50 protein-coding genes, 4 tRNA genes and 2 pseudogenes (2 of these 56 running past the window's edge) are annotated in these 57,671 nt (G+C 69.3%); 40 read left to right on the plus strand and 16 right to left on the minus strand.

The window, feature by feature from the left end; all coding sequences use genetic code 11:
* The 12 genes from ACH4RG_RS05255 to ACH4RG_RS05310 all read left to right on the plus strand — a co-directional run.
* A protein-coding gene (locus ACH4RG_RS05255) for an NADH-quinone oxidoreductase subunit C (RefSeq protein ID WP_398539145.1) crosses the window boundary here: on the plus strand, positions 1–261 show its end. 1,065 nt of this gene lie to the left of the window's left edge; only the last 261 of its 1,326 coding nucleotides appear in the window; its start codon lies off the left edge, out of view; it ends in the stop codon at positions 259–261.
* Positions 258–1,226, plus strand: a complete 969-nt coding sequence (locus ACH4RG_RS05260) for an NADH-quinone oxidoreductase subunit H (RefSeq protein ID WP_397919823.1) — start codon at positions 258–260, stop codon at positions 1,224–1,226. Before ACH4RG_RS05255 ends, ACH4RG_RS05260 begins: the two co-directional genes overlap by 4 nt.
* Positions 1,226–1,825 (plus strand): NuoI/complex I 23 kDa subunit family protein, encoded by a 600-nt coding sequence (locus ACH4RG_RS05265; RefSeq protein WP_397919825.1) that lies wholly within the window; start codon positions 1,226–1,228, stop codon positions 1,823–1,825. The genes ACH4RG_RS05260 and ACH4RG_RS05265 overlap by 1 nt, the downstream gene beginning before the upstream one ends.
* A 5-nt stretch (positions 1,826–1,830) precedes the next feature.
* Positions 1,831–2,559 (plus strand): NADH-quinone oxidoreductase subunit J, encoded by a 729-nt coding sequence (locus tag ACH4RG_RS05270; RefSeq protein WP_397927846.1) that lies wholly within the window; start codon positions 1,831–1,833, stop codon positions 2,557–2,559.
* Positions 2,559–3,029: an NADH-quinone oxidoreductase subunit NuoK gene (gene nuoK / locus ACH4RG_RS05275; RefSeq protein ID WP_397919827.1), complete on the plus strand. Its 471-nt coding sequence runs from the start codon at positions 2,559–2,561 to the stop codon at positions 3,027–3,029. Before ACH4RG_RS05270 ends, nuoK begins: the two co-directional genes overlap by 1 nt.
* Positions 3,026–5,026 (plus strand): NADH-quinone oxidoreductase subunit L, encoded by a 2,001-nt coding sequence (locus tag ACH4RG_RS05280; protein WP_397919829.1) that lies wholly within the window; start codon positions 3,026–3,028, stop codon positions 5,024–5,026. The genes nuoK and ACH4RG_RS05280 overlap by 4 nt, the downstream gene beginning before the upstream one ends.
* A 26-nt stretch (positions 5,027–5,052) precedes the next feature.
* Positions 5,053–6,744 (plus strand): NADH-quinone oxidoreductase subunit M, encoded by a 1,692-nt coding sequence (locus tag ACH4RG_RS05285; RefSeq protein ID WP_398539392.1) that lies wholly within the window; start codon positions 5,053–5,055, stop codon positions 6,742–6,744.
* Positions 6,741–8,345, plus strand: coding sequence for an NADH-quinone oxidoreductase subunit N (locus ACH4RG_RS05290; protein WP_397919831.1), 1,605 nt, complete (start codon positions 6,741–6,743; stop codon positions 8,343–8,345). The genes ACH4RG_RS05285 and ACH4RG_RS05290 overlap by 4 nt, the downstream gene beginning before the upstream one ends.
* Positions 8,346–8,462: 117 nt before the next feature.
* Positions 8,463–8,930 (plus strand): large conductance mechanosensitive channel protein MscL, encoded by a 468-nt coding sequence (gene mscL, locus ACH4RG_RS05295; protein ID WP_397919833.1) that lies wholly within the window; start codon positions 8,463–8,465, stop codon positions 8,928–8,930.
* A 323-nt stretch (positions 8,931–9,253) separates the two neighbouring features.
* Positions 9,254–10,117 (plus strand): zinc metalloprotease HtpX, encoded by an 864-nt coding sequence (htpX, locus tag ACH4RG_RS05300; protein ID WP_397919835.1) that lies wholly within the window; start codon positions 9,254–9,256, stop codon positions 10,115–10,117.
* Positions 10,114–10,506, plus strand: coding sequence for a YccF domain-containing protein (locus ACH4RG_RS05305; protein WP_397927752.1), 393 nt, complete (start codon positions 10,114–10,116; stop codon positions 10,504–10,506). The genes htpX and ACH4RG_RS05305 overlap by 4 nt, the downstream gene beginning before the upstream one ends.
* A gap of 102 nt (positions 10,507–10,608) precedes the next feature.
* Positions 10,609–10,881, plus strand: coding sequence for a GlsB/YeaQ/YmgE family stress response membrane protein (locus ACH4RG_RS05310; protein WP_018960164.1), 273 nt, complete (start codon positions 10,609–10,611; stop codon positions 10,879–10,881).
* A 45-nt stretch (positions 10,882–10,926) separates the two neighbouring features.
* On the opposite strand, the gene ACH4RG_RS05315 is transcribed toward ACH4RG_RS05310, so the two are convergent.
* The 3 genes from ACH4RG_RS05315 to ACH4RG_RS05325 form a co-directional block, all read right to left on the minus strand.
* Positions 10,927–11,568, minus strand: a complete 642-nt coding sequence (locus ACH4RG_RS05315) for an alpha-ketoglutarate-dependent dioxygenase AlkB family protein (RefSeq protein WP_397919839.1) — start codon at positions 11,566–11,568, stop codon at positions 10,927–10,929.
* A gap of 57 nt (positions 11,569–11,625) precedes the next feature.
* Positions 11,626–12,159, minus strand: coding sequence for a methylated-DNA--[protein]-cysteine S-methyltransferase (locus ACH4RG_RS05320; RefSeq protein ID WP_397919841.1), 534 nt, complete (start codon positions 12,157–12,159; stop codon positions 11,626–11,628).
* A 213-nt stretch (positions 12,160–12,372) separates the two neighbouring features.
* Positions 12,373–12,861: a YajQ family cyclic di-GMP-binding protein gene (locus tag ACH4RG_RS05325; RefSeq protein ID WP_006126857.1), complete on the minus strand. Its 489-nt coding sequence runs from the start codon at positions 12,859–12,861 to the stop codon at positions 12,373–12,375.
* A 162-nt stretch (positions 12,862–13,023) separates the two neighbouring features.
* Between ACH4RG_RS05325 and ACH4RG_RS05330 the strand changes: the two genes are divergently transcribed.
* Positions 13,024–13,105, plus strand: a tRNA-Tyr gene (locus tag ACH4RG_RS05330).
* Positions 13,106–13,192: 87 nt separating this feature from the next.
* On the opposite strand, the gene ACH4RG_RS05335 is transcribed toward ACH4RG_RS05330, so the two are convergent.
* On the minus strand, positions 13,193–13,849 hold the full coding sequence (locus ACH4RG_RS05335; RefSeq protein ID WP_018960168.1) for an SDR family oxidoreductase: 657 nt from the start codon (positions 13,847–13,849) through the stop codon (positions 13,193–13,195).
* A gap of 34 nt (positions 13,850–13,883) precedes the next feature.
* Positions 13,884–15,179: an amidohydrolase family protein gene (locus ACH4RG_RS05340; RefSeq protein WP_397919843.1), complete on the minus strand. Its 1,296-nt coding sequence runs from the start codon at positions 15,177–15,179 to the stop codon at positions 13,884–13,886.
* A gap of 255 nt (positions 15,180–15,434) precedes the next feature.
* Between ACH4RG_RS05340 and ACH4RG_RS05345 the strand changes: the two genes are divergently transcribed.
* The 8 genes from ACH4RG_RS05345 (at position 15,435) to ACH4RG_RS05380 (ending at position 20,258) form a co-directional block, all read left to right on the plus strand.
* Positions 15,435–15,507 (plus strand) — tRNA-Thr (locus ACH4RG_RS05345).
* A gap of 45 nt (positions 15,508–15,552) precedes the next feature.
* A tRNA-Met gene (locus ACH4RG_RS05350) sits at positions 15,553–15,625 on the plus strand.
* 88 nt (positions 15,626–15,713) lie between these two features.
* Positions 15,714–15,878 (plus strand): 50S ribosomal protein L33, encoded by a 165-nt coding sequence (gene rpmG / locus ACH4RG_RS05355; RefSeq protein WP_003956487.1) that lies wholly within the window; start codon positions 15,714–15,716, stop codon positions 15,876–15,878.
* Between the two features lie 123 nt (positions 15,879–16,001).
* Positions 16,002–16,454, plus strand: a complete 453-nt coding sequence (locus ACH4RG_RS05360) for a MaoC family dehydratase N-terminal domain-containing protein (protein ID WP_397919845.1) — start codon at positions 16,002–16,004, stop codon at positions 16,452–16,454.
* Positions 16,454–16,882, plus strand: a complete 429-nt coding sequence (locus ACH4RG_RS05365; RefSeq protein WP_397919847.1) for a MaoC family dehydratase — start codon at positions 16,454–16,456, stop codon at positions 16,880–16,882. The genes ACH4RG_RS05360 and ACH4RG_RS05365 overlap by 1 nt, the downstream gene beginning before the upstream one ends.
* 127 nt (positions 16,883–17,009) lie before the next feature.
* The gene (locus tag ACH4RG_RS05370; protein WP_397920554.1) at positions 17,010–17,558 is read left to right on the plus strand and encodes a TetR/AcrR family transcriptional regulator; all 549 of its coding nucleotides are present in this window, start codon (positions 17,010–17,012) and stop codon (positions 17,556–17,558) included.
* A gap of 76 nt (positions 17,559–17,634) precedes the next feature.
* Positions 17,635–19,089 (plus strand): MFS transporter, encoded by a 1,455-nt coding sequence (locus tag ACH4RG_RS05375; protein WP_397919849.1) that lies wholly within the window; start codon positions 17,635–17,637, stop codon positions 19,087–19,089.
* Positions 19,090–19,202: 113 nt separating this feature from the next.
* The gene (locus ACH4RG_RS05380) at positions 19,203–20,258 is read left to right on the plus strand and encodes a UDP-N-acetylmuramate dehydrogenase (RefSeq protein WP_397919851.1); all 1,056 of its coding nucleotides are present in this window, start codon (positions 19,203–19,205) and stop codon (positions 20,256–20,258) included.
* A 13-nt stretch (positions 20,259–20,271) separates the two neighbouring features.
* Here the strand turns inward: ACH4RG_RS05380 and ACH4RG_RS05385 are convergent, their stop codons facing one another.
* The gene (locus ACH4RG_RS05385) at positions 20,272–20,907 is read right to left on the minus strand and encodes an NAD(P)-dependent oxidoreductase (protein WP_397919853.1); all 636 of its coding nucleotides are present in this window, start codon (positions 20,905–20,907) and stop codon (positions 20,272–20,274) included.
* 95 nt (positions 20,908–21,002) lie between these two features.
* On the opposite strand from ACH4RG_RS05385, the gene ACH4RG_RS05390 reads away from it, so the two are divergent.
* Positions 21,003–21,614, plus strand: coding sequence for a TetR/AcrR family transcriptional regulator (locus ACH4RG_RS05390; protein WP_397919854.1), 612 nt, complete (start codon positions 21,003–21,005; stop codon positions 21,612–21,614).
* Here the strand turns inward: ACH4RG_RS05390 and ACH4RG_RS05395 are convergent.
* Together ACH4RG_RS05395 and ACH4RG_RS05400 are read right to left on the minus strand one after the other, a co-directional pair.
* Complete coding sequence (locus ACH4RG_RS05395; protein WP_397919856.1) at positions 21,607–22,620, minus strand: adenosine deaminase; 1,014 nt, start codon at positions 22,618–22,620, stop codon at positions 21,607–21,609. The two genes, ACH4RG_RS05390 and ACH4RG_RS05395, sit on opposite strands and share 8 nt — an antisense overlap.
* Before the next feature lie 141 nt (positions 22,621–22,761).
* Complete coding sequence (locus ACH4RG_RS05400) at positions 22,762–23,988, minus strand: pyridoxal phosphate-dependent aminotransferase (RefSeq protein ID WP_397919858.1); 1,227 nt, start codon at positions 23,986–23,988, stop codon at positions 22,762–22,764.
* A 212-nt stretch (positions 23,989–24,200) separates the two neighbouring features.
* Between ACH4RG_RS05400 and ACH4RG_RS05405 the strand changes: the two genes are divergently transcribed.
* The 14 genes from ACH4RG_RS05405 to tuf all read left to right on the plus strand — a co-directional run bounded on the left by ACH4RG_RS05405 (position 24,201) and on the right by tuf (position 42,393).
* Positions 24,201–24,273 (plus strand) — tRNA-Trp (locus ACH4RG_RS05405).
* Between the two features lie 106 nt (positions 24,274–24,379).
* Entirely contained in the window at positions 24,380–24,667 is a 288-nt protein-coding gene (secE, locus tag ACH4RG_RS05410) for a preprotein translocase subunit SecE (protein WP_018960177.1), read from the plus strand.
* Positions 24,668–24,740: 73 nt separating this feature from the next.
* Positions 24,741–25,652, plus strand: coding sequence for a transcription termination/antitermination protein NusG (gene nusG, locus ACH4RG_RS05415; RefSeq protein ID WP_397919860.1), 912 nt, complete (start codon positions 24,741–24,743; stop codon positions 25,650–25,652).
* A 176-nt stretch (positions 25,653–25,828) separates the two neighbouring features.
* Entirely contained in the window at positions 25,829–26,263 is a 435-nt protein-coding gene (gene rplK / locus ACH4RG_RS05420) for a 50S ribosomal protein L11 (RefSeq protein ID WP_010058817.1), read from the plus strand.
* Between the two features lie 80 nt (positions 26,264–26,343).
* The gene (gene rplA / locus ACH4RG_RS05425; RefSeq protein WP_398539146.1) at positions 26,344–27,066 is read left to right on the plus strand and encodes a 50S ribosomal protein L1; all 723 of its coding nucleotides are present in this window, start codon (positions 26,344–26,346) and stop codon (positions 27,064–27,066) included.
* 170 nt (positions 27,067–27,236) lie between these two features.
* Positions 27,237–28,154 (plus strand): hypothetical protein, encoded by a 918-nt coding sequence (locus ACH4RG_RS05430; RefSeq protein WP_397919862.1) that lies wholly within the window; start codon positions 27,237–27,239, stop codon positions 28,152–28,154.
* A 273-nt stretch (positions 28,155–28,427) separates the two neighbouring features.
* Complete coding sequence (rplJ, locus tag ACH4RG_RS05435; RefSeq protein ID WP_103534810.1) at positions 28,428–28,985, plus strand: 50S ribosomal protein L10; 558 nt, start codon at positions 28,428–28,430, stop codon at positions 28,983–28,985.
* 84 nt (positions 28,986–29,069) lie between these two features.
* Positions 29,070–29,453 (plus strand): 50S ribosomal protein L7/L12, encoded by a 384-nt coding sequence (gene rplL, locus ACH4RG_RS05440; RefSeq protein WP_010058811.1) that lies wholly within the window; start codon positions 29,070–29,072, stop codon positions 29,451–29,453.
* 623 nt (positions 29,454–30,076) lie between these two features.
* Positions 30,077–33,562 (plus strand): DNA-directed RNA polymerase subunit beta, encoded by a 3,486-nt coding sequence (gene rpoB, locus ACH4RG_RS05445; protein WP_397919864.1) that lies wholly within the window; start codon positions 30,077–30,079, stop codon positions 33,560–33,562.
* A 98-nt stretch (positions 33,563–33,660) separates the two neighbouring features.
* Positions 33,661–37,560: a DNA-directed RNA polymerase subunit beta' gene (locus tag ACH4RG_RS05450; protein ID WP_371625334.1), complete on the plus strand. Its 3,900-nt coding sequence runs from the start codon at positions 33,661–33,663 to the stop codon at positions 37,558–37,560.
* A 469-nt stretch (positions 37,561–38,029) separates the two neighbouring features.
* Positions 38,030–38,401, plus strand: coding sequence for a 30S ribosomal protein S12 (rpsL, locus tag ACH4RG_RS05455; RefSeq protein WP_003948652.1), 372 nt, complete (start codon positions 38,030–38,032; stop codon positions 38,399–38,401).
* Positions 38,402–38,403: 2 nt separating this feature from the next.
* Complete coding sequence (gene rpsG / locus ACH4RG_RS05460) at positions 38,404–38,874, plus strand: 30S ribosomal protein S7 (protein ID WP_003966970.1); 471 nt, start codon at positions 38,404–38,406, stop codon at positions 38,872–38,874.
* A 38-nt stretch (positions 38,875–38,912) separates the two neighbouring features.
* Positions 38,913–41,042 carry an elongation factor G gene (fusA, locus tag ACH4RG_RS05465; RefSeq protein ID WP_397919866.1) on the plus strand — a complete coding sequence of 710 codons (2,130 nt, stop codon included), beginning with the start codon at positions 38,913–38,915 and terminating at the stop codon, positions 41,040–41,042.
* Between the two features lie 157 nt (positions 41,043–41,199).
* Positions 41,200–42,393, plus strand: a complete 1,194-nt coding sequence (tuf, locus tag ACH4RG_RS05470) for an elongation factor Tu (RefSeq protein WP_018960199.1) — start codon at positions 41,200–41,202, stop codon at positions 42,391–42,393.
* Between the two features lie 112 nt (positions 42,394–42,505).
* Here the strand turns inward: tuf and ACH4RG_RS05475 are convergent, their stop codons facing one another.
* The gene (locus tag ACH4RG_RS05475; RefSeq protein WP_398161746.1) at positions 42,506–43,102 is read right to left on the minus strand and encodes a sensor histidine kinase; all 597 of its coding nucleotides are present in this window, start codon (positions 43,100–43,102) and stop codon (positions 42,506–42,508) included.
* On the opposite strand from ACH4RG_RS05475, the pseudogene ACH4RG_RS05480 reads away from it, so the two are divergent.
* A pseudogene (locus tag ACH4RG_RS05480) lies at positions 43,068–43,401 on the plus strand (RHS repeat-associated core domain-containing protein); the annotation flags it as partial. The gene ACH4RG_RS05475 and the pseudogene ACH4RG_RS05480 sit on opposite strands and share 35 nt — an antisense overlap.
* A gap of 386 nt (positions 43,402–43,787) precedes the next feature.
* A complete protein-coding gene (locus tag ACH4RG_RS05485; RefSeq protein WP_397919868.1) occupies positions 43,788–44,684 on the plus strand; it encodes a polysaccharide deacetylase family protein in 897 nt (298 codons plus the stop codon).
* Positions 44,685–44,741: 57 nt separating this feature from the next.
* On the opposite strand, the gene istB is transcribed toward ACH4RG_RS05485, so the two are convergent.
* Both istB and istA read right to left on the minus strand, forming a co-directional pair.
* Positions 44,742–45,599, minus strand: a complete 858-nt coding sequence (gene istB, locus ACH4RG_RS05490) for an IS21-like element helper ATPase IstB (RefSeq protein WP_398539147.1) — start codon at positions 45,597–45,599, stop codon at positions 44,742–44,744.
* Positions 45,572–47,245 (minus strand): annotated as a pseudogene (gene istA, locus ACH4RG_RS05495) (IS21 family transposase). The gene istB and the pseudogene istA overlap by 28 nt, the downstream one beginning before the upstream one ends.
* A gap of 291 nt (positions 47,246–47,536) precedes the next feature.
* Here istA and ACH4RG_RS05500 point away from each other — a divergent pair.
* Together ACH4RG_RS05500 and ACH4RG_RS05505 are read left to right on the plus strand one after the other, a co-directional pair.
* Positions 47,537–48,040 carry a hypothetical protein gene (locus tag ACH4RG_RS05500; protein ID WP_397927762.1) on the plus strand — a complete coding sequence of 168 codons (504 nt, stop codon included), beginning with the start codon at positions 47,537–47,539 and terminating at the stop codon, positions 48,038–48,040.
* 112 nt (positions 48,041–48,152) lie between these two features.
* Positions 48,153–48,755, plus strand: a complete 603-nt coding sequence (locus ACH4RG_RS05505; protein ID WP_397927763.1) for a response regulator — start codon at positions 48,153–48,155, stop codon at positions 48,753–48,755.
* Between the two features lie 93 nt (positions 48,756–48,848).
* Here the strand turns inward: ACH4RG_RS05505 and ACH4RG_RS05510 are convergent, their stop codons facing one another.
* The 5 genes from ACH4RG_RS05510 to drmA all read right to left on the minus strand — a co-directional run.
* Positions 48,849–49,574 carry a trypsin-like serine protease gene (locus ACH4RG_RS05510; RefSeq protein WP_026290931.1) on the minus strand — a complete coding sequence of 242 codons (726 nt, stop codon included), beginning with the start codon at positions 49,572–49,574 and terminating at the stop codon, positions 48,849–48,851.
* A gap of 148 nt (positions 49,575–49,722) precedes the next feature.
* A complete protein-coding gene (locus tag ACH4RG_RS05515) occupies positions 49,723–51,744 on the minus strand; it encodes a PIG-L family deacetylase (RefSeq protein WP_398539393.1) in 2,022 nt (673 codons plus the stop codon).
* 307 nt (positions 51,745–52,051) lie between these two features.
* On the minus strand, positions 52,052–52,795 hold the full coding sequence (drmC, locus tag ACH4RG_RS05520; protein WP_397919876.1) for a DISARM system phospholipase D-like protein DrmC: 744 nt from the start codon (positions 52,793–52,795) through the stop codon (positions 52,052–52,054).
* Positions 52,792–54,651 (minus strand): DrmB family protein, encoded by a 1,860-nt coding sequence (gene drmB, locus ACH4RG_RS05525; protein WP_397919878.1) that lies wholly within the window; start codon positions 54,649–54,651, stop codon positions 52,792–52,794. Before drmB ends, drmC begins: the two co-directional genes overlap by 4 nt.
* On the minus strand, positions 54,648–57,671 hold the 3' portion of the coding sequence (drmA, locus tag ACH4RG_RS05530) for a DISARM system helicase DrmA (protein ID WP_398539148.1). 588 nt of this gene lie beyond the right edge of the window; 3,024 of the gene's 3,612 nt are visible here — the last part of the coding sequence; its start codon lies off the right edge, out of view; it ends in the stop codon at positions 54,648–54,650. Before drmA ends, drmB begins: the two co-directional genes overlap by 4 nt.

A 57,671-nucleotide genomic window follows, 5' to 3' on the forward strand; every position in this document is an offset into this window, starting at 1 on the left:
CACGACGCCCAACCGGCCTTCGCCGACGCACCCTCCACCATCGGCGAGGCCGCCGAGTCCGAGGGCGAGCCCTCACTCCCGGACGAACCCACGCCCGCCTCGGACGAACCCACGCCCGCCTCGGACGAACCCACGCCCGCCTTGGACGAACCCACCCGTTCCCCGGACGAGGCCACCCCGGACGAGGCCACCCCCGACAAGTCGGCCCCCGCCCCAGAGCGGCCCGCCCCAGACCACCCCGCCGGAGGCGATTCCGAGTGAACGACGTTCTCGACGTCGCCCTCCGTCTGGCCATCGTCTTCGTCGTGTTCCTGGTCGCCCCCCTCCTCGTGGGTCAGACGGAACACAAGGTGATGGCCCACATGCAGGGCCGCCTGGGGCCCATGTACGCAGGCGGCTTCCACGGCTGGGCCCAGCTCGTCGCGGACGGTGTGAAGTTCGCGCAGAAGGAGGACGTGGTCCCGGCCGCCGCCGACCGCCGCGTCTTCCAGCTCGCCCCCGCCGTCGCCCTCCTCCCGTACCTCCTCGTCCTCGTGGTCATTCCCGTCGGCCCCGGCGAGGGCGCGGTTGGCCAGGCCGTCGACGCGGGCATCTTCTTCGTGCTCGCCGTCATGGGCATCGGCGTCCTCGGCTCGCTCATGGCGGGCTGGGCCTCCGCCAACAAGTTCTCCCTCCTCGGCGGCCTCCGTACCGCCGCTCAGCTCCTCTCCTACGAGCTGCCGATGCTCCTGACCGCCGCCTCCGTGGCCATGGCTGCCGGGACGGTCTCGCTCACCGGCATCCTCGACGCCTTCGAGTGGTGGTGGCTGCCCTGGCAGATCGTCGGCGCGCTGGTCTTCTTCGTGGCCGGCCTCGCCGAACTCCAGCGCCCGCCGTTCGACATGCCGGTGGCGGACTCCGAGATCATCTTCGGCGCGTACACCGAGTACACCGGTCTGCGCTTCGCCCTGTTCCTCCTCGCCGAGTACGCGGGCATCGTCGTCCTGTGCGCGCTGACCACCGTCCTGTTCCTGGGCGGCTGGCACGGCCCGCTCGGCGCCGACGGATTCGGCTGGATCTGGACCATCCTCAAGACCGCCCTTCTCGCGTTCGTCGTCATCTGGCTGCGCGTCAGCTACCCGCGTCTGCGTGAGGACCAGTTGCAGAAGCTCGCCTGGACCACCCTCGTCCCGCTCGCCCTCGCGCAGATCGCGCTCACCGGCATCGTGAAGGTGGCGATCAACTGATGCCCCCGATCCCCGGATCCGGCCTGGCCAAGGGCCTTGCCGTCACCCTGCGCACGATGACGAGGAAGACCGTCACCGCGCAGTACCCGGACACCCAGCCCGAACTCCCTCCTCGCTCCCGCGGCGTCATCGGGCTGTTCGAGGAGAACTGCACGGTCTGCATGCTCTGCGCCCGTGAGTGCCCCGACTGGTGCATCTACATCGACTCCCACAAGGAGACATCGCCGCCCGCCGCCCCCGGTGGCCGTGAGCGCAGCCGGAACGTCCTCGACCGCTTCGCCATCGACTTCTCCCTTTGCATGTACTGCGGTATCTGCATCGAGGTGTGTCCCTTCGACGCACTGTTCTGGTCGCCCGAGTTCGAGTACGCGGAGACGGACATCCACGAACTCACCCACGAGCGCGACAAGCTCCGCGAGTGGATGTGGACCGTGCCGGAGCCGCCCGCCCTCGACCCCGGAGCCGAGGAACCGAAGGAGATCGCCGCGGCCCGCAAGGCAGCGGACAAACTCGCCGCCCAACGCGCTCAGGAGCAGCGGGAGCAGCAGGAGCAGCGGAACCAGCAGCAACAGGCAGACGAGAAGGGAGGAACCCCGTGATGCTGATGCTGCTCAACGCCACGGCCACCGCCACCGTGGGCACCACCGCCACCACTGCCGCCGACCACCCCGGCTTCCTCTCCCCCTCCGGCGTCGAGATCGCGTTCCTCCTCGTCGGCCTCGCCACCCTCGGCGCCGCCGTCATCACCGTCACGACCAAGCAGCTGGTGCACGCCGCGCTCTGGCTCGTCGTGGCCCTCGGCGGACTGGCCGTCGAGTACCTCCTGCTCACCGCGGAGTTCATCGCCTGGGTCCAGGTGCTGATCTACGTCGGTTCCGTCGTCGTTCTCCTCCTCTTCGGCCTGATGCTCACCCGGGCCCCCATCGGCCGCTCCCCGGACGCCGATTCGGGCAATCGATGGGTCGCCCTCGGAGTGGCCGGCGCGGCGGCGGCGGCCCTCGTCTGGGTGGTGGCCGACGCCTTCCGCACCACCTGGATCGACCTCGACGGGCCGGCCCAGGGCTCCACCGAGGTAACCGGCGCCTTCCTGTTCCGGAACTGGGTGCTGCCCTTCGAGGCGCTCTCCGTCCTGCTGCTCGCCGCCCTCGTCGGCGCGATCGTCCTGTCCCGCAAACGCGACACGGACACCGCCGTCCGCCCCGGCACCAACGGGACGGCCGAGCCCAGGACCGTGAGGCCGCGCCCGCCCGCCTCACGCGGCACCCCCGCCTCACGCGGCACCCCCGCCTCACGCGGCACCCCTGCCTCACCCGGCACCGAGGAGCAGAGCTGATGCACCTCGCCTATCCCGCCGTGCTCGCCGCCCTCCTCTTCTGCGTCGGTCTCTACGGCGTCCTAGCCCGCCGCAACGCGATCCTTGTCCTGATGTCCGTCGAGCTGATGCTCAACGCCGTCAACCTCAACCTCGTCGCCTTCGACGTCTGGCTCCGCGACACCCTCCACTCCGGCCAGGCGCTCACGCTCTTCACCATCGCCATCGCCGCCGCCGAGATCGGCATCGGCCTCGCGATCGTCCTGGCCGTCTACCGCAACCGGGGCACCTCCGACATCGACCGGCTCCGCGACACCGCCGAGACCGACGCAGCCGAGACGCTCCCCGACACCGCCGAGACCGGCAGCGCCGAAACCACCGGCACGGCCGACACCGGCACGGCCGACACCGGCACCGACGGCGCCGAGCCGACCTCCGGCCGGGCTGACGGGAGAACAGGGAAGACGAAGAAGGCAGAGGCCACCACGTGACCACCACGACCCTCGCCGCCCTCGTTCCCCTCCTCCCGTTCCTCGGGGCCGTCGCAGGGCTCGCCGTCGGCCGCACCGCCCCCGGATTCGTCCGCCCGCTGGCGATCCTCCCGACCCTCACCGCGGCCGTGCTCGCCGTGATCGTCGCCGTCCGCCAGGGCGGCGGCCGGGCCATCGACGCCGCGACCCAGTTCACGCCCACCGGCTCGGTCCCGATCGACCTGGCACTGCACCTCGACGGCTTCGCCGTTCTGGTCGCCGTCCTCGTCGCCGTCGTCGCCACCTGCGTACAGCTCTACTCCACGGCCTACCTCCGCGACGACGCCCGCTACCCCTCCTACGCGGCCCTCGTCTCCCTCTTCACCTCCGCGATGCTCCTGGTCGTCTACTCCGGCGACCTGATGGTGCTCCTGGTCGGCTGGGAGATCATGGGCATCTGTTCGTACTTCCTCGTCGGCCACTACTGGGAGACCCCCGAAGCCCGGGCCGCTTCCCTCAAGGCCTTCCTGGTCACCAAGCTCGGCGACGTCCCCTTCCTCATCGGTCTGTTCGCGCTCGCGGCCGACACCGGCAGCTTCCGGATCACCAAGATCCTCGCCGCCGTCGGCAACGGTGGACTCGATCACCCCACCGTCATCGCCCTGCTGCTCCTCGCGGGCGTCGCCGGCAAGTCGGCCCAATTCCCCCTGCACACCTGGCTGCCCGACGCGATGGCCGGCCCCACCCCCGTCTCCGCGCTCATCCACGCCGCGACGATGGTCGCCGCCGGCATCTACTTCGTCGCCCGCCTGCTGCCCGTCTTCGCGGCCTCCGGCGCGGCGCTCCTCGTCCTCGCCGTGATGGCCGCCGTCACGATGATCGGGTCCGGGCTCGCCGCCCTCGCCCAGGACGACATCAAACGCGTCCTCGCCTACTCGACCATCGGCCAGCTCGGCTACATGTCGGGCGCCCTGGCCGTCGGCGACCGGGGCGCGGCCGTCTTCCACCTGATCTCGCACGGTGCGTTCAAAGCGGTCCTCTTCCTCGCCGCGGGCGTCGTCATCCACGCCGCGGGCACCAACTCGCTCGCCGCCATGTCCCGGATGGGAGGTCTGGCCCGCCGCATCCCGGACGCCTTCTGGACGATGACCGTCGCGCTCCTCGCGCTGGCCGCCATCCCGCCGTTCGCCGGCTTCTTCTCCAAGGAAGCCGTGCTCGTCGCCGCCGAGCACACCGCCCTCGGGGACCGGAGCGTCGCCCCGGCCGCCGCCGGCTGGACGATCCTGGTCGCCGGGCTCCTCGCCGCCGTCCTCACCGCCGCCTACGCCGTGCGCCTCTGGCTCCTCGCCTTCCGCGGGCGCGGCGCGGAAGTTCCCGACCACGGCAAGCAGCCCGCCGCCATGACCTCCGTCCTGTGGATCCTGGCCGTACCCACCATCGCCTTCGGCCTCACCGTCGGCACGATCGGCGACTGGTTCGACGGGCACGGCCTCACACCGTCCCTCACCACCGCCGTGCTCTCCACCGGCGTCACGCTCGTCGGCGGTCTGGTCACCTACGGCGCGTGGCGGCACACCGCCGCCCTCGCCGCCCGCACCCCCATCGGCGCCGTCGCCGCCCACCCCGGTGTCGAACCCGCACTCGTCGAAGCCGAGGCCATGACGTCCCACACCGCCGTCTACGGCACCATCGCGGACGCCCCCGACCCGGCCGACCCCGGCAGGATCCTCCTCGGGCGGCTGCACAGCCACGCGGTCACCGGCTTCCACCTCGACGCCCTGTACACGGCGCTGTTCGTCCGGCCCGTCCAGGGAGCCGCCCGCCTCGTCCGCTTCCTGGACCGCGAGGTCGTCGACACCTACGTCAACGGATCGGGCGCCGTCACACGCCTCCTCGGCACCGCAGTCCGCCGGACCCAGACCGGCAACGTGCAGACCTACGCCGGTGCCCTGATCACCGGGTCCCTCGTCCTGGCGATCGCCGCCGTCGTCTTCGCCAACGTCAACGCGGGGTCGTGACCGTGATCGCTATCAGTGCGTCCGTGATGCAGTTCCTTCTGGCGTTCGTCGTCGTCGCCCCGCTCCTCGGCGCCGTCGCGGCCCTGCTCCCCGCCCCGCCCGGGCTCAAGGGGAAGAACCCCGACCAGGCCGTGCTCCGCCACGGCGTGACCGTCACCGGCGCCGTCCTCATCGCCGCGATCGCGCTGGCCGTCGGTTTCGACCACGGCCACCCCGCCACGATGCAGGCGACCACCGACATCAGCTGGATCCCTGCGCTCGACGTCCGCATCCACCTCGGCATCGACGGCATCTCGCTCCCCCTCCTGCTCCTGACCGCGCTGCTGACCTTCCTCTGCGCGCTGTACAGCTACTTCAAGCTGCCCGCGGGCCCCTCACCGAGGGCCTTCGTCGCCCTCGTCCTCGTCCTGGAGTCCGGCACCCTCGCCACCTTCGCCGTCCTCGACCTGCTGCTCTTCTTCCTCGCCTTCGAGATGGTCCTCATCCCGATGTACTTCCTCATCGCCCGCTGGGGCGGCGGCCAACGGCAGGCGGCCGCCTGGAAGTTCATCCTCTACACCCTGCTCGGCTCGGTCGTCATGCTGCTGGGCATCCTCCTCATCGGGCTGAAGAGCGGCACCTTCGACATGGTGGCACTCGCCACTGACAACGGCCGGGGCCTCACCACATCCGTGCAGGTCATCGCCGTACTCGCGATCGGCCTCGGCCTCGCCGTGAAGACCCCGATGTGGCCCCTGCACAGCTGGCTCCCCGACGCCCACACCGCCGCCCCCACCGTCGGGTCGGTGCTCCTCGCGGGCGTGATGCTGAAGATGGGAACGTACGGATTCGTCCGGATCCTGCTCCCCGTCGCGCCCGACGGCATGCGGACCTTCGCGCCCTACCTCGCGGCGTTCGCCGTCGTCGGCATCGTCTACGGCTCCCTCGCCTGCCTGGCCCTGGCCCGTACCGGCGCCAAGGGCGACCTCAAGCGGCTCATCGCCTACTCGTCCGTCGGCCACATGGGTTTCGTCCTGCTCGGCATCGCCACCATGACCCCCACCGGAGTCAACGGCGCGCTCTTCGCCAACATCGCCCACGGCCTGATCACCGGCCTGCTGTTCTTCCTGGTCGGCGCCGTCAAGGACCGCTACGGCACCGCCGACCTCGACACTCTCGCCGGAGCGACCGGGGCCGCCCTCTACGGCCGTGCGCCCCGCCTCGGCGCCCTGCTCGCCTTCGCCGCCATCGCCTCGCTCGGCCTCCCCGGACTGGCCGGGTTCTGGGGTGAGATGCTCACCCTGTTCGGCGCGTACAGCCCCGCCGAAGGCCTCAGCCGCCCCGCGTTCCGCACCTTCATGGCCATCGGGGCGTTCGGCACCCTGCTCACCGCCGCGTACATGCTCATCGTCGTCCGCCGCGTCTGCATGGGCGAGCACCCGCCCCACTCCCGGCTGTCACCCGACGGGCAGGCCGCGCGAGCGGCGGACGGCCCGCCGCGGGCGGACAGCCCGCACGCAGCGTCCGGCCCCCAGCCGTCCGGCCCCCAGCCGTCCGAGGCCGTCGGCTCCCGGCCCGCAGCGTCCACCATCGGGCAGCTCGCCGACATCCAGACGTACGAAGCCGCCACCTGGAGCCCGCTCGTCGCGCTCACCGTCCTCGCCGGCCTCTGGCCCGCCGTCCTCCTCGGCCTCACCGACCCGGCCGTGCAGCAGCTCCTCGCAGGAGGCAAGTCGTGACCGCGGCCCTCAGCACCAACCCCGGCCCGACCCCCGGCACAGGCGACGCCGCCGGCATCCTTCTCGCGGCTGACGCCCCCAGCCTCGTCCAGTCCATCGACTGGCTGGCCATCGCGCCCCCCACCCTCACCGCGCTGGCCGCCCTGGTCGTCCTGGTCGCCGACCTGTTCCTGCCCGCGCACCGCAAGCGGCTCCTCGGCTACGGCGCCCTCACCGCGCTCGCCGCCGCCCTGGCGCTCCTGATCCCCCTGCGCGCCGGGGACCGGGCCACCTTCTGCGTCACCAGCGGCACCCAGCCCTGCAGCTACACCGCCGACCACTTCACCCTCGTCATCCAGGCCCTCGTCCTCGGCGGTGCGTTCCTCACCGTCCTGCTCTCGCTCGACGACACCCGGAAACTGCCGGCGGGGGAGTACTGGTTCCTGCTCCTGGCCTCCGCCGCCGGGGCCGCCCTGCTGCCCGCCTCGCGCGACCTCGCCACGCTCGTCGTCGCCCTCGAAGTCGCCTCGCTGCCCGCGTTCGCCCTCGTCGGCATCGTGCGCGGCGACCGGCGCTCCTCCGAGGCGGCGCTGAAGTTCTTCCTCTCCTCCGTCGTCGCCACCGCCGTCATGCTGCTCGGCGTCAGCTTCGTGTACGCGGCCACCGGCACCCTGCACCTCACCGAGATCGCCACCCGCCTCGACGACGTCCCCCCGGGCCTCGACACCCTCGCCAAGACCGGCGTCGCCCTCACCCTCGTCGGCTTCGCCTTCAAGACCGCCGCCGCGCCCTTCCACTTCTGGGTCCCCGACACCTACGTCGGCGCGCCCCTCCCGATCGCCGCGTATCTCTCCGTCGTGGGGAAGGCCGTCGGGTTCTCGGGGCTCATTCTGGTCACCGTCGTCGCGTTCCCCTCCTACGCCGACGTCTGGGGGCCCGCACTCGCCGTGCTCGCCGCCCTCACCATGACCGTCGGCAACGTCGCGGCCCTCCGCCAGAACGCCGCCCGCGCCCGCAGCGCCGTCCGCCTCCTCGCCTGGTCCTCGGTCGCCCAGGCCGGTTACCTCCTGGTCCCGATCGCCGCCGCCGCGTACTCCAGCGACGACCAGATCGGCTCCACCGTGGCGTACGCCCTCATGTACGCCGTCGTGAACCTGGGCGCGTTCGCCGTCGCCGCCGTCGTCGCCCGTACCCACCCCGGCAACCGGCTCTCCGACTACCGGGGCCTGTACGCCACCCGTCCGCTCGCGGCCCTGGCCCTAGGGTTCTTCCTGCTCTGCCTGGCCGGACTGCCGCCCGGCATCATCGGGCTCTTCGCGAAGGTCACCGTCTTCTCCGCGGCCGTCGACGCGGGCCTGGGCTGGCTCGCCGTCGTCATGGCCGTCAACGTGGTGATCGCTCTCTACTACTACCTTCAGTGGACCGCGATCCTCTTCCGGCAGCCCGAGGGCGCCCCGAAATCCACCGGGGACGCCACCGGATCCACGGCCTCCGTCCCACCACGCCGCCACCGGACCCCCACCCCGCTCACCACGGCGATCGTGCTCACCGCCACCGCCGGAATCCTGCTCTCCGGGGTCCCGCAGGCCGTCGTGCGCTTCGCGTCCGTCAGCCTCTTCTGAAGCCTCCCGGCCCCGGAAGATCGGTTTGCCCACGGCCCCCGCCACAGGGCATGGTCTGGGCTGCATACGTCACGTAATAGGCGTGGACGTGTCGGGAGCAAGAGGAAAGAGAGAGCAGTGCTGAACGGGTTCAAGGACTTCATCCTGCGCGGGAACGTCATCTCCATGGCGATCGGTCTCGCTGTCGGAGCCGCCTTCACCGCCGTCGTCACGGGCTTCAGCAATGCCTTCATCACGCCGCTGATCGGACTCGCCACGCGCGGCACGGGAGACTTCAGCAAGGCCTCCTACGAAGTCGACGGCGTCGTGTTCCCGTACGGCCTCTTCATTGCCGCCGCGATCGCCTTCCTGATCACCGCCGCGGTGCTGTACTTCTGCGTCGTGGTCCCCATGGCCAAGGTGCAGAACCGCTTCACCAAGGCAGAAGAGGAGGAGGCCGTCAACATCAAGGCCGCCCTCCGCGACTGCCCGCGCTGCTTCAGCGAGATCCCCGCCGTCGCCTCCCGCTGCGGGCACTGCACCAGCGAGGTCGAGCCCGACCCCGAGGCGCTCTCCCTCGCCAAGCTCCCGGCACAGCAGCACTGACCCGCTCACCGACCGCACAGCGACACCGACCGCGCGGCAGCCGGCGACACCGACCGCGCGGCAGCCACCGACCGCGCGGCCGCACGCACACCTGTAGGACCGTCGCGGCACGAGGGACCCCGCCACCCGTACGGCCCAGCGCCACTCCGTACGGGGCCGGGCGCCCGACCGGCGCGAACACGCGGCACAGCCCCGCCCTCCGGCCGCACGCACAAGGGAACTAGCTCCTCTCGCCTGGCGTTGACCAGTACAGGAGGCTCCACTGGGGAGTGGAGCACCACCATGCAAAGGGTTCCCCTGCTGCACCACTTGGAGGGCGTACCGTGCACCGCCGGCACAATGGGCTGAAGACCGCCGTACTCCTCGGGGGACTGTCCGCACTCATCATCGTCATCGGCAGTTTCTTCGGACGTACGGGCCTCGTCGTCGCGCTCCTCGTAGCCGTCGGCACCAACGCCTACGCGTACTGGAACAGCGACAAGCTCGCCCTGCGGGCCATGCGCTCCCGACCCGTCAGCGAGTTCGAGGCGCCGCAGCTCTACCGCATCGTCCGCGAGCTCTCCACGGCGGCCCGCCAGCCCATGCCGCGCCTCTACATCTCCCCGACGCAGGCGCCCAACGCGTTCGCCACCGGCCGCAACCCGCGCAACGCCGCCGTCTGCTGCACCGAGGGCATCCTCCAGATCCTCGACGAACGCGAGCTGCGTGGCGTCCTCGGTCACGAGCTGAGCCATGTCTACAACCGGGACATCCTCATCTCGTCCGTCGCCGGAGCCCTCGCCTCCGTCGTGATGTTCCTGGTCAACTTCGCCTGGCTCATCCCGGTGGGCCGCTCCAACGACGACGAGGGGCCCGGTCTCCTCGGCATGCTCCTGATCATGATCCTGGGACCGCTCGCCGCCTCCGTCATCCAGCTCGCGGTCAGCCGCTCCCGGGAGTACGAGGCCGACGCCTCCGGGGCCCAGCTCACCGGCGACCCCCTGGCCCTCGCCAGTGCCCTGCGCAAGCTCGACGCGGGGACGAAGCAGCTGCCGCTGCCGCCCGAGCCCAGGATCGAGACCGCGAGCCACATGATGATCGCGAACCCGTTCCGTCCCGGCCAGGGAATGTCAAAGATGTTCTCCACCCACCCGCCGATGGCGGAGCGGATCGCCCGACTAGAACAGATGGCAGGTCATCGCCCGTGAAAACCATCCTGAACGTCATCTGGCTGATCCTCTGCGGGTTCTGGATGTTCCTCGGCTACCTGCTGGCGGGCCTCCTGCTCTGCATCACCGTCATCGGCATCCCCTTCGGGCTCGCCGCCTTCAGGATCGGCGTCTACGCCCTCTGGCCGTTCGGCCACACCGTCGTCGACCGCCGGGACGCGGGCTCGCCCTCCTGCGTGGGGAACGTCCTCTGGCTGATCCTCGCCGGTTGGTGGCTCGCCCTCGGCCACATCACCACCGGCATCGCGCTGTGCATCACGATCATCGGCATCCCCCTGGGCATCGCCAACTTCAAGCTGATCCCCGTCTCCCTCATGCCCTTCGGCAAGGAGATCGTCCGTACGGACCAGCCCTTCGCCGCCCGGTAGCCCGGCAAGGCCCCGACTCCGGCCCTGTCGGCCCCGGGGCAACCGAACACCTGCCCGCGACGTCTTGGATTCCAGGACGAAGCAAGGGGTAGGTGCGGCGACATGGGCATCATCAGTTGGATCATTCTCGGGCTGCTCGCCGGAGTCATAGCGAAAATCCTCCTCCCGGGACGTGACCCGGGCGGCATCATCGGCACCACCCTGATCGGCATCGCCGGGGCCTTCGTCGGCGGCTGGCTCTCCAGCAAATTCCTCGACCGCCCCATCAGCAACGACTTCTACGACACCGCGACCTGGATCGCCGCCGTCGCCGGTTCACTGGTCCTGCTCATCGCCTACCGGCTGCTGTTCGGCAACTCCCGCGAACGCCGCTGACCCGGGGCGGACGCAGGGACCCGTGAACGGCGGGCGCACCGCGCCCTACCGCACGTCCCGTGACGTCATCCCGGTCTCCCGCAACGTCAGGTTCAACCGGCCGGCCCGCAGCCCCGCTGCCGGGTCGGCCGGTCCCGCGTACACCTTCGGCACCCCGTGGAACGCGAAACGCGACGGCCCGCCGAAGACGAACAGATCCCCGGACGCCAACTCCACATCCGTGTAGGGCTGCCCGCGTCCCTCCGTGTTCCCGAAGCGGAACACACACCTCGCCCCGATGCTCAACGACACCACAGGAGCGCTCGACCGCTCCTCCTTGTCCTGGTGCATCCCCATCCGCGCGGTGTCGTCGTAGAAGTTGATCAGCGCGGTATCCGGTGCGAACGCCTCCGCCGCATCCTCGTCCCCGTACGCCTCGGCCACCGCCGCCCGCCCCAGGTCGCCCAGCCAGTCCGGGAACGCGGCCACCCGGGCGCCGTTCACGTCGTCAGCCGTACGGGCGTACCGGTACGGCTGCCAGTGCCACCCCAGGCACACCGTCCGCACCGACATCACCCCACCGCCCGGCAGCACCGTGTGCCGCAACGGGACCGGCCCCGACGCCCATCGACGGCACGCCGCGACCAAGTCCGCGCGCCGCTCCACCGACAGCCACTCCGGAACATGGACGGCCCCCGGCGCGACCACCCTCCGCTCCCGCCGGAACAGGCCGTCCGAGGACGGCGGAAGCCCTGGTGCCACGGCTCAGCCCGCCCCGCCCTCGATCCCCAGCAGCAGCTTCTTCCGCTCCAGCCCGCCCGCGTATCCCCGCAGCGCACCGTCCGCCCCGATCACCCGGTGACACGGCCGCACGACCAGCAACGGATTGCGCCCGATCGCCGTGCCCACCGCCCGCACCCCCGCACCCGATGCGCCGACCAGCGCCGCGACCTGCCCGTACGACACCGTGCTCCCGTACGGGATCGACTCCAGCACCGCCCAGACCCGCCGCTGGAACTCTGTGCCCGTCTCCTCCGCCAGCGGCACGTCGAACCGCGTCGAGCGCCCCGCGAAGTACGCCTCCAACTGCCGGACGACCTCCGCGAACGCCTCGGGGGCGTGGAGCCAGCCGTCCTGGACGACCGTGCCGCCCTTCTGGCCGGGCATCGACAACGAGCGCAGCCGGACACCGGCCGCCCCGGCCACCCCAGACGCATCCGGCCCGTCCGCAACCGTCCCGCCGACCAGCAGCAGCTCGCCCAGCGGGCTCTCCACCCGCGTGTACACCGTCGTCGTCATGCCTTCTCACTTCCCCGGTCGGTACGGCCAGTCTGCGCCCGCCCACCGCACCCCCACCGGCGGTATTCGGACATCGCACCCGCGCCCCGGGGCCCCGCACACGAAGAGGCACGCCGCCGAGGTCGGCCTCGGCGGTGTGCCTCCGGTCGTGCTCAGCTCGGCTCAGTTCGGCTCAAGCGATCCGGCAGCGCCCGTACGGATCGAAGCGGTTGATCACCGGTAGTTCACGAACTGCACCGCGAAGTCGAAGTCCTGACCCTTCAGCAGCGCCTGCACGGCCTGGAGGTCGTCCCGGCTCTTCGAGCTGACCCGCAGCTCGTCACCCTGGACCTGCGCCTTGACGCCCTTGGGCCCCTCGTCGCGGATGATCTTCGCCACCTTCTTGGCGTTGTCCTGGGAGATGCCCTCCTCGATCGTGGCGAAGATCTTGTACTCCTTGCCGGAGAGCTGCGGCTCACCGGCGTCCAGCGACTTCAGCGAGATGCCGCGCTTGATCAGCTTGGACTGGAAGATGTCGAGGATGGCCTTGACGCGCTCCTCGCCGTTCGCCTCCATCAGAATCTTCTCGCCCGACCACGAGATCGAGGCGCCCGTGCCCTTGAAGTCGTAACGCTGAGAGATCTCCTTGGCGGCCTGGTTGAGGGCGTTGTCGACCTCCTGCCGCTCGACCTTCGAGACGATGTCGAAACTGGAGTCGGCCATGACGTGTGGCTCCTTGCGTCGAATGCTGTGGATACAGCGCAAGCCTAGCCACCGCCGTCCCCGCCGGCCGCTGATCAATCAGGTGGCGGAGCACCCCTGGCCATCAGGTATCGTTTACGTCGTCGCCAAGGAACTCACCACGAGATCCAACGCGTCGTTCGAGGCGGTGTGCCCGAGTGGCCAAAGGGAGCAGACTGTAAATCTGCCGGCTCAGCCTACCCAGGTTCGAACCCTGGCGCCGCCACGCGAACGAAGCCCCCGACCGGTTCTTCCGGTCGGGGGCTTCCTCGTTGTCCGGGTGCGCGGTTCCAGCCAGGAGTCCCGCCGGTGATCAGTTGCCCGCGACGTCCTTCACGGCCACCGTCACCGGCACGTTCCCGGAGATCGCCTCAAGGGTGAGGCCCGCCGTCGCCGGGGTGTCCAGCAGCTCCAGCAGCGTGGCCGCCACGTCGTCGCGGGGGATCGGGCCGCGGCCCGTCGAGGCGGCCAGGACGACCTGCCCGGTGCCCGCGTCGTTGGTCAGCATGCCGGGGCGCAGAATCGTCCAGTCCAATGCGGTGCGGGAGCGTACGTCGGCGTCGGCGGCGCCCTTGGCCCGCAGATACACGTCGAAGACCTCGTCGCCGGGATGGTCCGGGTCGGCGCCCATCGAGGAGACGACGAGATAGCGGCGGACGCCCGCCGCCTCGGCCGCGTCGGCGAACAGCACGGCCGCGTCGCGGTCGACGGTGTCCTTCCGGGCGACACCGCTGTTCGGCCCCGCGCCCGCGGCGAAGACGGCCGCGTCCGCGCCGCGCAGCACCTCCGCGGTCTGCTCGACGGTGGCCGATTCGAGGTCCAGCACGGCGGGTTGGGCGCCGGCTTCGGTCAGGTCCTGACTCTGTTGGGGGTTGCGGATGATCCCTACGGCTTCATCCCCGCGTGCGGCGAGCAGCCGCTCCAGCCGCAGTGCGATCTGTCCGTGTCCACCTGCGATGACAATGCGCATACCACCGACCGTACGCCCGGGGACCGGGTGGCGCTCAGTTCCTCGGCCCCGCGCCGGAGTCGGGCCTGCCCTGGCGCGGGAGCCCGCCGAGACCCGTGGCGGCGTCTTCCTCGGAGTCGCGGTACTCGCGAACGGCGCTGGTGCGGGCGACGACCCGGCCGCCGTGGACGACGATGCGGCTGTACGCGAGGGAGAGCACCGCGGAGAGCCGTTCGCCGCGTACGGCGAGGAGTTCGGCGGGGAAGCCTGCCTCGACGCGCACGTCGGGCAGGCCGAGGGCCGCGCGGGCGGCCGTGGAGACCAGCGCGTACGCCAGTTCGGCGCGGAGCCCCGCCTGTGAGGCGAGGAGGTAGGCGGCTTCGAGCGGATCGCCGCGACCGACCGGGTTGGCGGTGTCCCGCAGGGCGCCGCTGCCCGCCGCGACGCGCACGCCGGCGGAGAGCAACAGGCGCACGGGGGCGGTCGTACGGCGCTCCACGCCGGCGCAGCCGCCCTGGGGCAGGCAGACCACGGTGATCCCGGCGGCGGCGAGCCGGTCGGCGGCCCGGGCCGCGGCGTCCAGGGGCAGGTGGGCCAGGCCGCCGCAGGGGCCGAGGGTGACGCCGGGGCGCAGGCCGGCGGCCATCGCGGCGAGCCGGGCCAGGCGGGCCGGGTCGTCGCCGTCGGTGTGGAGGTCCACGGGGCAGCCGTGCTCGGCCGCGATCTGCAGGACGGCCTCGGTGTAGCCCGTGGGGTCCGGGTCGAGGTCGGGGCAGCCGCCGACGGCGGCCGCGCCCATCTTCACCGCGTCCCGGAGCATCGCGAGGCTGTCCGCTCCGGCGATGCCGGTGAGGAGCCGGGGGACCGCGACGGGCATGACGTCGGCGAGGCCGCGCAGGGCGCGCCGGGCCCCCAGGACGGCTTCGAGCGGGGCGAGGCCCCGGACGTCGCCGACGCGGACGTGGGTGCGCAGGGCGGTGGCGCCGTGGCCGAGCTGGAGGAGGGCGGCCTCGGTGGCGCGGCGCTGGATGTCCTCGGCGTGCTGGGAGGCCGGGCCGGGACTGTCGGGGCCCGCGCCGGCGGCGGTGAGGGCGGTGTCGCTGTGGGCGTGGGGCTCGGCAGGGGCGGGGAGCAGGAGATAGCCGCGGAGGTCGATGCGGGGGCCGCGGGCGGTGAGGCTGCCCGCGGTGCCGACGGCCTCGATCCGGCTGCCGCTCAGGCGTACGTCGACGGTTCGGCCGTCGGTGAGACGGGCGCCGCCGAGGACGAGGGCGGGGCTGTCGGCGGTGGTGGCCGCGTCGGCGCTGTCGGGCGCGTTGTCGTCGGGCCGCCGTGGCTGGCTGTCAGGCATCGCGCTCCTGGGAGGGGTGCAAGATCACACGGAGTGACCACACCCTAGGGGCGTGCGGGGGCGGCGTCCGGGAGGAGCGGAATAGTCGTACCGGTGCGCCTGCGTCGGCCGTCGGCCGGGCCCGTTCCCGAGGTGGACGCGGCCTGGATCAAGGCCTGATCAGGGGGCGTGGGCGGCCCCGGACGGAGGGCCGGAGAGGGCGGGACAAACGGATTTGGGCAACCGGCGGGGGACCGTGTAATGTCTTCATCGCTCGCCCCAATAGCTCAGTCGGTAGAGCGTCTCCATGGTAAGGAGAAGGTCTGCGGTTCGATTCCGCATTGGGGCTCTGGTGATCGGGAACCCCCGCTTCGGCGGGGGGACTCATCATCAAAGCGGTGTAGCTCAGTCGGTAGAGCAAGCGGCTCATAATCGCTGTGTCACCGGTTCAAGTCCGGTCACCGCTACTAACGGTAGCCGATTGCTGGGTCGGTCCTTCGATCGGCTACCCTTTTATGCGTTCATCCGTCCACCGTCCGTCCAAGGAGCACTCACGTGGCTGCCACCGACGTCCGCCCGAAGATCACGCTGGCCTGCGTGGAGTGCAAGGAGCGGAACTACATCACCAAGAAGAACCGGCGTAACAACCCGGACCGTCTTGAGATGAAGAAGCACTGCCCGCGCTGCAACTCGCACACCGCGCACCGCGAAACGCGCTGAATCAGGCTCGTATACGAGGCCGTCCCCTCCTGGGGGCGGCCTCGTGTCGTTGTAGAGGGTCGTCCCCGCAGGGGGCGTGCCCTTATTCGTCTTTCACCAGGTTTCTCAGGAGGTAGCGAGCTCATGGCGCTCGACCAGTCCTTCGTGGGGCGGACCTATCCGCCCACTCCGGCGTACGAGGTCGGCCGGGAGAAGATCCGCGAGTTCGCCGAAGCGGTGGGCGACACCCACCCGGCGTACGTCGACGCGGAGGCCGCCCGTGCGCTCGGTCACACCGATGTGATCGCGCCGCCCACGTTCGTCTTCTCGATCACCTACCGGGCCGCCGGAGAGGTGGTGCGGGACCCGCAGCTGGGCCTGGACTACAGCCGGGTCGTCCACGGTGACCAGAAGTTCAGTTACGTGCGTCCGGTACGGGCGGGGGACCGGCTGACGGTCACGTCCACGATCGAGGCCGTCAAGTCCCTCGCGGGCAACGACATTGTGGACGTCCGCGGGGATGTGCACGACGAGGCCGGTGAGCTGGTGGTCACGACGTTGATGAAGCTGGTGGCACGCGCCGCCGAGGAGGCGTGATGACGGCGAAGGTCTCTTACGGAGCGGTCGAGGTCGGTACGGAGCTGCCGGCGCAGTCGTTCCCGGTGACGCGGGCCGCGCTCGTGCAGTACGCGGGCGCCTCGGGCGACTTCAACCCGATCCACTGGAATGAGAAGTTCGCGCTGGAGGTCGGGCTGCCGGACGTGATCGCGCACGGCATGTTCACGATGGCCGAGGCGATCCGGGTGGTCACGGACTGGGTCGGCGACCCGGGCGCGGTCGTCGACTACGGGGTCCGTTTCACCAAGCCGGTCGTCGTGCCCAACGACGACAAGGGTGCGCTGATCGAGGTCAGCGGCAAGGTCGCGGCGAAGCTGGACGACAACCTGGTCCGGGTGGACCTGGTCGCCCTGTGCGACGGCAAGAAGGTGCTGGGGATGTCCCGGGCCGTGGTCCGGCTCGCCTGAGACGTACCGCACGACAGTCGGAAGTGAGGGGCGTTCCTCCTGCGGAGGGGTGCCCCTCACTTCTGCTCGTTCCCCCCAGGGCCTTGCCAGGTTGGTTATTGAGCAATAACTTACTTTCATGGCAAGGATGAGTGCGGAGGAACGGCGCGAGAGCGTCGTCCGGGCGGCGATCACCGAGTTCGCCCGCGGTGGCTACAACGGGACGTCCACCGAGGTGATCGCCCGCCGGGTCGGAGTCTCGCAGCCGTATCTCTTCCGGCTCTTCCCCAACAAGCAGGCCATCTTCCTCGCCGCCGCCGAACGGTGCCTGGAGGACACCCGTGAGGTCTTCATGACGGCCTCCGAGGGGCTGGAGGGGGAGGAGGCGCTGCACGCCATGGCCGGGGCGTACCAGCGGCTGATCGTCCACGACGGCGAGAAGCTGATGATGCAGATGCAGACGTACGCGGCCGTCGCCGCCGCGGAGGCCGCCGGGAACCACGCGTTCGGTGAGTCCCTGCGGGCTGCCTGGGCGCGGATGAGGGACGACATCCACATCGTGCTCGGGGCCGACGAGAGCGAGACGACGACGTTCCTGGCGTTCGGCATGCTCGTCAACACCCTCGCCTCGCTGGGCTTCCCGGCCGACCATCGCGCCTGGTCGGGGTTCTACGACTCGGCCCTGCCCGTCGAGTGAACAAGCGCGCGCCGGGTCCGGCCCGGTTTTCTGGTCACAGAAGTTAGTCATCAATAACTAACCAGCAGGGGGAGTAGTGAACGTACAGCACGGCACGACCGGCCGCGGGGGAGCGGTCTGGGTCCTGGTCATCACGAGCGTCGCCGGATTCATGGCGGCTCTGGACAACCTCGTCGTCACGACGGCCCTCCCCTCCATCCGCGAGAGCCTCGGCGGCGGCCTGGAGGACCTGGAGTGGACGGTGAACGCGTACACCCTGACCTTTGCCGTGCTGCTGATGCTCGGGGCCGCGCTCGGGGACCGGTTCGGCAGACGGCGGCTGTTCACGGTCGGACTCGCCGTCTTCACGGCCGCCTCCGCCGCGGCGGCCCTCTCCCCGGGCATCGGGGAACTCATCGCCTTCCGGGCGGTCCAGGGCGTGGGGGCGGCGATCATGATGCCGTTGACGCTCACCCTGATCGGCGCCGCCGTCCCGCCCGAGCGGCGGGGAGCGGCGCTGGGCGTCTTCGGGGCGGTGACCGGGGTCGCGGTCGCCAGCGGTCCGCTGATCGGCGGCGCGCTCACCGAGCACATCTCCTGGCAGTGGATCTTCTGGCTGAACGTGCCGATAGGCCTGGTGCTGCTGCCGCTGGCCCGGCTGCGGCTCACCGAGTCCTACGCTCCGAAGGCGCCCCTGGACATCCGCGGCACGGCGCTGGTCAGCGCGGGCCTCTTCGGCATCGTCTACGCCCTGGTCAACACCGCGAGCCACGGATGGACCGACCCCGTCGTCCTGACCGGGCTGATCGCGGGCACGGCGCTGCTCGCCCTGTTCGTCCGCCACGGCATCCGGTCGGAGAACCCCATGCTGCCGATGCGGTTGTTCCGCGGCCGGGCCTTCCTCGGGATCAACGCAGCGAGCCTGCTGATGTTCCTCGGGATGTTCGGATCGATCTTCCTGCTCAGCCAGTTCCTGCAGAACGGCCTCGGACACTCGCCCACCGAGGCCGGGTTGCGGATGCTGCCCTGGACGGGGATGCCGATCCTGGTGGCGCCCTTCGCCGGGTCTCTCTCCGACCGCTTCGGGGGCCGCCCGGTGGTGGTCACCGGTCTCGCGCTCCAAGCCGTCGGACTCGCCCTGTTCGCGCTGATCATCGAGCCCGGGGTGAGCTACACCGCCCAGCTCCCCGCCCTGATCATCGGCGGGATCGGCATGGCCATGTACTTCGCGCCCGCCGCGAGTCTGGTGCTCTCCAGCGTCCGGCCCGGGGAACAGGGCATCGCCTCCGGAGCCAACAGCGCGCTGCGGGAGGTCGGCGGGGCGCTCGGGGTCGCGGTGCTAGCCGCCGTCTTCGCCGCGCGGGGCGGTTACGGCTCACCGCGGCTGTTCGCGGACGGCACGGTGCCCGCCCTCTGGATCGGGGCCGGCGCGGTGGCCCTGGGCGCACTCGTCGCGCTCCTGATCCCGGGCCGCCGCGGTGCCGACCGCCCCGCCCCGGAGCCGGTGGAATGGGGCGCCGCGGAGCCGGAGCCGGAGCCGGTGGCCGCCTGACCCGTCCCGGGGGTACCCGCCGCTCCTGACCGGGTCCGCCGGAGACGCCGCGGCCCCGGGTGCGGTCCGCGGCCCCGCACGAGCGGCGGGCCGCGGACCGTACTCTTGTCCCCGTGCAGGAACTCCACGACGCCCCCCTCGCCCCCCTGACCACCTTCCGGCTCGGCGGCCCCGCCGCCCGGCTGCTGACCGCCACCACCGACGCCGAGGTGATCGCCGCCGTGCGCGAGGCCGACGCGAGCGGCACCCCGCTGCTGGTGATCGGCGGCGGCTCCAACCTGGTCATCGGGGACAAGGGGTTCGACGGCACCGCCCTGCGGATCGCGACGAAGGGCTTCGCGCTCTCGGGCACGTCCCTGGAGCTGGCGGCCGGCGAGGTGTGGACCGACGCCGTCTCCCGGACCGTCGAGGCCGGCCTCGCGGGCATCGAGTGCCTGGCCGGCATCCCCGGATCCGCGGGCGCGACGCCCATCCAGAACGTCGGCGCGTACGGACAGGAGGTGTCCACCACCATCACGGAGGTCGTGGCCTACGACCGGCGCACCGAGGAGACGGTGACGATTCCGAACGCCGAGTGCGCGTTCTCGTACCGTCACAGCCGCTTCAAGGCCGAACCCGACCGCTTCGTGGTGCTGCGTGTCCGATTCGAGCTAAAAGAAGCGGCCGGGCTCTCCGCGCCCCTGAAGTACCCCGAAACAGCCAGGGCCATGGGCGTCGAGCAGGGCGAACGCGTCCCGCTGACGGCCGCCCGCGAGACCGTGCTGCGGCTGCGCGCCGGCAAGGGCATGGTGCTGGACCCGGAGGACCACGACACCTGGTCGGCGGGGTCCTTCTTCACCAACCCGATCCTCGGACCGGCCGCCTTCCAGGACTTCCTCACCCGGGTCGGCGAGCGCCTCGGCCCGGACGTGACACCTCCGGCCTTCCCCGCCGAGGACGGACGCACCAAGACCTCGGCGGCCTGGCTGATCGACCGGGCCGGATTCACCAAGGGGTACGGCAGCGGCCCCGCCCGGATCTCCACCAAGCACACCCTCGCCCTCACCAACCGGGGCGCGGCCACCACCGAGGACCTGCTCGCCCTGGCCCGCGAGGTCGTCGCCGGGGTGCACGCGGCCTTCGGCGTCACCCTGGTCAACGAGCCGGTGACGGTCGGCGTCAGCCTGTAGGAGACGTACGGGGTCAGTACGCGACGCCCACGCCCTGCCGCACGGCCGCCGGGTCCTCGGTCAACGCGAGCATCGCGTAGGCCACACCGGCCCGGGAGATGGACCGGCCGCCGTGCGGCGTACCACCCACGAGCCGCCGGTAGACGCCCGTGAGCGGCCCGTCCGTCAGCCCCGGCGGACGTACCGCGGTCCAGTCCGTCGCACTGCGGGCCAACGCCGCCTCCGTCCGGGCGAGATCGGCGTACAGCTCCGCCAGGACCGCGCCGACCGCCTTGCGCATCAACCGGTCCATCAAGGGGTCGCCCGCCGGCTCCGGCCCGACGGGCCCCGCGCTCACCACCAGCAGCCGCCGGGCGCCCTCGGCCTCCATCGACGTCAGGATCCGCCCGGTCAGGCGTTCGGCGACGCCGTTCGCCCTCCGGCCGCGCGAGCCCAGCCCCGACAGGACCGCGTCCCTCCCCGCCACCGCCGCCCGCACCGCCGCCGGATCGTCCAGCCGGACGACAGTGTGCGGTGCCGCGCGGTCCAGCCGCTCCGGGAGCCGGTCGGGGTCGCGCACCACGACCGTCACCTCGTGGCCCGCCGCGCGTGCCTGCCCGACGATCTCCTGACCGACACCGCCGGTCGCCCCGAACACGGTGATTCTCATGGCGCCCCCTGGTGGGTGAGTGTTCACTAACCTCTAGGGTGGGTGGCTCCCACCCGGACGTCAAGATCTCCGGGTCACAGCCTGTTGGAGCACGCATGGACCAGAAGCCCGCCCGCGTCCGGATCGTCGACGCGGCGCACGAGCTGATGCTCTCCATCGGCCTTGCCCGGACCACCACCAAGGAGATCGCCCGGGCGGCCGGCTGCTCGGAGGCCGCGCTCTACAAGTACTTCTCCGGCAAGGAGGAGCTGTTCGTCACCGTGCTCGCGGAGCGGCTGCCCCGGCTCGGGAACCTCCTCGGAGACCTGCGCGCGGGCGAGGGCAGCGTCGAGGGCAACCTCACCGAGATCGCCCGGGTGGCCGCGCTGTTCTACGAACAGACCTTTCCCATGGCCGCGTCCCTGTACGCCGAACCTCAGCTCAAACGCCGTCACGAGGAGGGCGTGGGAGGGCTCGAAGCCGGTCCCCACCTGCCGATCCGGCAGCTCGACGCCTATCTGCGCGCCGAGCAGGGCGCGGGCCGGGTCCGGGCCGAAGCGGACACCTACGCCGCCGCCTCGCTGCTGCTGGGCGCCTGCGCCCAGCGGGCCTTCGCCTACGCCGCGCTCCCCGGCGGAGCGCCCCCGCAGCCCCTGGACGAGTTCGCCGCTTCCCTGGCCCGCACGCTGCTGGGCGGCATCGGCCCGGGGGTGACGGGGATCAGCTAGCCAGCCAGTCGTCGATCCCGGAGAGCAGCTTCCCCCGTACCTCCACGGGGGCCGCCGATCCGCGCACCGACTGACGGGCCAGCTCGGCCAGCTCCTCGTCGGTGAAGCCGTGGTGGCGGCGCACCAGCTCGTACTGGGCGGCCAGCCGGGAGCCGAACAGCAGCGGGTCGTCCGCACCCAGCGCCATCGGCACGCCCGCGTCGAACAGCGTGCGCAGGGGGACGTCGGCGGGCTTCTCGTAGACGCCGAGCGCCACATTGGACGACGGGCAGACCTCGCAGGTGATCCCGCGCTCGGCGAGCTTGCGCAGCAGCCGGGGGTCCTCGGCGGCCCGGACCCCGTGCCCGATGCGCGAGGCGTCCAGGTCGTCGAGGCAGTCGCGCACGCTGGAGGGCCCGGCGAGCTCCCCGCCGTGCGGAGCCGCCAGCAGGCCGCCCTCCCGGGCGATCGCGAAGGCCCGGTCGAAGTCGCGGGCCATACCGCGCCGCTCGTCGTTGGAGAGCCCGAAGCCGACGACACCCCGGTCCGCGTAACGGACGGCGAGCCGGGCCAGGGTGCGGGCGTCCAGCGGGTGCTTCATCCGGTTGGCGGCGATGACCACGCGCATGCCCAGACCGGTGTCCCTGGCGGCGCTGTCCACGGCGTCGAGGATGATCTCGATGGCCGGGATCAGCCCGCCGAGCAGCGGGGCGTACGAGGTGGGGTCGACCTGGATCTCCAGCCAGCCGGAGCCGTCCGCGACATCCTCCTGGGCGCTCTCGCGCACCAGGCGGTGAATGTCCTCGGGGGACCGCAGACACGACCGGGCGATGTCGTAGAGCCGCTGGAAACGGAACCAGCCGCGCTCGTCGGTCGCCCGCAGCTTGGGCGGTTCGCCGCCGGTCAGGGCGTCGGGGAGATGGACCCCGTACTTGTCGGCGAGTTCGAGCAGGGTGGTTGGCCGCATCGACCCGGTGAAGTGCAGGTGCAGGTGGGCCTTGGGCAACAGACGTACATCACGCTCCATTCGAAGATCCTGCCGCACGCGCGGGCCGGAGCGGTAGCCGCTTCCCCGTCCAGGGGGGCCGCTCGAACAAAAAGCGCCCCCGGCCGGTGGAGGATTCCAGCGGCCCGGGGCGCTTTCCGTTGCGAGCGGTTACGGGACCGGTCAGGCCTTCGCCTCGCCCAGCAGCTTCTGGATCCGCGAGACGCCCTCGATCAGGTCCTCGTCGCCCAGGGCGTAGGACAGGCGCAGGTAGCCCGGGGTGCCGAAGGCCTCGCCGGGCACGACGGCGACCTCGGCCTCGTCCAGGATGAGCGCGGCCAGCTCGACGGTGGTGGCCGGACGCTTGCCGCGGATCTCCTTGCCGAGCAGGTCCTTCACCGCCGGGTAGGCGTAGAAGGCACCCTCGGGTTCCGGGCAGAACACGCCGTCGATCTCGTTGAGCATCCGCACGACGATCCCCCGGCGGCGGTCGAAGGCGGTGCGCATCTCGGCGACGGCGTCCAGCGGGCCGGAGACGGCAGCGAGCGCGGCGACCTGGGCGACGTTGGAGACGTTGGAGGTGGCGTGCGACTGGAGGTTGGTCGCGGCCTTGACGACGTCCTTCGGGCCGATGATCCAGCCCACCCGCCAGCCGGTCATCGCATACGTCTTGGCGACGCCGTTGACGACGACGCACTTGTCGCGCAGCTCGGGGACGATCGCCGGCAGCGAGGTGAAGGTGGCGTCGCCGTAGACGAGGTGCTCGTAGATCTCGTCGGTCATGACCCACAGGCCGTGCTCGACGGCCCAGCGGCCGATGGCCTCGGCGTCGGCCTCGCTGTAGACGGCGCCGGTCGGGTTGGACGGCGAGACGAACAGGACGACCTTGGTCTTCTCGGTGCGCGCGGCCTCCAGCTGCTCGACGGAGACCCGGTAGCCCGTGGTCTCGTCGGCCACGACCTCGACCGGGACGCCGCCGGCGAGCCGGATCGACTCGGGGTAGGTGGTCCAGTACGGGGCGGGGACGATGACCTCGTCGCCCGGGTCGAGGATCGCGGCGAAGGCCTCGTAGATGGCCTGCTTGCCACCGTTGGTCACCAGGATCTGGCTGGCGTCGACCTCGTAGCCGGAGTCGCGCAGGGTCTTCTCCGCGATGGCGGCCTTGAGCTCGGGGAGCCCGCCGGCCGGGGTGTAGCGGTGGTACTTCGGGTTGCGGCAGGCCTCGACCGCGGCGTCGACGATGTAGTCGGGCGTCGGGAAGTCGGGCTCGCCGGCCCCGAAGCCGATCACCGGACGCCCGGCGGCCTTGAGGGCCTTGGCCTTGGCGTCGACGGCGAGGGTCGCGGACTCGGAGATCGCACCGATGCGGGCCGAAACCCGGCGCTCGGACGGTGAAGTTGCAGCGCTCATGGCCCCATGCTCCCAGACCGCGAAAGCCGTCGGCACAGGGGTTTCAGGGACCGGACATGACCCGGGCAGCATGCGGACAGGACCGGTCGGTTGCTGTCTGTTCGACGCGGCGGCCCTGAACACGTACACTCACCTGTCGTTGGCCTTCACCAGCCGCACCGTTCCTGCACCCGGTCACCGGGAAAGATGCGGTAGGTTGGTGGAAACCACAAAGGGTCGTAGCTCAATTGGTAGAGCACTGGTCTCCAAAACCAGCGGTTGGGGGTTCAAGTCCCTCCGGCCCTGCTACACACTCCTTCGCCAGGATGTGTGCGCATGTACGTACTTCATTGCACAGCCGTGCGGCTCCACCGGGCGCGGCACGGCCACGACCCGGAATCAGGTGAGTAGCGTGACGGACGCCGTGGGCTCCATCGACATGCCTGATGCTGAGGATGAAGCTCCCGAGTCGAAGAAGAAGACCCGGAAGGGCGGCAAGCGCGGCAAGAAGGGCCCTCTGGGTCGGCTCGCGCTGTTCTACCGTCAGATCGTCGCCGAACTCCGTAAGGTTGTCTGGCCGACCCGTAGCCAGCTCACGACGTACACCTCCGTGGTGATCGTGTTCGTCGTCGTCATGATCGGTCTTGTTACCGTTCTCGACATGGGCTTCGCCCGGGTCATCAAGTACGTCTTCGGCTGATCTCGCGGAAGGCGTCCGACCCGGCGCCCCTTTCGCACGTTCCACCCTTTGTATCCAGGAAGAAGCAGCCATCGTGTCTGACCCGAACCTGAACGACGCCGTCGAGCCCGAGGCTGGCGCCTTCGAGTCCGCCAAGGACGAGCTCGACATCGTTGAGGCTGCTGACTCCGTGGACCCGGACCAGGCCGAGGCCGCCGACGTCGCCGCCGGCGAGCCCGCCGAGCAGGCCGCCGTGAACGTGGAGGCGCAGGAGCCCGACGAGGACGACGCCGCCGAGGCGGTCGAGGCCGCTGAGGACGAGAGCGCCGACGAGAACGAGGCCGACGACGAGAGCGCCGACGAGGAAGAGGCCGAGCCGGCCGCCCCCGTCGACCCCGTCGCCGCCCTGCGCGAAGAGCTCCGCACTCTCCCCGGCGAGTGGTACGTAATCCACACGTACGCCGGTTACGAGAAGCGCGTGAAGGCCAACCTGGAGCAGCGCGCCGTCTCGCTGAACGTGGAGGAGTTCGTCTATCAGGCCGAGGTGCCTGAAGAGGAAATCGTCCAGATCAAGAACGGCGAGCGCAAGAACGTCCGGCAGAACAAGCTCCCCGGCTACGTGCTGGTGCGCATGGACCTGACCAACGAGTCCTGGGGCGTCGTGCGGAACACGCCGGGCGTCACCGGCTTCGTGGGCAACGCCTACGACCCGTACCCGCTGACCCTGGACGAGATCGTCAAGATGCTCGCTCCGGAGGCCGAGGAGAAGGCCGCCCGCGAGGCCGCCGAGGCCGAGGGCAAGCCGGCTCCGTCCCGCAAGGTCGAGGTCCAGGTGCTGGACTTCGAGGTCGGCGACTCGGTCACCGTCACGGACGGCCCCTTCGCCACGCTGCAGGCCACGATCAACGAGATCAACGCCGACTCGAAGAAGGTCAAGGGCCTCGTCGAGATCTTCGGCCGCGAGACCCCGGTCGAGCTCAGCTTCGACCAGATCCAGAAGAACTAGCTCTTCCCGCCGGTTTCTGGACACATGCCTACCCAGCAGGTCAGAGGGGCTTCGCAGCCGCTCTGACCTGCTGGGTTTTTGGTCGCACAGCTATACCCGTTATCGTTGTGCGGTATGCCTCCGTCCGGATGACCGGAATCGGCGGCGAAACACTCTCATAGGACCCGGAGAGAGCAATGCCTCCCAAGAAGAAGAAGGTCACGGGGCTCATCAAGCTCCAGATCAACGCCGGTGCGGCGAACCCGGCCCCGCCGGTCGGCCCCGCGCTCGGTCAGCACGGCGTCAACATCATGGAGTTCTGCAAGGCCTACAACGCCGCGACCGAGTCGCAGCGTGGCATGGTCGTGCCGGTGGAGATCACGGTCTACGAGGACCGTTCCTTCACCTTCATCACGAAGACTCCGCCGGCCGCCAAGCTGATCCTCAAGGCCGCGGGTGTGGACAAGGGCTCCGGCGAGCCGCACAAGACCAAGGTCGCCAAGCTGACGGCCGCCCAGGTCCGCGAGATCGCCACGACGAAGCTCCCCGACCTGAACGCCAATGACCTCGACGCCGCGTCGAAGATCATTGCCGGCACCGCCCGTTCCATGGGCATCACGGTCGAAGGCTGATTCAGCCCCGTAACCCCCAGTGGTAGGACCAAGCGCTGGTCCGCACCACGACTCCACACTCTGAAACCCCAGGAGTAGAAGTGAAGCGCAGCAAGAACCTCCGCGCTGCGGACGCCAAGATCGACCGGGAGCGTACCTACGCCCCGCTCGAGGCCGTCCGTCTCGCCAAGGAAACGTCCACCACGAAGTTCGACGGCACCGTCGAGGTCGCCTTTGCCCTGGGTGTCGACCCGCGCAAGGCCGACCAGATGGTCCGCGGCACCGTGAACCTCCCGCACGGCACCGGCAAGACCGCCCGGGTCCTGGTCTTCGCGACCGGTGACCGTGCTGCGGCCGCGGAAGCCGCCGGAGCCGACATCGTTGGCGCCGACGAGCTCATCGACGAGGTGGCGAAGGGCCGTCTGGACTTCGACGCCGTCGTCGCGACCCCGGACCTCATGGGCAAGGTCGGCCGCCTCGGCCGCGTGCTCGGTCCGCGTGGTCTGATGCCGAACCCGAAGACCGGCACCGTCACCCCCGATGTCGTGAAGGCTGTCAACGACATCAAGGGCGGCAAGATCGAGTTCCGCGTCGACAAGCACTCGAACCTGCACTTCATCATCGGCAAGACCTCGTTCGACGAGACCAAGCTGGTGGAGAACTACGCAGCGGCGCTGGACGAGATCCTCCGTCTGAAGCCGTCCGCCGCCAAGGGCCGCTACATCAAGAAGGCCACCCTGGCCACCACGATGGGCCCCGGCATCCCGCTGGACGCCAACCGCACCCGCAACCTCCTCGTCGAGGAGGACCCGGCCTCCGTCTGAGCTCCCATGCTCACCCGGTAGCCGCGTCGTACGCGTGCACTGTGTGAACGGGCCCCGCAACCTTTCGAGGTGCGGGGCCCGTCCTCGTATCCGTAGGGAGTCATGTCTGTCAGTGCCCTGTGCCACTGTTGTGCGGGAGACGACGGACGATACGAGGGATGGACGGGTACATGAGGACGAGCACGGCACGACGCATGGGCACGGCTCTGGCCGCCGCGGCGGCACTGACGTCGATAGCGGCCTGTAGTGGCTCCGACGGCTCGAAGGGCTCTGACGGCGCCGGAGAGGGCAAGGCGGGCGCCGTCTCCAAGGCGAGCCCCGTGTCAGCGCTGAAGCAGGTGCAGCAGAAGACCGGAGGCGCCCAGTCGGCGAAGGTCGAGGGCACCACCGAGATAGGCACCGCCATGTCCATGAAGCAGTCCGGGTCCATCGGCTGGGCCGACGGCCTCTCGGGCGCGCTGACCATCACGTACACCGGCGGCACCATGGGCGACGCCCTGAAGCAGGCCGGCGGCGACGGATCGGTCGAGGCGCGCTACTTCAAGGACGAGTACTTCGCCAACATGGGCGACGCCATGGCGGCCAACACCGGCGGCAAGCACTGGATCCGGTATTCCTACAAGGACCTCGCCGAGCTGGGCGGGGCCTCCGGCGACGTCATGAAGGACCAGATCCGGAACAGCACGCCCGAGCAGGGCGTGAAGGCGCTCCTGGCCTCAGGCGACGTGAAGAAGGTCGGCCAGGAGGACGTCCGCGGGGTCGACGCGACGCACTACTCCGGCACGGTCGACGTGGCCGACCTGACCGCGAAGAACAGCAACCTGGACGCGAAGCAGCTCGCCGCGTTCAAGGAGCAGCTCGCCCTGGCCGGGGTGACCACCCAGACCGTCGACATCTGGGTCGACGAGAACGACCTGCTGGTGAAGAAGACGGAGCGCGGCGAGATGAAGACCGGCACGTTCAACTCGACGCTCTTCTACAGCGACTACGGCACCGAGGTCCCCTCCGAGAAGCCGGCGGCCTCGGACACCGTGGACTTCAAGGAGATGCTGAAGCAGGGTGGCGCTACCCCGGGTGGCACCGCCTGACACCTCCCGCAAGGGACGAACGGGGACGGATTTGCTCGTCCCCCATCCGGTCGCGTAGTCTCACCAAGAAGCCAAAGACCGCTGGTCGTCACTGTGCCTCGTCAGAGGGACGGTGACCGAAGGTTCCGCTAGATCGGACGACCTGCGCAGGTGACTGTGGAACGCTCCCGGACTCTGTTCGGTCGAGCCGCGCCCTGGCACTTGTGCTGGGGCGTTTCGTCTTTCCCGGCCCCTTCTGAGCGGTCCTCATCACCCGGAAGGAGGCCGACGCTCATGGCAAGGCCCGACAAGGCTGCCGCGGTAGCCGAGCTGACGGACCAGTTCCGCAGCTCGAACGCCGCCGTGCTGACCGAGTACCGGGGTCTCACCGTGGCACAGCTCAAGGAGCTGCGCCGTTCGCTCGGTGAGAACGCCCAGTACGCCGTGGTGAAGAACACGCTGACCAAGATTGCGGCCAACGAGGCCGGGATCGACACGCTGGACGACCTGTTCTCGGGTCCGACGGCGGTTGCCTTCGTCACCGGTGACCCGGTGGAGTCGGCGAAGGGTCTTCGTGACTTCGCCAAGGACAACCCCAACCTCATCATCAAGGGCGGTGTCCTTGACGGTAAGGCGCTGTCCGCCGATGAGTTCAAGAAGCTCGCGGACCTCGAGTCCCGCGAGGTTCTGCTCTCCAAGCTGGCCGGTGCTTTCAAGGGCAAGCAGACGCAGGCGGCGCAGGTCTTCCAGGCCCTGCCGTCGAAGTTCGTCCGCACCGCGGAAGCTCTTCGTGCCAAGAAGGAAGAGCAGGGCGGTGCCGGTACTCCGGCTCCCGCCGAGGCCGCCGAGTAATTTCGCTCAGCGGTCCAGCGGGCTCCACGTACGCCCGCCGACATATACATCCGGCACCTGCCGAATAGTGGAAGGACGCCTATCATGGCGAAGCTGTCCCAGGACGACCTGCTCGCGCAGTTCGAAGAGATGACCCTCATCGAGCTCTCCGAGTTCGTGAAGGCCTTCGAGGAGAAGTTCGACGTCACCGCCGCCGCGGCCGTCGCCGTCGCCGGTCCGGCCGGCCCGGGCGCCGTTGCCGAGGCCGCTGAGGAGCAGGACGAGTTCGACGTCATCCTCACCGGTGCCGGCGAGAAGAAGATCCAGGTCATCAAGGTCGTGCGTGAGCTGACCTCGCTCGGTCTCAAGGAGGCCAAGGACCTCGTCGACGGCACCCCGAAGCCGGTCCTCGAGAAGGTCGCCAAGGAGGCCGCCGAGAAGGCTGCCGAGTCCCTCAAGGCCGCCGGCGCTTCCGTCGAGGTCAAGTAACACCTCGGGAGTCCTCCGGACTCCCTGGGCGCTCCGGTGCCCGCGCCAAGGGCGATCACCCATCCGGGTGGTCGCCCTTCGGCGTGCCCGTGGCGGGTGCCTTGCTCTTCCGTCGACGACGAGTAGGGTGATCTTCGCCGTGCGCCTCTCGCGGGCCCCTCAGGGGCGTCCTGTGGGCATCCCGGGGGTGGCCGGTGAAGGCTCCCGGAGGTCCGATCGGACCGGCGGGCCTTGACGAACCGGACGCGGCGCGCAATTCTCAGGACGCGTCATCACTTCGATCCGTATCCGAGGCATGGATCGAGAGTGAAGAGGGCAGTAAAGAAGAGCGCACCCCGCGCGAGGGCTAGGGCTAGACATAGGTGTTGAGAACAGCTGTTGAGAGCAACGTGGGTCTCTGAGAACCCCGACTGGACATCAGTGTGCCGCTTGGCTACACTGACCCTTTGCGCTGCCTGTTAGCTGCCTCCTGCCCGTCACCAGGGGCATGCCCACGCTGAAGCACCGATGGCCGACCCCCTCCGACCTGGTCGTTTTGCGACCGATTCGGAACGGTTTGTCTCTGTGGCCAGGGTGGGACCGGTACGCGCGTAGTGAGTCCGAGCCCTCGGAAGGACCCCCTCTTGGCCGCCTCGCGCAACGCCTCGACCGCGAATACGAACAACGGTGCCAGCACCGCCCCGCTGCGCATCTCCTTTGCAAAGATCAAGGAGCCCCTCGAGGTTCCGAACCTCCTCGCGCTGCAGACCGAGAGCTTTGACTGGCTCCTGGGCAACGCCGCCTGGAAGGCTCGCGTCGAGGCTGCTCTGGACAGTGGACAAGACGTCCCCACCAAGTCCGGCCTGGAGGAGATCTTCGAGGAGATCTCACCGATCGAGGACTTCTCCGGGTCGATGTCGCTTACGTTCCGCGACCACCGCTTCGAGCCCCCGAAGAACTCGATCGACGAGTGCAAGGAGCGCGACTTCACGTTCGCCGCGCCGCTCTTCGTCACGGCCGAGTTCACCAACAACGAGACCGGCGAGATCAAGTCCCAGACGGTCTTCATGGGCGATTTCCCGCTCATGACCAACAAGGGCACCTTCGTCATCAACGGCACCGAGCGTGTCGTCGTGTCGCAGCTGGTCCGCTCGCCGGGTGTCTACTTCGACTCCTCCATCGACAAGACGTCCGACAAGGACATCTTCTCCGCCAAGATCATCCCCTCCCGGGGCGCCTGGCTGGAGATGGAGATCGACAAGCGCGACATGGTCGGTGTCCGCATCGACCGCAAGCGCAAGCAGTCCGTCACCGTCCTCCTGAAGGCGCTCGGCTGGAGCACCGAGCAGATCCTGGAGGAGTTCGGCGAGTACGAGTCGATGCGCGCCACCCTGGAGAAGGACCACACCCAGGGTCAGGACGACGCACTGCTCGACATCTACCGCAAGCTGCGTCCGGGCGAGCCGCCGACGCGCGAGGCCGCTCAGACGCTGCTCGAGAACCTCTACTTCAACCCGAAGCGCTACGACCTCGCGAAGGTCGGCCGCTACAAGGTGAACAAGAAGCTCGGCGCCGATGAGCCGCTGGACGCCGGGGTGCTCACCTCGGACGACGTCATCGCGACCATCAAGTACCTGGTCAAGCTGCACGCCGGTGAGACCGAGACGACCGGTGAGTCCGGCCGGGAGATCGTCGTCGAGACCGACGACATCGACCACTTCGGCAACCGTCGTCTGCGCAACGTCGGCGAGCTCATCCAGAACCAGGTCCGTACGGGCCTGGCGCGGATGGAGCGCGTCGTGCGTGAGCGCATGACCACCCAGGACGTCGAGGCGATCACGCCGCAGACCCTGATCAACATCCGGCCGGTCGTCGCCTCCATCAAGGAGTTCTTCGGCACCAGCCAGCTGTCGCAGTTCATGGACCAGAACAACCCGCTGTCGGGTCTCACCCACAAGCGCCGCCTGTCGGCTCTTGGCCCGGGTGGTCTCTCCCGCGAGCGGGCCGGCTTCGAGGTCCGTGACGTGCACCCGTCCCACTACGGACGCATGTGCCCGATCGAGACCCCCGAAGGCCCGAACATCGGTCTGATCGGTTCGCTCGCCTCGTACGGCCGCGTCAACGCGTTCGGCTTCATCGAGACGCCGTACCGCAAGGTCGTCGACGGTCAGGTCACCGATGACGTCGACTACATCACGGCCGACGAGGAGGACCGCTACGTCATCGCCCAGGCGAACGCGACCCTCTCCGAGGAGCTGCGCTTCACCGAGCCCCGCGTCCTGGTCCGCCGCCGTGGCGGGGAGGTCGACTACGTGCCCGGCACGGAGGTCGACTACATGGACGTCTCGCCGCGCCAGATGGTGTCCGTCGCCACCGCGATGATCCCCTTCCTGGAGCACGACGACGCCAACCGTGCCCTCATGGGCGCGAACATGATGCGTCAGGCGGTGCCGCTCATCAAGTCGGAGGCGCCGCTCGTCGGCACCGGCATGGAGTACCGCTGCGCCACCGACGCCGGTGACGTCCTCAAGGCGGAGAAGGACGGTGTGGTCCAGGAGGTCTCCGCGGACTACATCACCGTCACGAACGACGACGGCACGTACACCACGTACCGCATCGCCAAGTTCATGCGCTCCAACCAGGGCACCTCGGTCAACCAGAAGGTCGTCGTCGCCGAGGGCGACCGGATCGTCGCCGAGCAGGTGCTCGCCGACGGACCGGCCACCGAGAACGGTGAGATGGCCCTCGGCAAGAACCTGCTCGTGGCGTTCATGCCGTGGGAGGGTCACAACTACGAGGACGCGATCATCCTGTCGCAGCGCCTCGTGCAGGACGACGTCCTCTCCTCGATCCACATCGAGGAGCACGAGGTCGACGCCCGTGACACCAAGCTCGGCCCGGAGGAGATCACCCGGGACATCCCGAACGTCTCCGAAGAGGTCCTCGCGGACCTCGACGAGCGCGGCATCATCCGGATCGGTGCCGAGGTCGTCGCCGGTGACATCCTCGTCGGCAAGGTCACGCCCAAGGGCGAGACCGAGCTGACCCCCGAGGAGCGCCTGCTCCGCGCGATCTTCGGTGAGAAGGCGCGCGAGGTGCGCGACACCTCGCTGAAGGTGCCGCACGGTGAGATCGGCAAGGTCATCGGCGTCCGCGTCTTCGACCGCGAAGAGGGCGACGAGCTGCCGCCGGGCGTGAACCAGCTGGTCCGCGTCTACGTCGCGCAGAAGCGCAAGATCACCGATGGTGACAAGCTCGCCGGCCGTCACGGCAACAAGGGCGTCATCTCCAAGATCCTGCCGATCGAGGACATGCCGTTCCTGGAGGACGGCACCCCGGTCGACATCATCCTCAACCCGCTGGGTGTCCCGTCCCGAATGAACCCGGGACAGGTCCTGGAGATCCACCTCGGCTGGCTCGCCAGCCGCGGCTGGGACGTCTCCGGCCTCGGTGACGAGTGGGCCCAGCGCCTGCAGGCCATCGGCGCCGACCAGGTCGCCCCCGGCACCAACGTCGCCACGCCCGTCTTCGACGGTGCGCGCGAGGACGAGATCACCGGCCTCTTCCAGGCCACGATCCCCAACCGCGACGGCGACCGTTTGGTCCAGCCCTCCGGCAAGGCCCAGCTCTACGACGGCCGCTCCGGCGAGCCGTTCCCGGACCCGGTCTCCGTCGGGTTCATGTACATCCTCAAGCTGCACCACCTGGTCGACGACAAGCTGCACGCGCGCTCGACCGGCCCGTACTCCATGATCACCCAGCAGCCGCTGGGTGGTAAGGCACAGTTCGGTGGTCAGCGCTTCGGTGAGATGGAGGTGTGGGCCCTTGAGGCTTACGGCGCCGCATACGCCCTCCAGGAGCTCCTGACGATCAAGTCCGACGACGTGACCGGCCGCGTGAAGGTCTACGAGGCCATCGTCAAGGGCGAGAACATCCCCGAGCCCGGCATTCCCGAGTCCTTCAAGGTGCTCATCAAGGAAATGCAGTCGCTCTGCCTCAACGTGGAGGTGCTGTCCTCGGACGGCATGTCCATCGAGATGCGCGACACGGACGAGGACGTCTTCCGCGCGGCGGAGGAACTCGGTATCGACCTGTCCCGGCGCGAGCCGAGCAGCGTCGAAGAGGTCTGACGGGCCGGCCGGCCGCCTCATCCCGAGGCGGCCGGCCCTCCCCGGACCCGTTCAGACCATTGATTTTGACGAGACCCCGAAAGAGGGATTGACGACAAGTGCTCGACGTCAACTTCTTCGACGAGCTGCGGATCGGCCTTGCCACCGCGGACGACATCCGGACCTGGTCGCACGGCGAAGTGAAGAAGCCGGAGACCATCAACTACCGCACGCTCAAGCCCGAGAAGGACGGACTCTTCTGCGAGAAGATCTTCGGTCCGACCCGGGACTGGGAGTGCTACTGCGGCAAGTACAAGCGTGTCCGCTTCAAGGGCATCATCTGTGAGCGCTGCGGCGTCGAGGTCACTCGCGCCAAGGTGCGTCGTGAGCGGATGGGCCACATCGAGCTTGCCGCTCCCGTCACCCACATCTGGTACTTCAAGGGCGTTCCCTCGCGCCTCGGATACCTGCTGGACCTCGCGCCGAAGGACCTCGAGAAGGTCATCTACTTCGCCGCGTACATGATCACGTTCGTGGACGAGGAGCGTCGTACCCGCGACCTGCCCTCCCTGGAGGCTCACGTCTCCGTCGAGCGCCAGCAGACCGAGAACCGTCGCGACTCCGACCTGGAGGCCCGCGCCAAGAAGCTCGAGACCGACCTGGCCGAGCTGGAGGCCGAGGGCGCCAAGGCGGACGTGCGCCGCAAGGTGCGCGAAGGCGCCGAGCGTGAGATGAAGCAGCTGCGCGACCGTGCGCAGCGCGAGATCGACCGCCTCGACGAGGTGTGGAGCCGCTTCAAGAACCTCAAGGTCCAGGACCTGGAGGGCGACGAGCTGCTCTACCGCGAGCTGCGTGACCGCTTCGGCACGTACTTCGACGGCTGCATGGGCGCCGCGGCGCTCCAGAAGCGCCTGGAGTCCTTCGACCTCGACGAGGAGGCCGAGCGCCTCCGCGAGATCATCCGCACCGGCAAGGGCCAGAAGAAGACCCGTGCGCTCAAGCGCCTCAAGGTCGTCTCGGCGTTCCTGCAGACCAGCAACAAGCCCAAGGGCATGGTGCTCGACTGCGTGCCGGTCATCCCGCCGGACCTGCGTCCGATGGTGCAGCTGGACGGTGGCCGCTTCGCGACCTCCGACCTGAACGACCTGTACCGCCGTGTGATCAACCGCAACAACCGCCTCAAGCGTCTCCTTGACCTCGGCGCCCCCGAGATCATCGTGAACAACGAGAAGCGGATGCTGCAGGAGGCCGTCGACGCGCTGTTCGACAACGGTCGCCGCGGTCGCCCGGTCACCGGTCCCGGCAACCGCCCGCTGAAGTCCCTGAGCGACATGCTCAAGGGCAAGCAGGGTCGTTTCCGTCAGAACCTCCTCGGCAAGCGCGTGGACTACTCCGCGCGTTCCGTGATCGTCGTCGGTCCGCAGCTCAAGCTGCACCAGTGCGGTCTGCCGAAGGCGATGGCGCTGGAGCTCTTCAAGCCGTTCGTGATGAAGCGCCTGGTGGACCTGAACCACGCGCAGAACATCAAGTCGGCCAAGCGCATGGTCGAGCGTGGCCGCACCGTCGTGTACGACGTCCTCGAAGAGGTCATCGCCGAGCACCCGGTGCTGCTGAACCGTGCGCCCACCCTGCACCGCCTGGGCATCCAGGCCTTCGAGCCGCAGCTGGTCGAGGGCAAGGCCATCCAGATCCACCCGCTCGTCTGCACCGCGTTCAACGCGGACTTCGACGGTGACCAGATGGCCGTGCACCTGCCGCTCTCCGCGGAGGCGCAGGCCGAGGCCCGCATCCTGATGCTGTCCTCGAACAACATCCTGAAGCCGGCCGACGGTCGTCCCGTCACCATGCCGACCCAGGACATGGTGCTGGGCCTCTTCTTCCTCACGACGGACGAAGAGGGCCGCAACGTCAAGGGCACGGACCGAGCGTTCGGCTCCACGGCCGAGGCCACCATGGCCTTCGACGCCCGCGAGCTGTCGCTCCAGGCGAAGGTCGACATCCGCTTCCCGGTCGGCACCATGCCGCCGCGTGGCTGGGTGCCGCCGGTCGCCGAGGAGGGTGAGCCGGAGTACCAGCCCGGCGACACCTTCCGGCTGCGGACCAGCCTGGGCCGCGCGCTCTTCAACGAGCTGCTGCCCGAGGACTACCCGTTCGTCGACTACTCGGTGGGCAAGAAGCAGCTCTCCGAGATCGTCAACGACCTGGCCGAGCGCTACCCCAAGGTCATCGTGGCGGCGACGCTCGACAACCTGAAGGCGGCGGGCTTCCACTGGGCGACCCGTTCGGGCGTCACCGTGGCCATCTCCGACGTCGTCGTGCCCGAGGCCAAGAAGGCCATCGTCAAGGGCTACGAGGAGCAGGACGAGAAGGTCCAGAAGCAGTACGAGCGCGGTCTCATCACCAAGGACGAGCGCACGCAGGAGCTCATCGCGATCTGGACCAAGGCGACCAACGAGGTTGCCGAGGCGATGAACGCGAACTTCCCGAAGACGAACCCCATCTTCATGATGGTCGACTCGGGTGCCCGAGGAAACATGATGCAGATGCGTCAGATCGCGGGTATGCGTGGTCTGGTGTCGAACGCCAAGAACGAGACGATTCCCCGTCCCATCAAGGCGTCCTTCCGTGAGGGCCTCACCGTTCTGGAGTACTTCATCTCCACGCACGGTGCCCGTAAGGGTCTGGCGGACACCGCCCTGCGTACCGCCGACTCGGGTTACCTGACCCGTCGTCTGGTGGACGTCTCGCAGGACGTGATCATTCGCGAGGAGGACTGCGGCACCGACCGCGGCCTCAAGCTGAAGATCGCGGTCAAGGGCGCCGACGGCGTGCTCCGCAAGACGGAGGACGTCGAGACCTCGGTCTACGCCCGCATGCTCGCCGAGGACGTCGTGGTGGACGGCAAGGTCATCGCGCCTGCCAACGTCGACCTCGGTGACGTCCTGATCGACGCCCTGGTGGGCGCCGGCGTCGAGGAGGTCAAGACCCGTTCGGTCCTGACCTGCGAGTCCGCGGTCGGCACCTGTGCCTTCTGCTACGGACGCTCGCTCGCCACCGGCAAGCTGGTCGACATCGGTGAGGCGGTCGGCATCATCGCCGCCCAGTCCATCGGTGAGCCCGGCACCCAGCTGACGATGCGTACCTTCCACACCGGTGGTGTGGCCGGTGACGACATCACCCAGGGTCTGCCCCGAGTCGTCGAGCTCTTCGAAGCCCGTACGCCCAAGGGTGTCGCCCCGATCTCCGAGGCCAAGGGCCGCGTGCGGATCGAGGAGACCGAGAAGACCAAGAAGCTCGTCGTCACCCCGGACGACGGCAGCGACGAGACGGCGTTCCCGATCTCGAAGCGTGCCCGTCTGCTCGTGGGCGAGGGCGACCCGGTCGAGGTGGGCCAGAAGCTCACCGTCGGTGCGACCAACCCGCACGACGTGCTGCGCATCCTCGGCCAGCGTGCCGTCCAGGTCCACCTGGTCGGCGAAGTCCAGAAGGTCTACAACTCGCAGGGCGTGTCGATCCACGACAAGCACATCGAGATCATCATCCGGCAGATGCTCCGCCGCGTGACGATCATCGAGTCCGGCGACGCGGAGCTGCTTCCGGGCGAGCTGGTCGAGCGGTCGAAGTTCGAGACCGAGAACCGTCGTGTGGTCACCGAGGGCGGTCACCCCGCCTCCGGCCGTCCGCAGCTGATGGGTATCACCAAGGCCTCGCTCGCCACCGAGTCGTGGCTGTCGGCGGCGTCCTTCCAGGAGACGACCAGGGTCCTCACCGACGCGGCGATCAACGCCAAGTCGGACTCCCTGATCGGCCTCAAGGAGAACGTCATCATCGGTAAGCTCATCCCGGCCGGTACGGGCCTGTCCCGCTACCGCAACATCCGGGTCGAGCCGACCGAGGAGGCCAAGGCCGCGATGTACTCGGCCGTCGGCTACGACGACATCGACTACTCGCCGTTCGGCACCGGCTCCGGCCAGGCCGTCCCGCTGGAGGACTACGACTACGGTCCGTACAACCAGTAAGCGAGTGCTCGTCGCTTGACGACCGGAGGGCGGTCACCCCGTACACCACGGGGTGGCCGCCCTCCGGCGTGCGCGGGGCGGGGCCTTCCCGGGCCCTGAGTGGCCCTGTGGGGCCCGGACACGGCCGGGCGGCGGGCGGCGGGCCTTCCGGGGCGCGGACCTGCGCGTACGGGCGGACGCGGGTGGTCGTCGCCGTCGGCCGGGAGGCGTCGGCGCCCCGGCGTGTCGGCGTGGACAGCATTTGTTTTGACCCAGCTCCGTGAGGTAGGTACGCTCAAGCCTTGTGCCTGGGGTGTGCCTGGGCTCGTGTGCGTGTCCTCAACCGCATCGCGAGTCTGTCCGTAGCCACCGCAATCTGCGCCCTTCTGCCCTTGGGGCGGAAGTCCGCAGTATTCGACACACCCGACCGCGTGGGTCGGGCGATGTTCCAGGTTAGTTTCACGAACGGCACACAGAAACCGGAGAAGTAGTGCCTACGATCCAGCAGCTGGTCCGGAAGGGCCGGCAGGACAAGGTCGAGAAGAACAAGACGCCCGCGCTCGAGGGTTCGCCCCAGCGGCGTGGCGTCTGCACGCGTGTGTTCACGACCACCCCGAAGAAGCCGAACTCGGCGCTCCGTAAGGTCGCGCGTGTGCGTCTGACCTCCGGCATCGAGGTCACGGCCTACATCCCGGGTGAGGGACACAACCTGCAGGAGCACTCCATCGTGCTCGTGCGTGGTGGCCGTGTGAAGGACCTGCCGGGTGTTCGTTACAAGATCATCCGCGGCTCCCTTGACACCCAGGGTGTCAAGAACCGCAAGCAGGCCCGCAGCCGCTACGGCGCCAAGAAGGAGAAGTAAGAATGCCTCGTAAGGGCCCCGCCCCGAAGCGCCCGGTCATCATCGACCCGGTCTACAGCTCTCCTCTTGTCACCTCGCTGATCAACAAGATCCTCCTCGACGGCAAGCGTTCCACCGCCGAGCGGATCGTGTACGGCGCCATGGAAGGCCTCCGCGAGAAGACCGGCAACGACCCGGTCATCACGCTGAAGCGCGCGCTTGAGAACGTCAAGCCGTCGCTCGAGGTCAAGTCCCGCCGTGTCGGTGGCGCCACCTACCAGGTGCCGATCGAGGTCAAGCCCGGTCGCGCCTCCACCCTCGCCCTGCGCTGGCTCGTCGGCTACTCCCGCGCCCGCCGCGAGAAGACCATGACCGAGCGCCTCATGAACGAACTGCTCGACGCCTCCAACGGCCTCGGCGCTTCGGTCAAGAAGCGTGAGGACACCCACAAGATGGCCGAGTCCAACAAGGCCTTCGCGCACTACCGCTGGTAGTCGCTACCCCCATCGAGACCGAGAGAAGATTGAGCCTTATGGCCACCACTTCGCTTGACCTGGCCAAGGTCCGCAACATTGGGATCATGGCCCACATCGACGCGGGGAAGACGACCACCACTGAGCGGATCCTCTTCTACACCGGTGTGAGCTACAAGATCGGTGAAGTCCACGACGGCGCTGCCACGATGGACTGGATGGAGCAGGAGCAGGAGCGCGGCATCACGATCACGTCCGCCGCGACGACCTGCCACTGGCCGCTCAACGATGTTGACCACACCATCAACATCATCGACACCCCGGGTCACGTCGACTTCACCGTCGAGGTGGAGCGTTCGCTCCGCGTCCTCGACGGCGCCGTCACCGTGTTCGACGGTGTGGCCGGCGTCGAGCCGCAGTCCGAGACCGTCTGGCGTCAGGCGGACCGCTACGGCGTGCCGCGTATCTGCTTCGTCAACAAGCTCGACCGCACCGGTGCCGACTTCTTCCGTTGCGTCCAGATGATCATCGACCGCCTCGGCGCGACCCCGATCGTCATGCAGCTCCCCATTGGCGCCGAAGCGGACTTCACCGGCGTCGTCGACCTCGTGTCGATGCAGGCCTTCGTGTACCCCGAAGAGGCCGCCAAGGGCGAGATGTACAACACCGTCGAGATCCCGGAGAACCTCAAGGAGTCGGCCGCCGAGTGGCGCGGCAAGCTCCTGGAGGCCGTGGCCGAGAACGACGACGACATGATGGAGCTGTACCTGGAGGGCACCGAGCCCACCCAGGAGCAGCTGCACGAGGCGATCCGCCGCATCACGCTGGCCTCCAAGGGCAGCGCCGACTCCGTCACCGTCACCCCGGTGTTCTGTGGCACCGCGTTCAAGAACAAGGGCGTCCAGCCCCTGCTCGACGCGGTCGTGCGCTACCTGCCTTCCCCCCTGGACGTCGAGGCCATCGAGGGCCACGACGTGAAGGACCCGGAGAAGGTCATCCAGCGCAAGCCCTCGGACGACGAGCCGTTCTCCGGCCTGGCGTTCAAGATCGCGAGCGACCCGCACCTGGGCAAGCTCACCTTCGTCCGGATCTACTCCGGTCGCCTGGAGGCCGGCACCGCGGTGCTGAACTCCGTCAAGGGCAAGAAGGAGCGCATCGGCAAGATCTACCGCATGCACGCGAACAAGCGTGAGGAGATCGCATCGGTGGGCGCCGGCGACATCATCGCCGTCATGGGTCTCAAGCAGACCACCACCGGTGAGACGCTGTGCGACGACAAGAACCCGGTCATCCTGGAGTCCATGGACTTCCCGGCGCCGGTCATTCAGGTCGCCATCGAGCCGAAGTCCAAGGGTGACCAGGAGAAGCTGGGTGTCGCCATCCAGCGCCTCTCGGAGGAGGACCCCTCCTTCCAGGTGCACTCCGACGAGGAGACCGGCCAGACCATCATCGGTGGTATGGGCGAGCTTCACCTCGAGGTGCTCGTCGACCGCATGAAGCGCGAGTTCCGCGTCGAGGCGAACGTCGGCAAGCCCCAGGTCGCGTACCGCGAGACGATCCGCAAGGCCGTCGAGCGCATCGACTTCACGCACAAGAAGCAGACTGGTGGTACCGGCCAGTTCGCGAAGGTGCAGATCGCCCTCGAGCCCATCGAGGGTGGCGACGCCTCCTACGAGTTCGTCAACAAGGTCACCGGTGGCCGTATCCCCCGTGAGTACATTCCCTCGGTGGACGCGGGTGCTCAGGAAGCCATGCAGTTCGGCATCCTGGCCGGTTACGAGATGGTCGGCGTCCGCGTCACCCTTCTCGACGGTGGTTACCACGAGGTCGACTCCTCGGAGCTCGCCTTCAAGATCGCCGGTTCGCAGGCGTTCAAGGAGGGTGCCCGCAAGGCCTCTCCCGTGCTCCTCGAGCCGATGATGGCCGTCGAGGTCACCACGCCCGAGGACTACATGGGCGATGTCATCGGCGACCTCAACTCCCGCCGTGGCCAGATCCAGGCCATGGAGGAGCGCAGCGGCGCTCGCGTCGTGAAGGGCCTCGTGCCCCTCTCGGAGATGTTCGGCTACGTCGGAGACCTCCGCAGCAAGACCTCGGGTCGCGCAAGCTACTCGATGCAGTTCGACTCCTACGCCGAGGTTCCGCGGAACGTCGCCGAGGAGATCATCGCGAAGGCCAAGGGCGAGTAACTCTCCCGAGCTCACGCTTTAGGCTTGTCACCGGAGCCGGGCGGGCATTCCGCACAGCGCGTCAGCACTGTGCGGAATGCCCCCGGCGCCGGCACCCCAGCAAAGATCACCTGGCGCCGATGAAGCAAGGCGTACAGAACCACTCAGGAGGACCCCAGTGGCGAAGGCAAAGTTCGAGCGGACTAAGCCGCACGTCAACATCGGCACCATCGGTCACATCGACCACGGTAAGACGACCCTCACGGCCGCCATTACCAAGGTGCTGCACGACGCGTACCCGGACCTGAACGAGGCCTCGGCCTTTGACCAGATCGACAAGGCTCCCGAAGAGCGCCAGCGCGGTATCACCATCTCCATCGCGCACGTCGAGTACCAGACGGAGTCGCGTCACTACGCGCACGTCGACTGCCCCGGTCACGCGGACTACATCAAGAACATGATCACGGGTGCGGCGCAGATGGACGGCGCCATCCTCGTGGTCGCGGCCACCGACGGCCCGATGCCGCAGACGAAGGAGCACGTCCTCCTGGCCCGCCAGGTCGGCGTCCCCTACATCGTCGTCGCGCTGAACAAGGCCGACATGGTGGACGACGAGGAGATCCTGGAGCTCGTCGAGCTCGAGGTCCGTGAGCTCCTCTCCGAGTACGAGTTCCCGGGCGACGACCTCCCGGTCGTCAAGGTCTCGGCGCTCAAGGCGCTCGAGGGCGACAAGGAGTGGGGCCAGACCGTCCTCGACCTGATGAAGGCCGTCGACGAGTCCATCCCGCAGCCCGAGCGTGACGTCGAGAAGCCGTTCCTCATGCCGATCGAGGACGTCTTCACGATCACCGGTCGCGGTACGGTCGTCACCGGCCGCATCGAGCGTGGTGTCCTGAAGGTCAACGAGACCGTCGACATCGTCGGTATCAAGACCGAGAAGACCACCACCACGGTCACCGGCATCGAGATGTTCCGCAAGCTGCTCGACGAGGGCCAGGCCGGTGAGAACGTCGGTCTGCTCCTCCGTGGCATCAAGCGCGAGGACGTCGAGCGCGGCCAGGTCATCATCAAGCCCGGCTCGGTCACGCCGCACACCGAGTTCCAGGCGCAGTCCTACATCCTGTCGAAGGACGAGGGTGGCCGTCACACCCCGTTCTTCAACAACTACCGCCCGCAGTTCTACTTCCGTACCACGGACGTGACGGGCGTTGTGACCCTTCCCGAGGGCACCGAGATGGTCATGCCGGGTGACAACACCCTCATGGACGTCGCGCTGATCCAGCCGGTCGCCATGGAAGAGGGCCTGAAGTTCGCCATCCGTGAGGGTGGCCGGACCGTGGGCGCCGGCCAGGTCACCAAGATCATCAAGTAGTTTCTGCTTGGTCCTTGGACCTGGTGGCTCGCTGAGTCGCAAGAAGGGCCCCGCACCTCGAAAGAGGTGCGGGGCCCTTCGCCGTGTGCCGCCATGCGCGGAGCCGCCGAGGTCACGGGCCCGGCCCCCTCGTGGTCCCCGGGTGGGGCACGGGCGCCGCGGTCGTAGGGTTCGGCACGGATGCCGTCAGCGTGAAGACCCCGTCCTCGGACGCGGTGGTGAACGAGCCGCCCAGCGCGAGGACCCGGCCGGTCAGCCCCGCCAGCCCTGTGCCGTGCCGCCCGGGAGCGACGGCGCTGGCCTCTTCCCCGGCGACCCCGTCGTTGCGGACGGTGAGCCGGATCTCCCCGCCGTCCGCGCGCAGGACGATCTCGCACGAGGTGGCCCGGCTGTGCTGGAGCACATGGCCCACCGCTTCGCACAGCACGAAACGCAGACAGCCCACGGCCGCCGGATCGGGCCCGGCCCACGGCGGCAGCACGGTCCGCACCTCCACGCCGGAGGCGGCCAGGACCCGCTGGGCGTGGGCGAGCTCGTCGGAGAGGGAGGGGTTTCCGCCGTCCGGCCGGCTGATCGACCGCACGTCGTCGTGGAGCCGCCGGGCCAGGGTGATGATCTCGGTCAGCGCACCGCGTTCGCGTCCGGGCGACGGAGAGTCCGGCGTACCGCCGCGCAGCGCCAGGACCGGCGGGACCGTCCTGCACCTCACCTCCATCCACGGGGGAGTGCCCTGCAACTGCCCCTGGACGCCGGACAGGCGCCGGTTGCCCTGGAGAGCGACGAGTACGGCAACCCGCGCACCGGACAGGCGCCGGCCCGCTACGGCTGGCCGGGGGCGGCAAACAGCGCTCCAGCGAGACGCCGAGCGGGCTCACGCTCACGGGTGTGCGCCTGTACGACCCCGGGACCGGCCGGTTCCTCCAGACCGACCCCGTGACCGGTGGCAGGGCGAACCGGTACGAGTACGCGTACGGGGACCCGGTCGACAAGTACGACCTCGACGGGCGATGGGTGCCCCTGGTCATCGCCGCCGTCCGGGTCGGATGGGCCTGCTACCGGCACTGCGGGAAGGTCTACCGCGCCGCGAAGACCGGATACCGGGCCTACAAGGCGTACAAGAGAAAGTATGTGAAGGCCCCTCCAGCGCCGTGCTCGCGGGGCATCCTGGAACAACAACAGGTTTTTCGGCGAGCGCAGCAGGCTCTTCGGGGACGTTCACCGCGGACGCCAGGGCATCTGGCTTCGTTCACGTTCAGCAACAGCGTTTGTTCACTGGTTTCGGCAGCAGTTGGTGATCAGCAGGCTCGTAGATGTTCACGAGAAATGACGGCGCTGACGCTCCGCGGCGTCGAAATTGCTGTGCGAAGCTCCAGGCCAGGTCTCACACTGCGGGCATGGATGAAGTCAGCGTTCCCGCGGCCGTCGTGTCTCCGGAGCAGTCGAGTGAGTTACTGGGCTATCCGCCTGATGCTCGGCTGCTGATCGTCAACTGCGATGACTTCGGGATGTATCCAGCGATCAACGCCGCTGTGATCGAGTCGGTCGAAGAGGGCATCGCCAGTTCGTGCAGCCTGATGGTCCCGTGCCCTGGAGCGCCGCAGGCCATGAAACTGCTCAGCCGACGGCCGCAGATCCCGTTCGGGATCCACCTCACTCTGGTACGCGAGATGCCCGACATCCCGTGGGGGCCGCTGATCGCCAAAGAACGAGTTCCCTCACTGCTGGACCCTGCAGGCGAACTGTTCGCGCCGACACCTGTCGGCCGGGCGACCTTGCTCGGCCAGGCTCGGCTCGATGAGATCGAACTTGAGTTCCGCGCTCAGATCGATGCCGTCGGCGACGCTGAGCTCACGCCGACCCATCTGGACTTCCATTGCCTGGCTGATGGCGGCCGCGATGACATCCTCGGCCTGACCGTTGCGCTGGCAGCGGAGTATGGCCTCGCGGTACGGGTCTGGCTCGAACCCGGGCGCCGTGCAATGCGGAGAAGCGGGCTCCCGGTCATCGACAACGACTTCCTGGACAGCTTCTCCCTCGACGTTGAAGGCAAGGAGGACCGATACGCTCAGATGCTGCGTGACCTGCCTGCCGGGCTCAATGAATGGGCGGTGCATCCCAGTCTGGGCGACAAGGAGTCACAGGCCGTCGATGGCGGCTGGCTCGTGCGGCGGACGGACTACGAATTCCTGACGTCGCCGCAGGCCCGTGAGGTTCTCCAGCGGGAGGACATCGTCGTGATCGACTACCGAACGATCCAGGGAGTCTGGTCCGGGAGCGTGAGCCCTGGATGACTGATCGGGCCCGTCGCCCCTACGGACGACGGGCCGCTGAGCCGACTGTGGAATCAGTCAGCCTGCGACAGCCGGCTGTTCGGCCCGTGCCCGAGTGGTGGCCAGGCGGTAGGAGTCGGTGCCGGTCTCGATGATCGTGCCGTTGAAGGTGAGGCGGTCGACGATGGCCGCGCAGAGGCGGGGGTCCGTGAAGGTCTTGGTCCAGCCGCCGAAGGACTCGTTGGAGGCGATGGCGACGCTGTTCTTCTCCTCGCGTTCGGTCAGGACCTGGAAGAGGAGTTCAGCGCCGCGGCGGTCCAGTTCCATGTAGCCAAGCTCGTCGATACAGAGAAGATCGACGCGCCCGTAGCGGGCGATGGTCTTGTTCAACTGCTTCTCGTCGGCCGCCTCGACCAGCTCGTTCACCAGTTTCGTGGCGAGCGTGTAGCGGACGCGGTAGCCCTTCATGGCGGCCTCGGTGCCCAGGGCGATGAGCATGTGGGACTTGCCGGTTCCGGAGTCGCCGATCAGGCAGAGGGGCTGACTCTTCTTGATCCACTCGCAGCTGGCGAGGGTGTGGACGGTGGCGGCGTCGATGTTCGGGTTGGCGTCGAAGTCGAAGGCCCGCAGGGACTTCTCCCGTGGGAAGCCCGCGGCCTTGATCCGTCGTTCCGAACGGCGCCTGGCCCGGTCGTCGCACTCGGTCATCAGCAGCTCGGCGTCGTCGCACTCGGTCATCAGCAGCTCGGCGTCGTCGCACTCGGTCATCAGCAGCTCGGCGAGGAAGCCGCGGTAGGTCATCTGGTCCTTGATCGCCCGGTCGGCGATCTCGTTGAACTCGTTGCGGATCGACGGAAGCCGCAGCAGGCGGCAGGCGGTGTCGATCGCCGCGTCGGCGGCCTGCTCGGTCAAGCCTCGCTGGCGGGGCAGGGGCACTGGGCTTCTCCCTCATGGTGGTCGCTGCCGCTGGTGCGACGGCGTCGTAGCAGTTGGTCGTAGGGGGTCACCGACGGCAGCGGCCGGGTGTCCGGGGGAAGGTGTGCCAGGCGCCACTCGTGCAGCGACGTGACGGTCGCCGGTGTCTCGCCGGGCATCTGCGGAGCGGATGATGTGCCGATGACTGGCTCGTCCTCCGCCTGAGCGGCCTTTCGGGCCTCCAGCGCGACAGCATCGGCGGTCAGAGCGCCGGCCCGCAGAGCGGTGGCCAGGCCCGCGACGACGTGCTCGTGGGCGAGGTGGCGGTTCAGCAGCAGGACCTCGATCAGCGCCCGGGTGCCGTCCCGCTCGCCGTGGACCTTGCGGGCCTGGGCCCACCAGGCGTCGTGGACCGGGGTGAACTTGCCTGCGGACCGGGCCTGTTCCAGGGCCGTTGCGCCGGGAAAAGCACCGGGCTTGCGAATGAGAGCTTCGAGATAGTGGTCCAGATCCAGGCGCAACCCACCCTTCGCGATCAGCCTCTCGTGCCGGGCCACCTCGACGTTCCTGTCGTAAACCACCAGGTGAGAGGCGTGTAGGACGACGCGTACCCGCTTGCCGATGAAACGGGTCGGGACCGAGTAGCGGTTGGTTCGGACGTTGATCTGGCTGTAGCGGTCGACCCGTGGCGTGAACAGCCGGCCCGTCTCGAACGGCTCCTGGGGCAGCGGCATCAGCAGCGGCTGCTCGACGGCGAAGTACTCGTCGACGGTCCGCGGCCGCGCGCCGATCCGGCGGTGCCCGTCGTGCAGGTCCCACTGGTCGACCATCTCGTTCAGCTCGGCGAGGGAGTCGACTTCCGGGACGGGTGTGAAGTGGTTGCGGCGGAAGTAGCCGATCATCCCTTCGACTCCGCCCTTCTCGTGGGCGCCTTCGATTCCGGGGCGGCAGTAGAAGCTCTCGATGTTGAAGTGCGAGCGGAAAGCGATCCACCGGTCGGTCTCCACCCGTGCCCGGCTCAGCCCCAGCACCTGGGCGACGGCCGACTTCAGGTTGTCGTAGCGGATCTTGGTCCGGGGAACACCGCCCAGCGTGCGAAGCGCATGCACGTGCCCTTCGAAGAAGGCTTCCTGACCGCACGAGGCGAAGACCCGGTGGACGGCCTTGCCCGAGTAGGACAGGCGAAGCGAGAACAAGTAGCAGGTCACCAGCTCGCCGGCCAGACGCACCGTCACGTCGCCGAAGTCGACCTCCGCCTCGTGACCGGGCAGATGGGACTGAGGCACGAACGCTTCCACCGGGGCCTTGCCCGAGGCCGCGAGGATCTCCGGCTTCCGGTCAGAAACGTAGCGCCGGACCATCTGGTACGAGACGTCGGCGCTGTGCTCCTCGATGAGCCGGTGGAAGATCCGGGTGATCGTGTGCCGCTGCTTGCGCGGCGCGTCCAGGTCTGTCCGCAGCATCTCGTCGATGACCGGCTTGTACGGATCAAGCGCGGTCGGCCGCGGCCGAAGCTTCTTGCGCGGCTCCGGCCAGACCGAGTCCACGGCCTTCTTCACCGTCCGCCACGACACGTTGTACTTGCGCTCAAGCTCGCGCATCTTCATGCCAGCACGGTGATCACGCCGGATCGCCGCGTACAGCTCGACCTTGGACATCTGCGGCATGACCAGGACCTTTCACCAGGAGCACCCCGATGCTGCCCTGGCAAGTACCCCAGTGCTGTCAAAACTCGTGAACATCACCCGACCGTGGATCTGGGTGCCTCCCAAACCCGTGAACAACTGACGGCACTACTGGTGAACAAAGCCAGGCATCTTCAACCGGAAGAACTGCGGAGTCGGCTGGAGCGCCGTCGGGTTCACGAAGATACTCGGCGTCAAGAAGGCCCGCACGGTCTTCCGCGTGAAGTCCGGCAAGAAACGGCATGGGGACTGGAGAGTGGGGAGGTTCTTGTAGTGACGCTCCACCATGGGCGGAAGCCCCTTCCGGTGGCCCTGGCCGAGGAGGCCCTGGCCTCCTGCGGCGCGCGGGCCGCCGACTTCGAGGAGCGTGAGGTCGAGCACGGCAGCTGGTTCGCGGACTGGGACGGGAAGCTCGCCGGGTCCGATGTGTACATCGGCCTCATGGGAGGGGCGCCGAAAGCGGAAGCGGTGCGGATCCTCCTGGACGACTGGACCTTCGAGCAGGTGGCGGCCGGCGATGTCGGTTCGCTCCTCACACGGGTCTTCTCCGGTCAGGCGACGCTCAGCAGGCAGAAGTTCCTCTTCTTCGCCTCCTCCCATCTGCTGGAGGTCACGGTGGGCCCGTCCACCTACTCCGCGGGGCGGGACACCAGGCCGGACGATGAACTGGCCTCCTGGGAGAGGGCCTTGACCGCCGCCTGCCCTGCGGTGTGCTGCGGTTCCCGACCGGACCCGCAGCACACCGTCCGACGCCCGTGCTCGTCGACCGAACCGTGACCTGCGGTCCGCAGGCCGCCGACCGCCGCCCCGGCGGCACGGCTCGTGCGCCGGGGTGCGCCGACGGCCGAAGCCGCCCGCAGGGCCCGGGTGGCCTGCGACAAGCAGGTCGTTGATCAAGGTGCTGGTGGTCGACGACCATGACGTGGTGCGGTCAGGGCTGACGGCGCTCCTGACGGCCGAACTGGGCATCGACGTGGTCGGCCAGGCCGCGGACGGTCCTGCCGCGTTCGCCGCGGCGGAGAGGCTGGGCCCGGACGTCGTGCTGCTCGACATCGATCTGCCCGGGGCGGACGGGATCACGGTCGCCGCCGGCCTCGTGGAACGGTTGCCCGCCTGCCGGGTCCTGATGCTCACGGCGCTCGACCGCCCGGGTCATCTGCGCCGGGCCCTGGCCGCCGGGGCCGCCGGATATCTGCTCAAGAGCACCACCCCGGCGCGGACCGCCGACGCCATCCGGCGGGTCGCCGGGGGTGGCCGGGTCATCGACTCCCGGATGCGGGGTGAGGGACGGGCAGGCCCCGGCCCGCTCACCGACAGGGAGGCCGAGGCCCTCCGGCTGGCCGCCGGCGGCGCGCACTCCCGGGAGATCGCCGCCGACCTGTTCCTCAGCGTGGGAACCGTCCGCAACAGGCTCTCGTCGGCGGTCGGGAAGCTTCACGCCCGCACCCTCGTCGACGCCGTGCGGATAGCGAAGGAGCAGGGATGGGTGTAGGGCCCCAATACCTCGGGGCGATGAGGTAGGGGCCCTACGGTTCACGGGGCGACGGTCCGTCAGGTGCCCGCCGCCCCGGGTGGGTGGGGTCGGTCAGACGCCCGCGATCGACTGGATCCAGGACCGGTACGCGGTGACGTTCGTGTACGCGGTGGTGGTCTGCCGGTCGCTGGTGGAGGCGACGCCGACCTGGACGCCGTTGGCCGTCATCGGGCCGCCGGAGTCGCCGCCGGCGGTGATGCCGTTGCCTCGGCGGGCGCAGATCGCCGAGCCGCCGTACGCGTCACCGCAGCCGCCGGTGACCGTCACGTTGGCGACCTTCAGGTAGCGGGACTGGCAGTTGGCCTCGGAGCCGCACTGCGAGGTGGCTCCCCAGCCCCAGACCTGCACGCCCTGCCCGACCCGCACCGAGCCGGGCTGGCCCAGCCGGGAGTAGGTGGCCTGCACCGAGCGGTCCAGCCGGACCAGGGCCAGGTCCGAGCTGTGGGTGTAGGTCTGGGCGCCGTTCGCGACCACACCGCCGCTGTGCTGGTCGAGGCTGCCGATGCGGAACGACAGGCCGCCGCCGGTGACGCAGTGCTTGGCGGTGAGGATCCAGGTCGGCGCGATGATCGTCGCCGAACAGGTCTCTCTGCCGTTCGAGAAGAGGCGGGCGGCCCAGGGCGCGTTCTGGGCGTAGCCGCCGCCGATGATCTGGGTGGTCGGGGGCGGGGCGTCCTGGAGCGGGGCCTCGGGAGCTGCCGAGGCGGACGGTGCGAAGAGGGCGAGGACACAGGCCGCTGCGGCGGCGGCAGCGGGCACGAGCCTGGATATACGCATGATTCCTCGTTTCGCGCGACACGCTGGGGTGTGCGTGTCCGTGGGGGATGGTGGGCAACAGGGTGCCGGAGCGCGACGAGGTCGGGGTACTAACGTTTGGGCATAACACGGCGTTATGGGGCGGGAGTTGGGCCGAGAGTCGCCGTTGCTACGGACGCCACACCCAGGGCGCCGCGTCCGGCCCGAACCCCACGACGGCGGGTTCTCCGCCCGCCGCGCCGAGGTGGAGGGCGATGCCGTCCAGTGCGACCGGCCCCCGGGGCCGTACGGCGGTGCCCCCGGCGGTTCGCAGCTGGATCCGGCCCGCCGCGGAACGGCCGAGCAGGACCGGGCCGCTCGGCGAGGCGGCGGCGGTCACCGGACCGTACCCGCCGAAGCGGGGCGCGGGTGCGGGGTCGGCCCGCACGGCGACGAGCCGCTCCCGCGCGGCCGGCCGGTAGTACAGCTCCACGGAACCGTCGGGCGCGGGGAGCGCGCCGGGCGCGTGCGCGGGGGCGGGGGAGTCGGTGAGCTGGGTACGGGCGGTGACGTCGGACCCCGGGGCGTCCTGGGTCCAGTGGTGCACGGCATGGTGCCCGGCCGCGTACACGTGGACGCGCCCGGCCGCGTCCACGACCGCCGTCAGCCCGTCCTGCACCTCGCCGCCGCCCATGTCGCGCCACCCGCTCCAGCGTCCGGTGTCCGCGTCCCGGACCCGGGTGCTGAGCCCCTTCTCCGCGTTCCGTACGAAGAGGTGGACGCGGCCGTCCGGGGCGGCGACGGCGACGGGCACGCCGACGCGGCGTCCGTGGTCGCTGCCGGTGGCCGGGTTGCCGAGCCCCCGCCAGGCGCGGAAGGGGCCACCCGGCGAGCGCTGCTCCAGCAGCGCGATCTCGCGGTCGTTGTCCGAGCCGTGCCCGGCGAGCGCCGCGAACCGCAGCCCGAACAACAGGTGCCGTCCGTCCGCCGTCGCCGCCGAACCCAGCACCGGGGCGAGCGGACCGCCGCCGAGGTCGTCCGGCACGTCCAGGATGCCGCTGCCGGGCGCGCTCTCGCGCCACCGGACGGCGCGCAGCCCCAGCACCCCGTAGACGGTGAGCCGCCCGTCCGCCCCGGAGACGACCCTGGCCCGCGGACCCGGGTAGCGGTGGTGGGTGGAGCGCACCCAGCCCTTGCGGCTGGCCAGTGGCCGGTCGCCGCCGATGTTGTAGTCGCCGCAGCCGGAGGGGTTGCCGCACTCCCAGTCGGGCGCGCCGCCGTACGGGACGAGGTGGGCGGCCTTGCGCTCCAGCACCTCCGGCGGCAGGTTCTTGGGCCAGTGCCGGTTGTAGTAGCCCCGGAAGGAGGCGACGGCGAATCCGGGCACCGGCTTCCCGGCCGCCGTGGTCCGTGCCACCCAGCGGATCAGCGCCGCCCAGGCGAAGCAGCCGGCCGCGGTGTGGTCGGCGTGGTCGGAGTACCCGTGCTGCTCACTGTCCCGGCGGCGCTCGTACTCGCTGCTGAACTGGAGGTCGGGGTCCGGGTCGAGGGTGTGCACGATGGTCGGCCGGTACTGCTCCAGGAGCCCCACGAGGACATCGACGAGACCGTCGTACGTATACGAACCCGCCTTCTCCAGCGGGGAGTCGTCGGCGACGACGGTACGCAGCACGAGCCGCCGGTCCTGCCAGAGGCTGGGCAGTCCGAGGCGGCCGCGCCCGGTGTGCATCGCCGTGTTGAGGAAGACCAGCTCGACCCGGCGGGCCCCGTCGGCCAGGACGTCCCGCTCGGCGCGATGGCCCCCCTCCAGCGTGAGCACCGACCTCTGCCAGGGAGTGAAGCGGTCGAGCCCGAGCAGCTCGGCGTACGCCTGACGCAGGCCCTGGTGGCGGGCGGAGGCGTAGGCGGCGCGGTCGGGTTCCGGACGCGGAGCGCCCGGCACCTTGTTGAGACCGTCGGCCTCGCCCGCGGTGAGGTAGACGCAGACCACGGGGGTCCCGGCGTCGAGGGCCTCACGGGTGTCCGGGTTCATGAAGTACAGGTCGTCGTCCGGGTGGGCCAGCAGCTGCATGGCCAGCGCCCGCCGACCGCTCGCTATGGCCAGCCCCGGGGCCGGGTCCGGTACCGGGCCGTGCCGCCGCGGAGCCGGTACGGCGCATCCGGCGGCGGCGGCGGTCGCGGTGGCCGCGAGGAGGAGGGCGCGCCGGGGCATCCGTATCCGGGACAGCACAGTTCGGTCCACCACGCCACGCACCCCGTCCGTCCCGCTTCCCCCGCAGCGGGCGAACGGCCGCCCTGTCCTGCGTACTCCCTGGTTCTACGCGCGGGGCCACCGGCCGGCCGGGCCGTGCCCGCGGGGGAGTAGACGGGGATCGGGGCGGCAGGGTTGCCCGGTCAGGGAACGGGAATTTGCACGCCGCACGTCTGGCTCAGCAGCGATCTGGGTCGACCTTCCCCCCCCGCCTGCGCCCGGTGTCCGAGTCGGCCACACCAGCGCCGTGCCAGACCCCCAGAGAGCTCTACTGAGCCTGGAGGAGGCCTGTCTCCGGCCGGGTGAGCCACCTCAGGTGATCGACCAGCCGCCCGACGTGGGAGCCGCGCAGGATCACCCCTACCTCGATGTTGTCCCGCAGTGCGCGGCTGGTGAGGTTCGCGCTGCCGAGGAGCGCGGTGTGCCGGTCGGCTGCGATGACCTTCGCATGGAGGCTCCGGCGAGCCGAGGGATCGGTAGGGTGCCAGACCTGGACCCGGTTCCCCAGGGAGCCGAAGGCGCGGACCGCTGAGGTTGACTCCTCCAGGAGTAGATCGGTGTGGACTCCTCGCGCGGCGGCTGCCCGCAGTTCGGCCACGATCTCGTGAATGCCGAACGCCGCGAAGCTCGCGATGACAAGTGCCTCCCGTGCGGACCGTATGACTTCGACGGCGACAGAGCTCGTGAGGCGAACAGGTATGGCGGGGCTGGTCGGGCCGCTGACGACCAGCTCGGTCGGCTCGCCCTCGGTGTCCTTGCGAGCGGCAGCCACCGCCCCGAGTGACAGAGCCAGGGCGCTGCCGGGCAGTCGGGGAGCTTCCTGCTGCCAGGCGATCCGCATCTCGGTCAGCTGGAAGGCGAGGCCGGCGGCTTGTTGGGCCGCGGCCCAGCGGCGGAATCCTTCATCCACCGGTCCGTCGGCCTGGTGCAGCTGCTGCTGGAGGGTGGTGAGCCGCTCGCTCGGAAGGCGTTTGCCCAGTGCGGCGAGCAGCACGGGCAGGCGGTCGCTCATGCGAGGAACGCGTTGGTGTTGCCGGCCAGTGTCTCCACGAGCAGCGTCCGGTCCAGATAGTGATTGCCCCGTTCACAGGACGTCTCCGCCGCGAAGAGACAGGCGTGACAGGCGGCTCCGTGCAGGCGACCGTGCACTCGGGGATCGTGTTCCGCGCACATCGGGTCGGAGCTGCAGAGCCGCGCCTCCTCGATGGCCTGGTCGATGACGGGCCCGAGGCGGCTCTTCCGGCCGAGAGAGACGAGTCCGCCCAGGGTTCCCTCGCTGTCGGGCGCGGCGGTGTAGAGGAGGATTCCCGCCATGGGGTTCTTGCCCGAGCGTGCGTACACACGCTCGGCGATGCCCGAAGCGCCGTAGCCGCATTCCAGGGCGAACGCGCGGATCAGTGCGTGGGCGATGGTGTGCAGCAGCACATAGCGGATCCCGGGCCACTGGGGTTCGATGCCACGGGCGAGGCACCACGTCACGTGGGCCGACTTCAGCATCTGCTCGCGGGCAGCCACGTCGGCACGTTTCTCCCACGCGGCGAGGCGGTCTTCCTGGAGTGCGAGGAAGACTCCTTCGCCCCGCAGTTCCGCGCACGGCACCCAGGACGGTTGTTCCCTCGTCAGTCGTGCTGCTTTGGTGGACGGGACGTCCTCCTGAGGCAGCCACTCAGGCGCGTCGATACGGGTGAAGCCGGTGAGCGCGGAGACTTCACGCAGGCGGTGGACGAGAACGACGCGATCCAGCCAGGCGGAGGCGGTGGCGGGTACCCGCTCCTGCTCGGTGGTGAAGTCGGGCAGCTCGTAGCGGTGAGGCGCGGTGAAGGCTTTCCACTCGGGCGTGGTCAGATCGAATTCCTCGTCGTCCGGCTTGGCCGGCGTCGAGGATCCCGCGGACGCTGCCGCGGCTTCGTCGGTGACGGCCGCCCACACCTTCTCGACGCCGTATCCCTCCAGCTCGGGCCAGCACGCCTGGGTGGGTAGCAGCATCTTGGCGGCCTCGGCGGGAATGCCGGAAAGAGGGGCTAGAGACGACCAATGCTCCCGTACGGTCTGGGTGAGCGGTTCATCCGCCCGGGGCAGGCTGAACACCCGTAGCTGGGAGGCGAACCAGCTGTTTGTGGCGCCCAGTGCGATCGTCCGGACCCGTTCGCCGCATTCTTCGAAGGTACCCAGATGCGGGTGATGGCCCCGGCACGCGGGCAGTTCCTGTTCACCTCGCTTGCCCATCGCCTCCGCCATCGAGCGGTCGGTCACCTGCGAACACGAGCACTTGACGAAGATGTTGGCCGCTTCACCCGTCGTGCCGCGTTCAACCAGGCTGAGAGTGCAGTCCGAGGCGTGGGCCGCCCCGCGGTGGACGAAGTACATCCAGGGAAAGTCGTCCATGTGGCCGTCGGGGCAGGCGATGAGGAATCGTGCGGGGACCGCGGTCGGCCGCCCGCGACCGGTACCGAAGCAGGTGTGGACGTACCGCGTGTTCTCGGGCCTGAAGTGGTGCTCTTCCAGTTCGAAGAGGCCTGAAGAAGCGGGCGACAGCTGATTGCACTGCTCGCGGGAGCAGCGCAGCCAGCGCGGGAAGAGGGCCACCGGGACACCGACCCGCGTCCAGTCACCCAAGGGATCGGATGTCTCCTGCATCTGCGGCGGAGTGCGGAGCGTGGTGACCTGAGCGCCCAGCCGTCGGCGTACGGCGGCCAGCAGCCGGTCCTCGGTGAGGGGAGTGGCCTGCACGAGGTCCCAGTGATCGAGCCCGAGAACCATGGCCGAGAGGTTGGGCAGGTCGGCGACCGACCCCACCCCGTAGGTGTGCAGGAGTTGACTCGGGCGGAGCTCGCCCACGCGCAGGGGGCCATTGGCGGGGGCGGTCACGGCTGCTCCGGAAGTGTTGCGGGGCTGTCGACGGGGTCAGGCTGAGGCCGGGGTACGAACGGGGGCTCGGTGACTGGGTCCTGGCCGACGTCCCCGACGAACATCAGCTGGACAGGCGGCTCCACCTCGCGCAGGGAAGTGGGGCAGGTCATCAACCGCCAGCTCGTCCCGTCCGGCTTCTTGAGCAGCGGGGTGACGTCTCCCTGGCGCGGAGCGGTGCTGTACCCGAGCACGGCCCCGGGAGCGTTGCGCCGCAGGTCCCAGTGGTCGAGGCGCTGCTTGAGGCGCGACGCCAGCTCCGAGCCCGCGTGCTGGTTGGCCGTCACGTCCTCGGCGCGACGCTGGAGGGTCCGGACGACGTGGTCGGCGAGTTCACCGCGGATGTCGAAGAACTGGGCGCCCCGGTTGCCGTTGTACTGCTGCTTGAGGTTGCGTACCAGCGACGCCAGCACTCCGGTCAGCCCGCGGTCCAGTGCACGGTCCGCGAACGGGGTGACGGAGAGGGCCTCCACGTGCTGGTAGACGGTGGCGTGGAACGACTCGAAGGTCTCGTAGTGGGAGAGGTCGCGTGGCCGGGCCCAGTTGAGGACGGTGAAGACGAGCCCGGGGGCACGGCGACCCACACGGCTGGTGGCCTGAATGTATTCGGCTGTGGATTTGGGCTGGTTGTTGACCACCATCACGCCGAGACGCGAGACGTCCACTCCCACGGCGATCATGTTCGTGGCGAGCAGGACGTCAATGGGGCGGGGCGCCCCTTTCCTCCTCGTTCCCGCGGAGGAGATCTCCAGCTTCTCCAGAATGTCTGGGATAGCGTCGGACGACATGCGAGATGTGAGCTCAGCGGGTTCTCCGATGTAGCGCACCGCGAGGCCACGCTTGTCCGCGCGGGTCAGCCGGGTGGAGATGTCGTCCTCGACCAGCCTGCGCATCCCGCCCAGGTCACGCAGGCTGTTGAAGTAGCCGACCAGAGTCATGTACGGGTCGGTGAGTTCTGTGCGTCCGTAGCGTTTGTGGAGCTTCTCGGCAGCGGCGAGCTGGGCGACGTAGACCCGGATCGCCACGGACTTCGTCCGTACGCCCTGCGCGCAGATACCGACGTAACGACGGCCCGGGGTGCTCTTGGTGTCCCTGCGGCGTGCGAAGAAGTTGTCGTCGGCGCTGAGCCCGGGCGGAGGGAACACCGCGGTCCTACGGTTGAACAGGTCGTTGATCTGCCGTTCCGCCCGCCGGACGGTGGCAGTGGAAGCGATAACCTTGGGGCGTACGGTGTGGCCCGGTGTGATGTCCCAGCAGGCGAGCCGGTCGATGGCGGCTTCGTAGAGCCCCGTGAGCGAGCCGAGCGGTCCGGAGATCAGGTGCAGCTCGTCCTGCACGATGAGGTCCGGCGGTCGCAGCCGTGGGGCGTCCTTCGTGATGGCGGCGGGATGGTTGCCCTTGGCCGGGTGGCTGTGGCGCTCCCACTCACTGTCGAGTGCGTCGGCCGTGACGTAACCGTGGCGCGTGCAGCGCTTGCTGACCTGACCGAACAGGGCCTGGGTCTCGCCCTTCCAGGGAAGTTGTGCGAACTTGTCGACGGTCGCGATGACGAGACTCGGTGGCAGCCGGTAGATCTCCTCGTCGACGACGAGGACCGGCAGGCCACGTTCGTCCGCGCCGACACCGAAGGCGCCTTCTCCGAACGGGCAGGCGAACACGTCGGGACAGGTGATGACAGTGCGGCGCAGCGTGGTGTCGACCGTGATGTCCCGGCCCGCGTCGAGCTTGCTGCCGCACCAGGGGCAGCTCGTCAGCTGGTGGGGCGATCCGGAACGGCTGCGTCGACCGCGCCCGCTCTCCTTGCGGCGGTCCTTGAGCCAAGTGCCGGCCTGGTCCGTGTTGTTGGGCGTGACGCTGCCGCCGACCCACAGCCCGATGCGGAAGGGAGCGGTACCCCACAGGCCGGGGTTCGCACGGCGGATGGTCTCGCACGCGCAGATGAGGGCCGCGGCGCGCTGGAACTGCTGAATGGTGAGCAGGCGCAGCGTGTAGCGCATGAGCACGGCGACCCCGTGCTCGGCGTCCAGCCCGCCGAGACCGGGCAGGCGGCGTCGTATCGCCAGGGTGAACGCGGTGAGACCGAGATAGGCCTCGGTCTTTCCGCCACCGGTGGGGAACCAGAGCAGATCGGCGAGGGCTTCCCGGTTGTCGGCGCGCTCCGGGTGCGCCGGGTCTGCCAGGGCCGGCAGGTTGAGCAGCATGAAGGCCAGCTGGAAGGGGCGCCAGCTTCGGTTCTTCGGCTCGTCCGCCGCCTGGACCGCGGCGTCCAGGGTGAGCTCGGGCCTGCGACGGCGTTCGGCAGCGGCCATGGTGTGTACGCGCTGCTGCCACATGGCGTGGTTGGCGAAGCGGAAGGCGTCGAGGGCCGGTCCCGCGTCGAGCAGGTGAATGCCGGCTTCGATCCGGTCAGCTGTCTTCTCGGCCAGCCGAAGATTCTCCCGGGCTTCCGTCTCGTATCCGTCGAGCCGGGACGCCGGGACGGTGATACTCTCCCGGGCTCGCTCGATCCAGGCCCGGTAACCGTCGACGAGAGGCAGCAGAGCCGTGCGCAGGGCGGCCGGGGGCAGTTCGGAGAGCACCTGCATGTCGAGGACCAGACCCTGTAGTTCGACCAGGTCCTGGTCCTGGCTCGCCAGAGGGTCGGGCACGTCCGTGTGCGGAATCTCGTACGTCGGTGCGGCGGCCGTACGGACCATCTCGGCGCGCTGCGCGTCCTGTTCGCTCGGCTGGGCGTGGACGCCGGTGCCGTGGCCGACCGCGAACTCGGGGAGGAACCGGTACCCCATGGCCAGGGAGCGGCGCTCCGCCCGTTCGGCGGGGTCGCTTCCGGAACGGGGCGCAGTGCGCCGAGGGAGGAACGGGGCCGTGCCGGGCGGCCCGCTGAGCGAAAGCTCCGTCTGGAACAGCCAGTTACGTGAACCACCTTGCGTGTCCTGCGCGTTGACCAGGAACAGCGAGACGAGGCGATCACCCTCGTGGGT

The sequence above is a fragment of the Streptomyces sp. NPDC021019 genome, from assembly GCF_044333295.1.
Classification (GTDB): Bacteria; Actinomycetota; Actinomycetes; order Streptomycetales; family Streptomycetaceae; genus Streptomyces.

Bases quoted from the DNA above. Each gene is read 5' to 3' on its own strand.
- ACH4RG_RS05265 (WP_397919825.1), top strand. From the start codon at position 1,226: ATGCCCCCGATCCCCGGATCCGGCCTGGCCAAGGGCCTTGCCGTCACC.
- ACH4RG_RS05270 (WP_397927846.1), top strand. From the start codon at position 1,831: ATGCTGCTCAACGCCACGGCCACCGCCACCGTGGGCACCACCGCCACC.
- nuoK (WP_397919827.1), top strand. From the start codon at position 2,559: ATGCACCTCGCCTATCCCGCCGTGCTCGCCGCCCTCCTCTTCTGCGTC.
- ACH4RG_RS05285 (WP_398539392.1), top strand. From the start codon at position 5,053: ATGCAGTTCCTTCTGGCGTTCGTCGTCGTCGCCCCGCTCCTCGGCGCC.
- ACH4RG_RS05310 (WP_018960164.1), top strand. From the start codon at position 10,609: ATGGGCATCATCAGTTGGATCATTCTCGGGCTGCTCGCCGGAGTCATA.
- ACH4RG_RS05320 (WP_397919841.1), bottom strand. From the start codon at position 12,159: ATGACGACGACGGTGTACACGCGGGTGGAGAGCCCGCTGGGCGAGCTG.
- ACH4RG_RS05325 (WP_006126857.1), bottom strand. From the start codon at position 12,861: ATGGCCGACTCCAGTTTCGACATCGTCTCGAAGGTCGAGCGGCAGGAG.
- ACH4RG_RS05335 (WP_018960168.1), bottom strand. From the start codon at position 13,849: ATGCGCATTGTCATCGCAGGTGGACACGGACAGATCGCACTGCGGCTG.
- ACH4RG_RS05340 (WP_397919843.1), bottom strand. From the start codon at position 15,179: ATGCCTGACAGCCAGCCACGGCGGCCCGACGACAACGCGCCCGACAGC.
- ACH4RG_RS05360 (WP_397919845.1), top strand. From the start codon at position 16,002: ATGGCGCTCGACCAGTCCTTCGTGGGGCGGACCTATCCGCCCACTCCG.
- ACH4RG_RS05365 (WP_397919847.1), top strand. From the start codon at position 16,454: ATGACGGCGAAGGTCTCTTACGGAGCGGTCGAGGTCGGTACGGAGCTG.
- ACH4RG_RS05370 (WP_397920554.1), top strand. From the start codon at position 17,010: ATGAGTGCGGAGGAACGGCGCGAGAGCGTCGTCCGGGCGGCGATCACC.
- ACH4RG_RS05385 (WP_397919853.1), bottom strand. From the start codon at position 20,907: ATGAGAATCACCGTGTTCGGGGCGACCGGCGGTGTCGGTCAGGAGATC.
- ACH4RG_RS05390 (WP_397919854.1), top strand. From the start codon at position 21,003: ATGGACCAGAAGCCCGCCCGCGTCCGGATCGTCGACGCGGCGCACGAG.
- ACH4RG_RS05395 (WP_397919856.1), bottom strand. From the start codon at position 22,620: ATGGAGCGTGATGTACGTCTGTTGCCCAAGGCCCACCTGCACCTGCAC.
- ACH4RG_RS05400 (WP_397919858.1), bottom strand. From the start codon at position 23,988: ATGAGCGCTGCAACTTCACCGTCCGAGCGCCGGGTTTCGGCCCGCATC.
- rplK (WP_010058817.1), top strand. From the start codon at position 25,829: ATGCCTCCCAAGAAGAAGAAGGTCACGGGGCTCATCAAGCTCCAGATC.
- ACH4RG_RS05430 (WP_397919862.1), top strand. From the start codon at position 27,237: ATGAGGACGAGCACGGCACGACGCATGGGCACGGCTCTGGCCGCCGCG.
- rplJ (WP_103534810.1), top strand. From the start codon at position 28,428: ATGGCAAGGCCCGACAAGGCTGCCGCGGTAGCCGAGCTGACGGACCAG.
- rplL (WP_010058811.1), top strand. From the start codon at position 29,070: ATGGCGAAGCTGTCCCAGGACGACCTGCTCGCGCAGTTCGAAGAGATG.
- rpsG (WP_003966970.1), top strand. From the start codon at position 38,404: ATGCCTCGTAAGGGCCCCGCCCCGAAGCGCCCGGTCATCATCGACCCG.
- fusA (WP_397919866.1), top strand. From the start codon at position 38,913: ATGGCCACCACTTCGCTTGACCTGGCCAAGGTCCGCAACATTGGGATC.
- ACH4RG_RS05485 (WP_397919868.1), top strand. From the start codon at position 43,788: ATGGATGAAGTCAGCGTTCCCGCGGCCGTCGTGTCTCCGGAGCAGTCG.
- ACH4RG_RS05510 (WP_026290931.1), bottom strand. From the start codon at position 49,574: ATGCGTATATCCAGGCTCGTGCCCGCTGCCGCCGCCGCAGCGGCCTGT.
- ACH4RG_RS05515 (WP_398539393.1), bottom strand. From the start codon at position 51,744: ATGCCCCGGCGCGCCCTCCTCCTCGCGGCCACCGCGACCGCCGCCGCC.
- drmC (WP_397919876.1), bottom strand. From the start codon at position 52,795: ATGAGCGACCGCCTGCCCGTGCTGCTCGCCGCACTGGGCAAACGCCTT.